50 protein-coding genes, 3 tRNA genes and 1 pseudogene (1 of these 54 cut by a window edge) are annotated in these 56,805 nt (G+C 69.7%); 23 read left to right on the plus strand and 31 right to left on the minus strand.

The genetic code is table 11. The features are described from left to right. The coding region (locus MIAR_RS11070; protein ID WP_285635450.1) for an ABC transporter substrate-binding protein at positions 1-1,811 on the minus strand (1,811 nt) is incomplete at its 3' end. 331 nt (positions 1,812-2,142) lie between these two features. Here MIAR_RS11070 and MIAR_RS11075 point away from each other — a divergent pair. Beyond that, a complete protein-coding gene (locus MIAR_RS11075) occupies positions 2,143-3,240 on the plus strand; it encodes a C39 family peptidase (RefSeq protein ID WP_285635453.1) in 1,098 nt (365 codons plus the stop codon). Positions 3,241-3,244: 4 nt separating this feature from the next. On the opposite strand, the gene MIAR_RS11080 is transcribed toward MIAR_RS11075, so the two are convergent. After that, positions 3,245-4,363 carry a M20/M25/M40 family metallo-hydrolase gene (locus tag MIAR_RS11080; RefSeq protein WP_285635456.1) on the minus strand — a complete coding sequence of 373 codons (1,119 nt, stop codon included), beginning with the start codon at positions 4,361-4,363 and terminating at the stop codon, positions 3,245-3,247. A gap of 111 nt (positions 4,364-4,474) precedes the next feature. On the opposite strand from MIAR_RS11080, the gene MIAR_RS11085 reads away from it, so the two are divergent. Genes MIAR_RS11085 through MIAR_RS11110 form a run of 5 tightly spaced genes read left to right on the plus strand, consistent with a single transcriptional unit; the run spans position 4,475 to position 10,404 of the window. After that, the gene (locus MIAR_RS11085) at positions 4,475-5,239 is read left to right on the plus strand and encodes a GNAT family N-acetyltransferase (protein ID WP_285635459.1); all 765 of its coding nucleotides are present in this window, start codon (positions 4,475-4,477) and stop codon (positions 5,237-5,239) included. Beyond that, positions 5,236-5,946: a MurR/RpiR family transcriptional regulator gene (locus MIAR_RS11090; protein ID WP_285635462.1), complete on the plus strand. Its 711-nt coding sequence runs from the start codon at positions 5,236-5,238 to the stop codon at positions 5,944-5,946. The genes MIAR_RS11085 and MIAR_RS11090 overlap by 4 nt, the downstream gene beginning before the upstream one ends. Then, a complete protein-coding gene (menC, locus tag MIAR_RS11095; RefSeq protein ID WP_285635465.1) occupies positions 5,943-7,067 on the plus strand; it encodes an o-succinylbenzoate synthase in 1,125 nt (374 codons plus the stop codon). Before MIAR_RS11090 ends, menC begins: the two co-directional genes overlap by 4 nt. Then, positions 7,064-8,869, plus strand: a complete 1,806-nt coding sequence (locus MIAR_RS17505) for a membrane dipeptidase (RefSeq protein ID WP_344289015.1) — start codon at positions 7,064-7,066, stop codon at positions 8,867-8,869. The genes menC and MIAR_RS17505 overlap by 4 nt, the downstream gene beginning before the upstream one ends. Next, entirely contained in the window at positions 8,866-10,404 is a 1,539-nt protein-coding gene (locus MIAR_RS11110; RefSeq protein WP_285635469.1) for a serine hydrolase domain-containing protein, read from the plus strand. The genes MIAR_RS17505 and MIAR_RS11110 overlap by 4 nt, the downstream gene beginning before the upstream one ends. Positions 10,405-10,468: 64 nt before the next feature. On the opposite strand, the gene MIAR_RS11115 is transcribed toward MIAR_RS11110, so the two are convergent. The 9 genes from MIAR_RS11115 to hpt form a co-directional block, all read right to left on the minus strand. Continuing rightward, entirely contained in the window at positions 10,469-12,295 is a 1,827-nt protein-coding gene (locus MIAR_RS11115) for a PH domain-containing protein (protein WP_285635472.1), read from the minus strand. Then, positions 12,292-12,813, minus strand: a complete 522-nt coding sequence (locus tag MIAR_RS11120) for a PH domain-containing protein (RefSeq protein ID WP_425561591.1) — start codon at positions 12,811-12,813, stop codon at positions 12,292-12,294. The genes MIAR_RS11115 and MIAR_RS11120 overlap by 4 nt, the downstream gene beginning before the upstream one ends. Positions 12,814-12,964: 151 nt before the next feature. Then, positions 12,965-13,429: a DUF3180 domain-containing protein gene (locus tag MIAR_RS11125; RefSeq protein ID WP_285635475.1), complete on the minus strand. Its 465-nt coding sequence runs from the start codon at positions 13,427-13,429 to the stop codon at positions 12,965-12,967. Then, positions 13,426-13,959, minus strand: coding sequence for a 2-amino-4-hydroxy-6-hydroxymethyldihydropteridine diphosphokinase (folK, locus tag MIAR_RS11130; protein ID WP_285635478.1), 534 nt, complete (start codon positions 13,957-13,959; stop codon positions 13,426-13,428). The genes MIAR_RS11125 and folK overlap by 4 nt, the downstream gene beginning before the upstream one ends. A 5-nt stretch (positions 13,960-13,964) precedes the next feature. Further along, positions 13,965-14,336, minus strand: coding sequence for a dihydroneopterin aldolase (folB, locus tag MIAR_RS11135; RefSeq protein WP_285635480.1), 372 nt, complete (start codon positions 14,334-14,336; stop codon positions 13,965-13,967). Between the two features lies 1 nt (position 14,337). Beyond that, on the minus strand, positions 14,338-15,147 hold the full coding sequence (gene folP / locus MIAR_RS11140) for a dihydropteroate synthase (protein WP_285635482.1): 810 nt from the start codon (positions 15,145-15,147) through the stop codon (positions 14,338-14,340). Then, positions 15,144-15,755 carry a GTP cyclohydrolase I gene (folE, locus tag MIAR_RS11145; RefSeq protein WP_285635483.1) on the minus strand — a complete coding sequence of 204 codons (612 nt, stop codon included), beginning with the start codon at positions 15,753-15,755 and terminating at the stop codon, positions 15,144-15,146. Before folE ends, folP begins: the two co-directional genes overlap by 4 nt. Position 15,756: 1 nt before the next feature. Beyond that, positions 15,757-17,757 carry an ATP-dependent zinc metalloprotease FtsH gene (gene ftsH, locus MIAR_RS11150; RefSeq protein WP_285635486.1) on the minus strand — a complete coding sequence of 667 codons (2,001 nt, stop codon included), beginning with the start codon at positions 17,755-17,757 and terminating at the stop codon, positions 15,757-15,759. Positions 17,758-17,872: 115 nt separating this feature from the next. Next, positions 17,873-18,424 carry a hypoxanthine phosphoribosyltransferase gene (hpt, locus tag MIAR_RS11155; RefSeq protein WP_285635488.1) on the minus strand — a complete coding sequence of 184 codons (552 nt, stop codon included), beginning with the start codon at positions 18,422-18,424 and terminating at the stop codon, positions 17,873-17,875. Positions 18,425-18,513: 89 nt separating this feature from the next. On the opposite strand from hpt, the gene MIAR_RS11160 reads away from it, so the two are divergent. Continuing rightward, positions 18,514-19,119, plus strand: a complete 606-nt coding sequence (locus MIAR_RS11160; protein WP_285635491.1) for a DUF937 domain-containing protein — start codon at positions 18,514-18,516, stop codon at positions 19,117-19,119. An 81-nt stretch (positions 19,120-19,200) separates the two neighbouring features. Here the strand turns inward: MIAR_RS11160 and tilS are convergent, their stop codons facing one another. After that, on the minus strand, positions 19,201-20,190 hold the full coding sequence (tilS, locus tag MIAR_RS11165; RefSeq protein WP_285635493.1) for a tRNA lysidine(34) synthetase TilS: 990 nt from the start codon (positions 20,188-20,190) through the stop codon (positions 19,201-19,203). A gap of 266 nt (positions 20,191-20,456) precedes the next feature. On the opposite strand from tilS, the gene ppa reads away from it, so the two are divergent. Continuing rightward, complete coding sequence (ppa, locus tag MIAR_RS11170; RefSeq protein WP_285635495.1) at positions 20,457-20,948, plus strand: inorganic diphosphatase; 492 nt, start codon at positions 20,457-20,459, stop codon at positions 20,946-20,948. A 91-nt stretch (positions 20,949-21,039) separates the two neighbouring features. Here the strand turns inward: ppa and MIAR_RS11175 are convergent, their stop codons facing one another. Next, positions 21,040-22,419, minus strand: a complete 1,380-nt coding sequence (locus MIAR_RS11175) for a peptidoglycan DD-metalloendopeptidase family protein (protein ID WP_285635498.1) — start codon at positions 22,417-22,419, stop codon at positions 21,040-21,042. Positions 22,420-22,661: 242 nt separating this feature from the next. On the opposite strand from MIAR_RS11175, the gene MIAR_RS11180 reads away from it, so the two are divergent. The 4 genes from MIAR_RS11180 to MIAR_RS11195 all read left to right on the plus strand — a co-directional run bounded on the left by MIAR_RS11180 (position 22,662) and on the right by MIAR_RS11195 (position 23,799). Continuing rightward, positions 22,662-22,734 (plus strand) — tRNA-Glu (locus MIAR_RS11180). Between the two features lie 26 nt (positions 22,735-22,760). Beyond that, a tRNA-Asp gene (locus tag MIAR_RS11185) sits at positions 22,761-22,834 on the plus strand. A gap of 68 nt (positions 22,835-22,902) precedes the next feature. Next, positions 22,903-22,975, plus strand: a tRNA-Phe gene (locus MIAR_RS11190). A gap of 116 nt (positions 22,976-23,091) precedes the next feature. After that, positions 23,092-23,799, plus strand: coding sequence for a DUF1361 domain-containing protein (locus tag MIAR_RS11195; protein ID WP_285635501.1), 708 nt, complete (start codon positions 23,092-23,094; stop codon positions 23,797-23,799). A 55-nt stretch (positions 23,800-23,854) separates the two neighbouring features. Here the strand turns inward: MIAR_RS11195 and MIAR_RS11200 are convergent, their stop codons facing one another. The 4 genes from MIAR_RS11200 to MIAR_RS11215 form a co-directional block, all read right to left on the minus strand. Continuing rightward, on the minus strand, positions 23,855-24,193 hold the full coding sequence (locus MIAR_RS11200; RefSeq protein WP_285635777.1) for a DUF7882 family protein: 339 nt from the start codon (positions 24,191-24,193) through the stop codon (positions 23,855-23,857). Between the two features lie 232 nt (positions 24,194-24,425). Next, positions 24,426-24,737, minus strand: coding sequence for an SHOCT domain-containing protein (locus MIAR_RS11205; RefSeq protein ID WP_285635503.1), 312 nt, complete (start codon positions 24,735-24,737; stop codon positions 24,426-24,428). A 126-nt stretch (positions 24,738-24,863) separates the two neighbouring features. Beyond that, positions 24,864-25,526, minus strand: a complete 663-nt coding sequence (locus tag MIAR_RS11210; RefSeq protein WP_285635506.1) for a response regulator transcription factor — start codon at positions 25,524-25,526, stop codon at positions 24,864-24,866. Next, on the minus strand, positions 25,523-26,722 hold the full coding sequence (locus MIAR_RS11215; protein WP_285635509.1) for a sensor histidine kinase: 1,200 nt from the start codon (positions 26,720-26,722) through the stop codon (positions 25,523-25,525). Before MIAR_RS11215 ends, MIAR_RS11210 begins: the two co-directional genes overlap by 4 nt. A gap of 122 nt (positions 26,723-26,844) precedes the next feature. On the opposite strand from MIAR_RS11215, the gene MIAR_RS11220 reads away from it, so the two are divergent. The 3 genes from MIAR_RS11220 to MIAR_RS11230 all read left to right on the plus strand — a co-directional run bounded on the left by MIAR_RS11220 (position 26,845) and on the right by MIAR_RS11230 (position 29,708). After that, positions 26,845-28,332, plus strand: a complete 1,488-nt coding sequence (locus MIAR_RS11220) for a deoxyguanosinetriphosphate triphosphohydrolase family protein (RefSeq protein ID WP_285635512.1) — start codon at positions 26,845-26,847, stop codon at positions 28,330-28,332. An 89-nt stretch (positions 28,333-28,421) separates the two neighbouring features. After that, positions 28,422-29,342, plus strand: coding sequence for an NADP-dependent oxidoreductase (locus MIAR_RS11225; RefSeq protein WP_285635514.1), 921 nt, complete (start codon positions 28,422-28,424; stop codon positions 29,340-29,342). A gap of 114 nt (positions 29,343-29,456) precedes the next feature. Beyond that, on the plus strand, positions 29,457-29,708 hold the full coding sequence (locus tag MIAR_RS11230; protein ID WP_285635517.1) for a hypothetical protein: 252 nt from the start codon (positions 29,457-29,459) through the stop codon (positions 29,706-29,708). Positions 29,709-29,777: 69 nt separating this feature from the next. On the opposite strand, the gene MIAR_RS11235 is transcribed toward MIAR_RS11230, so the two are convergent. The 8 genes from MIAR_RS11235 to MIAR_RS11270 all read right to left on the minus strand — a co-directional run bounded on the left by MIAR_RS11235 (position 29,778) and on the right by MIAR_RS11270 (position 39,829). Next, entirely contained in the window at positions 29,778-30,038 is a 261-nt protein-coding gene (locus tag MIAR_RS11235; protein ID WP_285635520.1) for a DUF6458 family protein, read from the minus strand. Between the two features lie 125 nt (positions 30,039-30,163). Continuing rightward, entirely contained in the window at positions 30,164-31,627 is a 1,464-nt protein-coding gene (locus MIAR_RS11240) for a purine-cytosine permease family protein (protein WP_285635523.1), read from the minus strand. A gap of 85 nt (positions 31,628-31,712) precedes the next feature. Next, on the minus strand, positions 31,713-33,356 hold the full coding sequence (locus tag MIAR_RS11245) for an amidohydrolase (protein ID WP_285635525.1): 1,644 nt from the start codon (positions 33,354-33,356) through the stop codon (positions 31,713-31,715). A 31-nt stretch (positions 33,357-33,387) separates the two neighbouring features. After that, a complete protein-coding gene (locus MIAR_RS11250) occupies positions 33,388-34,491 on the minus strand; it encodes a C45 family autoproteolytic acyltransferase/hydrolase (protein ID WP_285635527.1) in 1,104 nt (367 codons plus the stop codon). Beyond that, positions 34,488-36,218, minus strand: coding sequence for an amidase (locus MIAR_RS11255; RefSeq protein ID WP_285635529.1), 1,731 nt, complete (start codon positions 36,216-36,218; stop codon positions 34,488-34,490). Before MIAR_RS11255 ends, MIAR_RS11250 begins: the two co-directional genes overlap by 4 nt. Beyond that, positions 36,215-37,264, minus strand: a complete 1,050-nt coding sequence (locus tag MIAR_RS11260; RefSeq protein ID WP_285635531.1) for an agmatine deiminase family protein — start codon at positions 37,262-37,264, stop codon at positions 36,215-36,217. Before MIAR_RS11260 ends, MIAR_RS11255 begins: the two co-directional genes overlap by 4 nt. Positions 37,265-37,399: 135 nt before the next feature. After that, complete coding sequence (locus tag MIAR_RS11265) at positions 37,400-38,542, minus strand: low temperature requirement protein A (RefSeq protein ID WP_425561592.1); 1,143 nt, start codon at positions 38,540-38,542, stop codon at positions 37,400-37,402. Between the two features lie 87 nt (positions 38,543-38,629). Further along, positions 38,630-39,829 carry a glycosyltransferase gene (locus tag MIAR_RS11270; RefSeq protein ID WP_285635536.1) on the minus strand — a complete coding sequence of 400 codons (1,200 nt, stop codon included), beginning with the start codon at positions 39,827-39,829 and terminating at the stop codon, positions 38,630-38,632. A 189-nt stretch (positions 39,830-40,018) separates the two neighbouring features. Between MIAR_RS11270 and MIAR_RS11275 the strand changes: the two genes are divergently transcribed. The 4 genes from MIAR_RS11275 (at position 40,019) to MIAR_RS11290 (ending at position 45,311) form a co-directional block, all read left to right on the plus strand. Beyond that, a complete protein-coding gene (locus MIAR_RS11275; protein WP_285635539.1) occupies positions 40,019-42,316 on the plus strand; it encodes an ABC transporter substrate-binding protein/permease in 2,298 nt (765 codons plus the stop codon). A 9-nt stretch (positions 42,317-42,325) separates the two neighbouring features. After that, positions 42,326-43,105, plus strand: coding sequence for an amino acid ABC transporter ATP-binding protein (locus tag MIAR_RS11280; RefSeq protein ID WP_285635541.1), 780 nt, complete (start codon positions 42,326-42,328; stop codon positions 43,103-43,105). 55 nt (positions 43,106-43,160) lie between these two features. Further along, positions 43,161-43,424 (plus strand): glutaredoxin family protein, encoded by a 264-nt coding sequence (locus tag MIAR_RS11285; RefSeq protein ID WP_285635544.1) that lies wholly within the window; start codon positions 43,161-43,163, stop codon positions 43,422-43,424. Positions 43,425-43,526: 102 nt separating this feature from the next. Then, positions 43,527-45,311: an aldehyde dehydrogenase family protein gene (locus tag MIAR_RS11290; RefSeq protein WP_285635547.1), complete on the plus strand. Its 1,785-nt coding sequence runs from the start codon at positions 43,527-43,529 to the stop codon at positions 45,309-45,311. Positions 45,312-45,423: 112 nt separating this feature from the next. Here MIAR_RS11290 and pip read toward each other — a convergent pair whose 3' ends face one another. The 3 genes and pseudogenes from pip to ypfJ all read right to left on the minus strand — a co-directional run bounded on the left by pip (position 45,424) and on the right by ypfJ (position 47,621). Continuing rightward, complete coding sequence (pip, locus tag MIAR_RS11295; RefSeq protein ID WP_285635549.1) at positions 45,424-46,389, minus strand: prolyl aminopeptidase; 966 nt, start codon at positions 46,387-46,389, stop codon at positions 45,424-45,426. A gap of 83 nt (positions 46,390-46,472) precedes the next feature. Then, positions 46,473-46,631, minus strand: a pseudogene (locus tag MIAR_RS11300) (neutral zinc metallopeptidase); the annotation flags it as partial. Between the two features lie 114 nt (positions 46,632-46,745). Then, on the minus strand, positions 46,746-47,621 hold the full coding sequence (ypfJ, locus tag MIAR_RS11305) for a KPN_02809 family neutral zinc metallopeptidase (RefSeq protein WP_285635552.1): 876 nt from the start codon (positions 47,619-47,621) through the stop codon (positions 46,746-46,748). Positions 47,622-48,590: 969 nt separating this feature from the next. Between ypfJ and MIAR_RS11310 the strand changes: the two genes are divergently transcribed. Together MIAR_RS11310 and MIAR_RS11315 are read left to right on the plus strand one after the other, a co-directional pair. Next, the gene (locus tag MIAR_RS11310; RefSeq protein WP_285635555.1) at positions 48,591-49,580 is read left to right on the plus strand and encodes a malate dehydrogenase; all 990 of its coding nucleotides are present in this window, start codon (positions 48,591-48,593) and stop codon (positions 49,578-49,580) included. A 78-nt stretch (positions 49,581-49,658) separates the two neighbouring features. Continuing rightward, positions 49,659-50,132: a recombinase family protein gene (locus tag MIAR_RS11315; protein WP_285635557.1), complete on the plus strand. Its 474-nt coding sequence runs from the start codon at positions 49,659-49,661 to the stop codon at positions 50,130-50,132. Between the two features lie 122 nt (positions 50,133-50,254). Here MIAR_RS11315 and MIAR_RS11320 read toward each other — a convergent pair whose 3' ends face one another. From MIAR_RS11320 to eccCa, 3 genes are all read right to left on the minus strand, one after another. Continuing rightward, the gene (locus MIAR_RS11320) at positions 50,255-50,545 is read right to left on the minus strand and encodes a WXG100 family type VII secretion target (protein WP_285635560.1); all 291 of its coding nucleotides are present in this window, start codon (positions 50,543-50,545) and stop codon (positions 50,255-50,257) included. Positions 50,546-50,565: 20 nt separating this feature from the next. After that, a complete protein-coding gene (locus MIAR_RS11325; protein WP_285635563.1) occupies positions 50,566-50,877 on the minus strand; it encodes a WXG100 family type VII secretion target in 312 nt (103 codons plus the stop codon). A 158-nt stretch (positions 50,878-51,035) separates the two neighbouring features. Next, positions 51,036-55,031, minus strand: coding sequence for a type VII secretion protein EccCa (gene eccCa, locus MIAR_RS11330; protein ID WP_285635566.1), 3,996 nt, complete (start codon positions 55,029-55,031; stop codon positions 51,036-51,038). A gap of 86 nt (positions 55,032-55,117) precedes the next feature. On the opposite strand from eccCa, the gene MIAR_RS11335 reads away from it, so the two are divergent. Together MIAR_RS11335 and MIAR_RS11340 are read left to right on the plus strand one after the other, a co-directional pair. Next, positions 55,118-56,455: a hypothetical protein gene (locus MIAR_RS11335; protein WP_285635568.1), complete on the plus strand. Its 1,338-nt coding sequence runs from the start codon at positions 55,118-55,120 to the stop codon at positions 56,453-56,455. After that, on the plus strand, positions 56,452-56,805 hold the start of the coding sequence (locus MIAR_RS11340) for an FHA domain-containing protein (protein ID WP_285635570.1). 1,170 nt of this gene lie beyond the right edge of the window; the window shows 354 of its 1,524 coding nt (coding positions 1-354); the start codon lies at positions 56,452-56,454; the stop codon falls past the right edge of the window. Before MIAR_RS11335 ends, MIAR_RS11340 begins: the two co-directional genes overlap by 4 nt.

Genomic DNA, 56,805 nt, shown 5'->3' on the forward strand with positions numbered 1-56,805 from the left:
ACGATGCCGCCGATCACGAGGACGGCGATCACGACTCCCGTGACGATCAGCCCCACGTTCGGCCCGCCATCCGTCGCCGCGGTGTCGTCACTGGCCGGCCGCACCGTCAGATAGCCCCAGTAGCCGGACTGGTTGGCGATGATGCCGTCCTTCTTCGGCATGAGCGAGAAGTCGGTGAACCGGTCGGAGCGGTAGGCCTCGAGGCTGTTGGCGTACCAGGTCGCGATCTGCGGGGTCGCCGTGTAGTTCATCTCGAGCATCTTGCGCACGATCGCCTCGCGCTTGCTCTGGTCGAGCTCGGTGTGCTGCTCCTGGTACAGCTTGTCGAACTCCGGGTCGCACCAGCCATCCTGCGAGGTGCCGCCGGAACCGTCGGTCGCCGTCGGCATGTTCGCGCACGTGTTGATGCCGAGCTGGTAGTCGGGGTCCGCGCCCTGGCTCCAGCCGCTGAAGTACATGTCGTAGTTGCCCTTGGTGGTCTCGGCCGTGATCGTGTCGGTGTCGGTCGACTCCACCTTGATCGCGACGCCGATGTCCTTCATCCACGGCACGAAGAACTCGGCCTCGGCCTGCTCGGTGGCGCTGGTGGAGTCCACGTACAGGCGCAGCTCGAGCTTCTTGCCGTCCTTCTCGCGGATGCCGTCGGCACCGGCCTTCCAGCCTGCCTCCTCCAGCTTCTGCTTCGCCGCCTCCGGATCGAACTTCATGATGACCTTGTCGTCGGCCGGCAGCGTCCACTTCGGATAGGAGGCCGGGATGAAGCTGGTGGCCGGCTCGCCGTAGCCGCCGAGCACCTTATCGAGCAGCGTGTCGGTGTCGGTGCCGAGGCGGATCGCCTGCCGCACGGCCTCGTCCTGCAGTGCGGGACTGCCGTTGCCGTACGCCTGCCCGTCGCGGGTCTTCAGCCCGACGTTGAAGCTGATCGCCGAATAGCGCCGGCCCTGACCGGAGTGCGTGGCGATGCCCTTCACGCCGTCCAGCGCCTCGAACTGCGTGGCGGTGAGACCCGTGACCATGTCGACGTCGCCGGAGCGCAGTGCCTGCACCTGGGCGTCGGAGTTCGTGTAATAGATGTACTGGATGCGGTCGATCTTCGGGGCGCCCCTCCAGAAGTCCTTGTTCGCCTTCAGGACGATGGACTGGTTCGCCTTGTAGCTCTCCAGCAGGAACGGCCCTGATCCCACGACATCCTTGTCGTTCGCGTACTCGGCGGGCTTGTCGATCTTCTCCCACACGTGCTTGGGGACCACCGGGATCTCGACACCGGGGTTCGGCGCCTGCGGCTTCTTCATGTTCAGCACGACGGTCTTCTCGTCCGGTGTCTCGATCGAATCGACGTTGCTGAGCAGACCGCCGTTGGCCACGCCCATCGCCGGGTCGTCCAACATCGCCTGGTAGGTGTAGGCGACGTCGGCCGAGGTGATCGGCTTGCCGTCGGACCATTTCAGCCCATCCTGCAGTGTGAAGGTCCAGACCTTTCCGCCGTCGGACGGCTCCCACTTCTCCGCCAGGCCCTTGGTGGGCGAGCCGTCCTCCTGAGAGTTCTGCACGAGGAACTCGTACGTGTAGCGCAGGATGTTGGTCGGCAGCAGGTAGATCGAGGTGAACGGGTTGAACGAGTCCACGAAGCCCGAGGTCGCCACCCGAAGCGTCTTCGCGTCGGACTTGTCAGAGGGCTGCGCCGACGACCCGGCTGCGTGGATGCCAGTGGGGGCGGCGGCATTCGCGGCCGCGGCAGGAGCGACGACCATCGCGGCGGCCGCGGCCACGCACAGGGCGCGGACCAGATGTTTACGGTGACGAGTTCGCATCAGCATCCTTCTCTCGGTGCGGGAGCCGCGCGGAGACGGTCCCGTGGGATTCAGTTATAGAACCGCATGTCAGGCACTCTGGTCAACAGATTCGTACCAGATCGTTGCCATCGAAGGGTCTCACACGGTGTCTTCCCTGACATCTGGCGAACGGTGTCTCGGCGGCGACACCGACGCGCGTACAGCCTACGACACGTGTCATGCTCTGGGAACAGCCCTGGGAAGACCCGCCTTCGCATGACCGGGATGACTGGCGCCAGTCTTGACAGCACCCCTGGATGCGACTGATGATCCGTAACAGATCATCGGTCCTAACAAACGAGGAGCCACCGTGCCGAAGACCGTGACGCCGAGGTGGCGCACCCGACTGCTGCGCGCCGATCCGGAGGCAGGGTGGGAGGACCACGCCTGGACGTCCGCCGTACTGGAGCCCGGCTTCGCCGCTGATCAGGCGGTCGCGTCGTGGAACGTGGACGCCGGGGTCACGGCGCACGTCGAGATCCGCGCCCGTGGTGTCGACGGGAGCTGGTCGCCGTGGCTGCCCCTCGCCGACTGGGGCGAGCCCGGTGCGCGTCGCAGCCCCGAGCCCGCCTCGCGCGACAGGGCGGAGGCCGAGCCGTTCGTGGACACGGACGTGCTGATGGCCGCACCGCGGCATCCGTTCGACGCTGCGCAGCTGCGCATCACTTTCGACGCTGCGCAGCTGCGCATCACTTTCGATGGCCGATCCGGCGGCGATGCGCGCCTGCATCTCGCCGCCGTGAGCTTCACCGCGGCAGCGGACCCCCGTCCGTTCGACGATGACGGATCCGCGCTCGGCGCGGTCGGCGCCGCCGCGGCCCTCCGGCCGCTCTCGCAGCGCGCCTACCCGGCGCGCGACGACCTCGGCGGCGGAGGGCCGGTGTGGTGCTCGCCGACCTCGCTCACCATGGTGCTCGCAGCCTGGGGTGCAGATCTCCCCGAGTCGCCGGCGGATGCCCCGGGCGGCGCAGATCCGCACGTGCCCTGGGTGGCCCGCGGGGTGTACGACACCGTCTACTCCGGCACCGGCAACTGGGCGTTCAACGCGGCGCTCGCCGGCACTCTCGGGTTCGACGCGGTCATCACCCGGCTGCCGTCGCTGCGAGATGCTCGGAGACTGACCGACGCCGGGATTCCGGTGATCTCGTCGATCCGGTTCGCGGATCGCGCTGAACTGCCCGGCGCCGACTACGAGGCGCCCACCGGGCACCTGGTCGTGCTGCGCGGGTTCACGCCCGATGGGGATGTGCTGGTCGCTGATCCGGCCAGCGCAGGCGGCCCCGAGGGCCTGCGCACGTATCCGCGCGTCGCGTTCGACATCGCGTGGGCGCGCAGCCGTCGCACGGTCTACCTGGTCACACCGCGCGGACACGTCCTGCCGGAGCCCGCGGGCGATGGGGCCTGGTAGCGGTTCAGACGTCGGCGAGCACGGCCTCGAGCAGTTCGATGCGCGCGGTCAGGGAGGACAGCAGGGCGTGCTCGCCGACCGCATGTGCTCCGCCGCCGCGCGGCCCGAAGCCGTCGATCGTCGGAATGCCGAGGCTGCCGAGCAGGTTCGCATCACCCGCGCCGTCGGCCGGTCGCCCGGCGACGACCTGACCGATTCGCGCCCCCGCATCCGCCACCCTCGCGAGCAGCCGCTGGTCGGCGGCAGAGGGGCTCCAGGCGGGCCGATGACTGAGCACGGTCGTCTCGACGACCGCTCCGGCGCGCATAGGCCGGAGGGCGCGCAGCGCACCGAGCACCCGCTCCTCGGTCGCGCCGTCCAGGAAGCGCAGCCCGATCTCGGCTGCGGCCTCGGCGGGCACCACGTTCGCGCGCCCGCCGCCGTCGATCGTTCCGACGTTGCAGAGCACCTCCGAGTCCAGGGCGGGATCCGCGATGATGCTCCGGATCACCATGAGCTGGTCGACCAGTTCATCGATCGCCGAGACCCCGGCGTCCGGGTCGAGAGCCGCGTGGGCCGCCCGTCCGCGCACGTGCAGACGCAGCCGGGTGCTGCCCCGCCGTCCCACCTTCATCGCGCCGTCCGGATGCGGCGATTCGAATCCGATCGCGCCGGCGACGCCGGCCGCGCACTCCCGCATCAGGTCCTGCGACAGCGGCGAGCCGATCTCCTCGTCGCACACCAGGACGGCGCGCACGGCTCGCCGAGGCCGGCCGCGCAGCCGCTCGACAGCCGCGATCATCGCGACCAGGCCGCTCTTCATGTCGTAGACGCCGGGGCCGCGCACGACATCGCCGTCCACTGCCCAGGGGACCTCTCCCTCGAGGGTGCCCTGGGGCCAGACCGTGTCGGTGTGACCGACCAGCAGCAGCGGATCGCCTGCGCCGTCGACTTCGGCGACGAGGTGCGGGCCTGCGTCGCTCTCCACCAGGCGCACCCGCGCGCCGGCATCCGTCCACCACTGCGCGAGCAGAACAGCCATCTCCCTGGCGCCGCCGACATCCCGCGAGGGGGACTCGATCTCCGTCAATCGACGCAGCCTGTTCAGCAGGCTCTCCGCGCCCGTCGCCGCGGCATCCGTCATGCTCGCCCCCTTCGTGCGATGTTATGAACCATATCTGATCATTGCTTCGCCCCTCATCCTCCGATATCTTCAACCTTCGGATGGAAATCAGCGGAATATAGGATACGTATCATGCACCACGCGTCGGAGCGAAGGTACCAGTGCGCGACACTGCGCAACCATGCGGAGCTGCACGCGGCCGCCGATCTGTACGCGCGCGTGTTCGACTACGAGACCCCTGATCTGCATCTGAACACCAACCTGCTCAGCGCTCTCGTGCGCAACGGCGGATCAGCCGTAGGCGCTCGTGCCGAGGACGGCGAGCTGGTCGGCTTCGCATACGGGTTCGCCGGCCGCGACCGCGCAGGCCACGAGTTCCACTACTCGCAGGCCGCGGTGGTCGATCCCGCCCACCAGGGGTCCGGGGTCGGGCGGCTGCTCAAGGCCACCCAGCGCGATGTCGCCCTGGGCTGGGGACAGCGCCGCATGCGCTGGACCTTCGACCCCTCGCTGGCGCGCAACGCGCATTTCAATTTCAGCGCGCTCGGCGCCGAGGGCGTCGACTACGAGGTCGACTACTACGGCCGCCCCGGCACGGACCGCATCGTGGTGGAGTGGGCGCTGGACCGCCGGGACGACCCCTACGCCGCCGCACGGTCGTTGCGGCCTCCGCAGTTCCGTCCCGAGGACTGGGGCCGGCCGATCCCGGCCGACGACGACGCGATCTGGCTGCCGGTCCCCGCCCAGCCCGGCGACGATCCGGACGTCTGCCGTGCGGTGCGTTCGGGGCTCCGCGGACTCGTGGCAGAGGACCGCGTGCTCGTCGCGTGCACGAGAGTCGACGACAGAACTGCCGCGCACCTCGCGGTGCGCCGCCTCGACGAGGAGGAAGAGTGAAAGCGAACAAATCCCTTTCGGCGGCCACGAACGAGGCGGACGCCCACGACCGGACGCTGGTCTCACCCGGCGAGCGCTACGGCGAGCGCATCCGCACGAACGTGTCGGCCGAAGCGCTGCAGGCGCGCGTCATCGAGGCGGAGACCCGGTCCCTGGCGCAGACCTTCGACGAGCTCTCCCGCACTGGCGACGTGCCTCGCGCCGCCGCCCTGATCCTCGGCGCCCGTCGCCGCTACATCGGTGGACAGGGCAAGGCCGCGGCGTACGCGGAACTGCTCGGCGCCGACCTCTCGGCGACCCTCTCGAACGTGTTCCTGGTCGACGGCCGCGCACTGACCCCGCTCACCGTGCTGACCGACGTGCGCGCCAGCGACGTTCTCGTGGTGTTCTCGATGCGTCGCTACCGGGAGGACACGGTGCGCTTCGGCGAGCTGTTCCGCGAATCGGGTGGCCAACTGGTGGTGATCACCGACAGCGCGGATGCGCCGCTGGCCGCCGTCGCCTCGGCCCTCATCCGCGTGCACACCGGTTCGGCCTCGTACGCCGACTCCCCCACCTCGGTCGCCGCGGTATGTCACCTGCTCTCGACTCTCACCACTGCCAGCGCCAAGGGGGCGCGCCGCCGGCTGACCGTGCGCGACCGGTTCGGCAGGGATCTGGGCCTGTATCACACCGGCCCGGCCGCGGGAGCGGAGCCACGGGGATGAGGATCGATCGACTGCGTCTCTTCGAGGTCGCTCTCCCGCTCGTGCATGGATTCCAGACCAGCTCACATCGCAAGACGGCCCTCGACCACATCCTGATCGAGGCGACGGACGCCGAGGGCCGCACGGGCTGGGGCGAGATCGCTTCCCCCGCCGACCCGTTCTACGGCTCGGAGACCACCGAGACGGCGTGGACGATCGCGTTGCGGCATCTGGTGCCGGCCGTTCTCGGCGTCGAGTGGGACACTCCTGAGCAGCTGGAGGCGAGCTGGCGCCGCGTCCGCGGCCACGAGTTCGCGAAGGCCGGGTTCTCGTCCGCCGGCTGGGATCTGCATGCCCGCGCTCAGGGTCTCTCGCTCGCGACCGCGCTCGGCGGCAGCCGCACCGAGGTCGTCGCCGGGGTGTCGCTCGGCATCGAGCCGACCATCGACGACCTGCTCGCACAGGTGGAGCGTCAGCGGGATGCCGGGTACGGCAGGGTCAAGCTCAAGATCGCTCCCGGCTGGGACGTGGAGCCCGTGCGCGCCGTGCGCGCGGCGCATCCGCACCTCGACCTGCATGTCGACGCGAACGGCGCGTACCCCGATGACGACGCAGCCGCCGAGGTCTTCCGCGTCCTCGACGAGGCGGAGCTGACCATGATCGAGCAGCCTTTCGCGCCGCGTGACTTCGTCGCGCACGCCCGATTGCAGCAGAGCATCGAGACCCCGATCTGCCTCGACGAATCGGTTGTCGATCTCGGTGACCTGCGCACCATGCTCGCGCTGGATGCCGGCCGCATCCTGAACATCAAGGTGTCGCGGATGGGCGGGCTCTCGGTCGCGCGCGCCGCGCATGATCTGGCCGCGGAGGCGGGGGTGCCGGTCTGGTGCGGTGGCATGCACGAATACGGGGTGGGGCGGGCCGCCAACGTCGCGATCTCGTCGCTTCCCAACTTCACGCTGCCCTCGGATGTGTCAGGGTCGGACAAGTACTTCACACGCGACGTCGTGACGCCCCCCGTGGTGGCGCACGAGGGTCGTGTGACGGTGCCCGCCGCACCCGGGATCGGGCACGACATCGACCTGGAATGGGTGCGCCAGAACACCTCCCGCAGCTTCGACACGGACAGGAGTGACGGATGATCCCCGTCATCGACGGCCACAACGATCTCGCCTGGGAGCGCCGTGAGCGCTTCGGCTCGACGACGACTGGTCTGGACGGTTCGGTGCCGACGCTGCACACCGATCTGCCGCGCCTCGTCGCCGGCGGCGTCGGCGGGCAGTTCTGGTCGGTGTGGGTGGATCCCGAGCTGGTCGGAGCCGAACAGGTCACGGCGACACTGGAGCAGATCGACTTCGTGCAGCGTCTGATCGCCGCCTACCCCGACCGCCTGGCGGCGGCGCGCACGGCCGTCGATGTGCGGACCGCGATGGCGGAGGGCCGGATCGCCTCGCTGATCGGAGTCGAGGGCGGTGCGCAGATCGACGGATCGCTCGCCGTGCTCCGTCAGTACGCGCGACTCGGCGCCCGGTACATGACGCTCACCTGGTCACGAACGATCGCCTGGGCGGATTCGGCGACCGACGAGCCGCAGCACGGCGGCCTGACCGGCTTCGGCCGCGACGTCGTGCGCGAGATGAACCGGATCGGCATGCTGGTGGACCTGGCTCATGTGGCGCCGACGACGATGCGCGACGCCCTCTCCGTGAGCACGCGGCCAGTGGTGGTGACGCATTCATGCGCTCTGGCACTGTGCGACCACCCCCGCAACGTGCCCGATGACGTGCTCGAGATGATCGGCGCGCAGGGCGGCGTGGTGATGGTGGCGTTTGTGCCGTCCTTCGTCTCGCAGGCCCGGCGCGACTGGGTGCTGGCGGGCGAGCAGGGCGAGCCCCCTGCGGTCGGGATCGCGGATGTCGCCGACCACGTCGAGCATGTCCGTGACGTCGCCGGCGTGCACGCGGTCGGTCTCGGCGCGGATTACGACGGCACCGGGTCGATGCCATCCGGCTTGGAAGATGTCTCGCGCTATCAGAGCCTGCTCGAGGAGCTGCGCACCCGCGGATGGTCGCAGCAGGATCTCGAGGCCGTCGCACACGGCAATGTGCTCCGTGTGCTCGAGGCATCCGATGCCGACCACCTCGCCTTCTTGGCAGGAACCGCCGGCGAGCCGGTGGCGAGCACCCCGTCGGTCGACATCGCGCAGCGCACGGCTGCGCGGGCCCCGCGCGTGCTCGTGGTCGTCAACGCCGAGTCCTCAGGACCACGTCGACTCGGACGCTGGCTCGAGGAGGACGGCATCGTCGTGGACACCGCGCTCGGGTCGGACGGCCTGCCCGACGACCTCAGCGGCTACGACGGGCTGGTCATGCTCGGCGGCGGACTGATGCCCGACGACGACGATCGCGCCCCCTGGCTGGCGCAGGAGCGAGTCCTGGCCCGCGAGGCGATCGACGCCGATCTGCCGACGCTCGGCATCTGTCTGGGCGCTCAGCTGCTCGCGCACGTCGCCGGCGGCGAGGTGCGCGCCTCCTTCGGCCCGAAGGAGCGCGGAGCCACCCTGATCACGCCGTCCGCGCACGGGTCGTCGGATGCCCTGCTGTCGGCGCTCGGCGACGCCGTTCACATGATCGAGAACCATCAGGACATGATCACGGCGCTGCCGCCGGACGCCGTGCTGCTCGCGTCGAGCGAGGCCGTCGAGAACCAGGCCTTCCGTCTCGGCGCGCACGTACGCGGCCTGCAGTTCCATCCCGAGGTCGGCGCCGAGGATCTCACCCGGTGGGAGGAGCCGACCACCAGGGCGGAGGGTGACCGTCCAGTCGCGGAACTCCTCGCCGAGGCGCGGGACGTCGACCAGCTCAACACCCGCGCCAGCCGGTCGATGGCCGCGGCATTCGCCGCGGAGGTACGCGCTGCCGCAGCGGCCCGGATCGCAGGATGACACCACGTCCGCTCGCGACGGAGGAGCTGGCCGCGCAGGCACGCGAGGCGTTGGCCGGGCGGCTGGATGCCCCGACGCTGCGTCGTGCCCCGGCATCCGTCACGGCCGTGACTCACCATGGCGCGGTCGTGTCGGTCCACACCCATGGCGAGCCGCACCGCGACGGCACCGCGACCGCTCCCGGCACCGTGTTCCGGATCGCGTCGATGTCGAAGAGCTTCCTCGCAGCGACCGTGCTGTCGCTGCGAGATGAAGGGCTGCTCGACCTGCACGTCCCGATCGAGCGCTACGTGCCCGAGGCGGCTGCGACGCGGTACGACGGCCGCCCGGCGCATCTCACGCTCGACATGCTGCTGAGCAATCGGTCGGGCCTGGCCGAGGACAATCCGTGGGGCGACGAGTTTCTCGGCGCGTCCCGGGAGTTCATCTGCGCGCTGGTCCGCGACGGACTGACGCTGTCGGCGACTCCCGCGTCCACGTACCAGTACTCCAATCTCGGCCAGTCGCTGGCCGGTCGCGCGATCGAGGCGGTCACCGGACGCCCTGTCGAGGACGTCATCAGGGAGCGGATGCTGCACCCGCTGGGCCTTGCCGGCACACGGGCATCCGCCGACCTCTACCCCGCCGGCACCTACCTCGCACACGGCTTCCGCACGTTCGATGACGGTGACTCCTTCGTGCCGGAGCCGTATGTCGAGACCGGGGCGCTGGGCTGCATCGGCAGCCTGTTCAGCACGGTCTCGGACATCGCCGCGTGGATGGGGTTCCTCGGCTCAGCGTTCGAGGCGAACGCTGCTGACGCGGTGCTCGCCGCCTCCTCGCGGCGGGAGATGCAGGTCGCGCACACCCTGATCACCCCCGCAGTAGGGCAGTTCGGCGAGCGCGAGCTCGACGGTGCGGGGTACGGCTATGGGCTCGTCGTGGAACACGACCGCCGCTTCGGTCGGGTCGTGCAGCATGCCGGCGGGCTCCCCGGGTTCTCCTCGCACATGCGCTGGCACCCGGCGAGCGGCATCGGCGTGGTGGTGTTCGGAAACTCCGACCAGTTCGGCGCGGGTCGCATCGCCGGCGCCGTGCTGCACGACGTGCTGGGCAGAGTCGACGCCCCGGCCGCCATCGTCCGACCGTGGCCCCAGACCGTCGCCGCGGCCCGCCGCATCGACGACCTGCTCCGCGCGGGACGGGCGGATGCGTGGGAGTTGATGGGTCCGCTCGCGCGCAACGTGCTCCGCGACGTGCCCGCCGAGGTCCGTACTCGACGCCACGAAGCAGTGCTCGCTGAGGTGGGCCCGCCGACCCCGGATGCCCTGCCGTTGGAGCGGCGGGTGGTGTCGGCGAGCGATGCCTCCGCGCTGCGCTGGACCGTGCCGTGTCGCGCCGGGGCACTGGTGTGCGACGTCCGGATGATGGGGTTGCGCGAGCCGCTCGTGCAGTCGATCGACGTGCAGCCGTCCGACGAGACTGGACGCAAGCCCCGCGGGGAGACGCCGCTGGTCACGGACCACCACCGGGTGCTGCTCCCGGCCGATCGTTGAGAGAGCAGCGAAAAAGCGAGACGGAGCGCCAGGCGCGGCGCGGCGCTCTGACGCCTCCGCTCGATCAGGGCGCAGGCGGCGCGCTCGGCGGCATCGGCGCATAGCCGCCGGCCGGAGCGTCGTAGGGTCCTGCGACCGTGGGTCCCGCGACCGTGGGTCCCGCGTGCGCGGCGCCACCGGCATCCGCGGTTCCCGATCCCGTCGACGGATCCAGGTGCGACCCCCAGCGGTGCGAGTGATCGCGAGCGGCGGCGGCCGCGGCCGCCCGGCTCACGCCGTCGAGCAGCGCGATCGCGTCGTCGCGCTCGAGGCCGGACAGCGTGCCCGAGATGGGGCCGGTGACGGAGTGCACCTGCCCGCCCGAGACGCCCTGCAGCCGGTCGAGCGGCCCCTGCGACACCGACACGCCCTGCAGACGTGCCAGCGGGAAGACCGCCAGCTTGCGCCAGAACACACCGCGGCGAAGCAGCACGCCGAACTCCGTGACCGCGTAGCCGTGCCGCTTCCACGACAGCGGCCGGTGCCACCAGGCGCGCGCCGGGATCGTCTTGTACGGGTCACCCTCGACCGGGCCCAGGATGCCGTGCTCCCACACCAGCGGGATGTCGGACTGCGGGGCGTCCGGAAGGATCAGCGCCAGCACGCGCTCGACGTCGGCGCGCTTGCCGACCGGGAGCACGATGTTGAACTGCTGCGCGTTGCCGTTCTGCTGCTGGGCTGCGCTCTTGCCGCTCATCCGGTTGATCTTGATCGCCCACCAGCCGAAGGGTCGCCACAGCAGCGACTGCGTGACCTCGACCGCGAAGATGCGACCGGGGGGGAGCGTCTCGGTGACCGTCGTCAGCAGACCGTAGGTGATGCGCACGCCGTCAGGGGTGGGCGCGATCGAATAGCGCAGCGACTTGGAGATCTGCGACCAGGTGATGCCGACGAAGGCGACGATCATCGGGATGCCCATGCCGAGCAGGACCCCTATCGACACGAGTCCGATCTCGGCGGGCGGCTTGCCGTCGACGGCCGCGATGATCACGCCGGGCACGAAGGCGCCGAGCAGCACGATGCCGAAGAACACCAGCCACAGCGCCGAATGCACAAGATGCGCCCCGACCAGCCGGCCGGTGGGGATCTTGACCACGCTCTCCGGCGCGACGTCGGCGAGGTCGACGCCCTGGATGAGTCCGTTCACGCCGGCGTTCATCGAGCCGACCAGCTGCGCGGTCACGCCGGCGGGCGCGGCGGCGCCGGCCCGGCCGTGCTCGCGAGCGGCGCGGGCGCCGGATGCCAGCCGCAGGATGTCTGCGCGGATCGACTCCGCGCGGGCGGTGGCGAGGTACTCGAGCTCGACGTTCGCGTCGTTTCCGGCGCCGACGACCTCGAGCTTGGCGAGCCCGATCACGCGCGCGGGGAACGGACGGGTGAGGTTCACGCCCTGCACCCGGTCGAGCGGGGCACGACGGTGCGAGCGGAACACGATGCCCTTGCGCACCTCGACGTGGTCGCCCGTGATGCGGAACTGGTGGAACCGCCACACCATCCAGAAGACCAGGACCAGCACGACCGCCAGCGCGAGGACGCCCAGCAGCACGACGAGGATGAGGTTGTTGTCCAGCACCCAGTCGACGGGGTCGCCGCCGTAGTCCATGTACTTCGCCTCATCGGGGGCGAAGAGGCTCACGAACCAGCTGATCAGGCGCTCGCGCATGTTCGAGATCACGACGCCGGCCACGATGATCAGCACCAGCCCGCCCTTGAAGAGCGGGGTGAGCGGATGCATGCGGTGCCACTCGCCGTCGGCGAGGGACGAGGATCCGCCCTCGGGCAGCACGGTCGTCGACGGCGTTCCCGCGGGCGGGCCGGCGGGGTCCGGTCCCCAGGGTGCAGGCGTGCTCACAGGCCGGTCCTGCGGGTCTCGGCCACCTGGATCAGCGTGTCGCGCAGCGCCTCGGCGCCGTCCTGCGTGAGGCCGGGGATCTGCACGCCCGTGGTCGCGGCGGCCGTGACCATCTTCAGCTGCGAGATGCCGAACGCCCGGTCCAGCGGACCCTGCGTGATGTCGACGAGCTGCATGCGCCCATAGGGCACCGCGACCATCCGCTGCCACAGGATGCCGCGGCGGAACACCACGTCGTCCTCGCGCAGCATGTACCCCATCGCCCGCGCCTGGCGCGGCAGGATGATCAGCGTGATCACCGTGACGGCCAGCATGAGGCCGGCGGGGATCCACACCCAGACCTGTTCGAACGCCAGGTGGATGACGAGCGCCGCGACCACGATCAGCACGATGAAGATCGCGTTCTGCACGTACTCCGAGATCACGTAGCGCGGCGAGATCTGGTGCCACGTTCCGTCGAGGGCGAGCGCGGCGGGGCTGCGCGGCGTGCGCAGCTGCTGATAGGTGCCCTGGTCCAGCACCGGCGGCGCGACCGGCGCCTCGCCGACGGGCTCGGGGGCCGAGACGGGCGGCACCGGAGCGGCGGGCGGCACCGGCGCCGAGGGGATCAGCGGCGGCTCAGGCGCCCGCGTCTCCTGGGCTGCTGAGCCTGTCGAAGCATCGTGGGGATCACGGGGCGGGGTCGTCGGGCTCTCGGTCATCGGAATCCTTCGGCAGAGTGCAGAACTGTTCGGCGAGGAGCGCCGCCCCGATCAGCAGCAGCGCGCCGACGACCAGGGCGACCATCGCCACAGTCGACCCTACCGGCGCGGGCACCGGCCGTGTGGAGAGGAAGGCGAGGAGGCCGGCGCCGAAGCCGGCGAGGATCGCTCCCAGCAGACTCGACGCCTGCGCGAGCATGGACGCCCGCACCGCACGGAAGGGGTCGATGCGGATGCCGCTGCGCACGCTGCGCCGCACCGGCCAGGCCAGCAGCAGGCAGGTCGCGCCGAGCAGCACGAGCAGGACAGGCAGGAAGATCGTCGGCGTGAAGGTCGCGTTCCCGGTGATGGTCAGCAGGTGATCGAAGCCGTAGCCGGCGGCGGCCGAGAGCAGTCCGAGGACGATCAGCACGCCGGGGGAGGTGCGTCTCACGGCTCGTCCTTCAGCCGGCGCACCAGCTCGTCCACGCGTCCGGCGCCGGGCAGCACGGCATCCGGATCGAGGCTCAGCCAGGGCTCGAGCACGAACAGCCTCTCCGCCGCGCGCGGGTGCGGCACCTGCAGGTGCTCCTCGGAGCTGCGGAAGTCGCCGTAGGCGATCAGGTCGAGGTCGAGGGTGCGGTCGCCCCAGCGCTCCCGGCGCACCCGCCCCTGCTCCTCCTCGACCGCGTGCATCATGCCCAGCAGCACCTGCGGCGCCAGTCGCGTGGTCACGAGGGCCACCGCGTTGAGATAGCGCGGGGCGTCCGGGTCGGGTCCGTCGAGCTTGACGGCGACGCTCTCGATCGGATCGGACATCACGACATCGTCGACCAGCGGAAGGCGACGCAGCCGCTCGGCTGCGGCGCGCAGCGTCTCCCCCCGGTCGCCCTCGTTCGACCCGAGGGCGATGACGGCGACCTGCGGCTCGCGACCCGGGCGGGGGTCGGGCGGCTCGGGAAGGTGGGTCAGGCGGACGTCCATGCGGGTCACGCTTTCTGCATCCGGTGGATCGAGACGGCCACGTCGGCGAACGTCTGCGCGATGGGCGCGTGCGGCTTGTGCACGGTGACGGTGACGGTCTTGACGCGCTCGTCCTCGAGCACCGCATCCGCGATCCGCTGCGCGAGGGTCTCTATCAGGTTCACCGGCTCGCCGGCGACGATCGCGGCGACCTTGTCGGCCAGCTCGCCGTAGTGCACGGTGTCGGCGACGTCGTCGGATGCCGCGGCATTCTTCAGCGGCAGGCCGAGCTTCAGGTCGATCGTGAACTCCTGGCCGTCGCGACGTTCGAAGTCGAACACGCCGTGGTGGCCGAAGACCGTCAGCCCGGTCAGCAGGATCTCGTCGAGGAAGTCCATCTCACGCTCCATCCCAGGCGCCGGCGATGGCCAGCGCGTCCCTCGTGGCGGCGACGTCGTGCACCCGCACCGCCCAGGCGCCGGCCCGCGCGGCGAGTGCGCTGGTGACGGCGGTCGCCAGGTCACGCCGTCGTTCGCTGAGCGGATCGGGGCCCGACACCCGGTGCAGCGCGTCGGCCAGCAGCCGCTTGCGCGAGGTTCCGACCAGCACCCGGTGGCCGAGCGCGGTGATCTCGTCGAGGCCGCGCAGCACCTCCCAGTTCTGCTCCGCGGTCTTCGCGAACCCGATGCCCGGGTCGACGATGATGCGCGCCGGGGCGATACCCGCGGCCATCGCAGCTTCGGTGCGCTCGCGCAGCTCGCCCGCGACCTCGCGCGCGACGCGGACGTACTGGGCGTGCGCGTACATGTCGTCGCTCGGACCGCGCCAGTGGCCGATGGCGATGTCGGCGCCCAGGTCGGCCACGGCGGCCAGCATCCGCTCGTCGGCGAGACCACCGGAGACGTCGTTGACGATGCGGGTGCCCGCTCGCACGGCCGCGACGGCCGTGTCGGCGTTGAGCGTGTCGATGGAGGTCGGGATGCCGGCATCCGTCAGCGCCTCGATGACCGGCAGCACCCGCGCGCGCTCGACCTCGGGGTCGACGCGCACCGCACCGGGACGGGTCGATTCCCCACCGACGTCGATGATCACCGCCCCCTGGGCGTGCATGAGCCGTGCGCGCTCGATCGCCGCAGTCGGGTCGACGTAGCGCCCGCCGTCACTGAACGAATCGGGCGTGGTGTTGAGGATGCCCCAGATGCCGGTCATGCGCGCGCCTCGTGGGACGCCGCACCGGAGGCGCCGATGAGGGTGATCAGCTCCGTGCGGGCCACGGGATCGGTGAACTCGCCGCGGGCGGCGACCGTGACGGTCGAGGCGAACGGCTGGCGTCCCCCGCGCATCGTGACGCAGCCGTGGGTGGCGTCGAGCACCACGAGCACGCCACGGGTGTCGAGGTGCTCGGCGATGGCATCCGCGATCTGCTCCCCCAGCCGCTCCTGCACCTGCGGGCGGGAGGCGAGGGTCTCGACGACCTTGACCAGCGCGCCCAGGCCGACGACCTGCTCGCCCGGCAGATACGCGAGGTGCGCGACGCCCGCGAACGGCAGCAGATGGTGCTCGCAGACCGAGCGGAAGCGGATGTCGCGCAGCAGCACCGCACCGGAGGGCAGCGTGTCCGGAGCCGGCCCGCGCGTCACGCTGATGGTGCGCGCGAGGTGCGCGGCGGGATCCTCGTCCACGCCCGCGAACAGCTCCGCATACAGCTCGGCCATCCTGCTCGGGGTCTGCTTCAGCCCCGGGCGATCCGGGTCCTCGCCGATCGCCTCGAGCAGCTCGCGGGTGAGCCGTTCGATCCGCTCCCTGTCGACAGCCACGTCAGGCCGTCGCCGGTCGCGCCTGTCCGCCGGCGGGCTTCGGACCCGCCGTGCGCGTCGTGGTCGTCGGCGCCGGAGCGTCGGCCGCGATCTGCTCGCGCACGGGCACGGCGATCGGAGGAAGCGTCGACACCGGGCGCTCGGTGCTGGAGAGCCACTGCGGGCGCTCGGGGAGCTTGCGCACGTCGGTGAAGATCTCGGCGATCCGGTGGTGGTCGAGGGTCTCCTCCTCGAGCAGCGCCAGGGCGAGGCGGTCCAGGATGTCGCGGTTGTCGCTGAGCACCTGGTAGGCCTCGTTGTGCGCCTGCTCGATGAGCGCGCGGACCTGCTCGTCGACGGTCTCGGCGATCTTGTCGGAGTAGTCGTGGCCGCGGTTCATGTCGCGCGCCACGAACATCTCTCCGCCCTCGGAGCCGAGCTTGACCGGGCCGACCTCGGTGGTCATGCCGTACTCGGTGACCATCTTGCGGGCGATGCCGGTGGCCTTCTCGATGTCGTTGCTGGCGCCGGTGGTCGGATCGTGGAACACGATCTCCTCGGCGACGCGGCCGCCCATCGCGTAGGTGAGCTGGTCCTGCAGCTCGTTGCGGGTGACGGAGTACTTGTCGTCGAGCGGGAGCACCATCGTGTAACCGAGGGCCTTGCCGCGGGGCAGGATCGTGATCTTGGTGACCGGATCCGTGTGGTTCATGGCGGCGGCCGCCAGGGCGTGCCCGCCCTCGTGGTATGCGGTGATGAGCTTCTCGCGGTCCTTCATCACGCGGGTGCGGCGCTGCGGGCCGGCGATCACGCGGTCGATGGCCTCGTCGAGGGCGCGATTGTCGATCAGCTGCGCGTTCGAGCGCGCGGTCAGCAGCGCGGCCTCGTTGAGGACGTTCGCGAGATCGGCGCCGGTGAAACCGGGCGTCTTGCGCGCGACGACCTCGAGCTCCACCGACTTCGACAGCGGCTTGCCCTTGGCGTGCACCTCGAGGATCTTCTGGCGCCCCTTCAGGTCGGGGGCGTCCACGCCGATCTGGCGGTCGAAGCGACCCGGGCGCAGAAGCGCCGGGTCGAGGATGTCGGGGCGGTTGGTGGCCGCGATGACGATCACGTTCGCGTTCGGGTCGAAGCCGTCCATCTCGACGAGCATCTGGTTCAGCGTCTGCTCGCGCTCGTCGTTGCCGCCGCCGAGGCCGGCGCCGCGGTGACGGCCGACGGCGTCGATCTCATCGATGAAGATGATCGCCGGGGCGTTCTCCTTGGCCTGGTTGAACAGGTCGCGCACGCGGGATGCACCCACACCGACGAACATCTCGACGAAGTCGGAACCGGAGATCGAGTAGAACGGTGCGCCCGCCTCACCGGCGACGGCGCGGGCGAGCAGGGTCTTTCCGGTTCCGGGAGGGCCGTACAGCAGCACGCCCTTCGGGATGCGGGCGCCGATCGCCTGGAACTTGGCGGGGTCCTGCAGGAACTCCTTGATCTCGTGGAGCTCCTCGATGGCCTCGTCGGCGCCGGCGACGTCGGCGAAGGTGACCGTCGGGGTCTCCTTGCTGACGAGCTTGGCCTTGGACTTGCCGAACTGCATGACCTTGCTGCCGCCGCCCTGCATGGACGACAGCAGCCACCAGAACAGCAGGCCCAGCAGCACGAGGGGAAGCAGAAGCGAGAGGAAGCCGTCGAACCAGGTGGCGCGCGGGACGACGTCGACCACGTCGGCGGCCTTGATGTCGGCACCGTCGATGGCCTCGACGACCTGGTCGGCGCGGGCCTCCACGTAGTAGAACTGCACGTTCTCGGAGCCCTGGAAGGGCTTGGACAGCGTGAGGTCCACCCGCTGGTCGCCGTCGGTGTTGACCGCCTTCGTGACCGTCTTGCCGCCGAGCAGATCGAGGCCCTGCGTGACCGTGATCTGCGTGGGAGCCGACAGGTTCGAGATCAGCAGGAAACCGGCGAAGAGCAGCGCGCCGATCAGCACGATGTAGATCAGCGGGTTGCGGGAGACCTTCTTGACATCCATGATCCGTTCAGCGTACCGCCCGGCGCTTAGCGCACTGCTGTGCGTTCACCATCGGCGTACCGTGAATCGGCCATGCGACGTCTGCAGGCGCCGGGATGCGGCTTCCGCCGGCGCGTCAGCTGTAGACGTGCGGTGCCAGCACGGCCACGTCGCGCAGGTTGCGGTAGCGCTCCGCGTAGTCGAGTCCGTAGCCCACGACGAACTCGGTGGGGATGTCGAAGCCGACGTACTTGCAGTCGATCTCCACCTTGGCCGCCTCCGGCTTGCGCAGCAGTGCGAGCACCTCGATGGACTCCGCCCCACGGGACGCGAAGTTCTCCAGCAGCCAGCTCAGGGTCAGGCCGGAGTCGATGATGTCCTCGACGATCAGCACGTGCTTGCCGTGCAGGTCGGTGTCCAGGTCCTTGCGGATCTGCACGACGCCGCTGGACTTGGTGCTCGCGCCGTAGCTCGACACGGCCATCCAGTCCATCGGGGCGTGGAAGGGCAGCGCGCGGACGAAGTCGGCCATCACCATCACGGCGCCCTTGAGCACGCCCACGAGCAGGATGTCCTTGCCCTCGTAGTCGACGGCCACACGGGTGGCGAGCTCGTCGAGCTTCGCGTGGATCTGCTCCTCGGTGACGAGGATCTGGGCGAGGTCTTCAGAGATGTCCGCAGCGCGCATGGATCGATTTTAGGTCGTGTGTCCTGTGGACCAGGCATCCGCACTACTGTGAGCGGTGGAGCGGGCATGCGCCCGCGGGGAAGGAAGACATGGACCTCGACGAGATCCTCAAGCAGGTGCCGATCGATGACATCGCGGAGAAGTTCGGGGTAAGCCCGGATGTCGCCCGTCAGGCCGTTCAGGAGGGCAGCGCCGCCATCGTCGGCGGACTGGCCAAGAACGCCGCGACGCCGGCGGGCTCCTCCGCCATCGAGGACGCGCTGAACCGCCACGGCGGCTTCTCGGGCGCCTCGAAGGTCGACGACGTGGATCAGGCCGACGGCGGTAAGATCCTCGGTCACGTCTTCGGCGACAAGCAGCATGAGGTCACCGAGAGCCTGACGAAGTCGGAGAAGACCGCGGGCGGCATCGACTTCGGCAAGCTCCTGCCGATCCTCGCTCCGATCATCATGGGCCTGATCGCGAATGCCAAGGGCGGTTCCGGCGCGTCCGGGAGCAACGGCGGCGGCGGGCTCGGGAACATCCTGGGCGGGCTGCTCGGGGGCGGCCAGCAGGGTCAGGCATCCGGCGGTGGCGGACTGGGCGACATCCTCGGCGGCCTCGGCGGTCTGCTCGGCGGCGGCTCCTCCAGCGGCGCACAGGGCGGCGGCAACGTGATCGGCGACATCCTCGGCGGCCTGTTCGGCAAGAAGTAGCCCGCACTTCGACGAGCTCAGCGGCCCATCTTCACCGGGTCCCTGAGCTCGTCGGAGGGTCGTGCTCGGATGCCGAGTGCCTCAGCGCGCCGCGAAGACGATTCGTCCTCCGGCCCGCTTCGCCGTGCATCCGGGCAGGTCGATCGGCCCTTGGCCCGACCAGTCGGTCACGAGCCGGGCGACCTCGAGCGTCTGAACCCGAGTCAGCCCGACGCCGAACTCGCTGTCGACGACGAGCCGGATGATGCGGTTGCGCAGCGCCGCGGGGTTCGCGGCGAGAGCCGCGACGCTCACCGAGATACCCGCCTCGGCGTGCTCGACGATGTCCTCGATGGTCTCGTGGATCATCTCGTCGAAGGCTTCGGCGTCCTCACGCAGCTGCTCGGCCGTGCGGGCCAGCGCCTCGGCGATCCCGGGGCCGAGCTCAGCCTCCAGCACGGGCAACACACGTTCGCGCGCGCGGACGCGGGCGAAGCGCGGCTCGGTGTTCTGCGGGTCGTCCCACGGTGCGAGGGCGGATGCCGTGCAGAACGCGCGTGTCGTCGCACGGCGCACGCCGAGGAGGGGCCGCGCCCACCGCGTCCCCTCGGCGTCCTCCCGCAGCGGTGCCATGCCCTGCAGGCTGGCCGCCCCGGAACCGCGGGCGAGTCCCAGCAGCACGGTCTCGGCCTGGTCGTCGAGGGTGTGTCCGAGCAGCACGACAGATGCGCCGAGGGCCGCAGAGCACTGCCGCAGCGCGTCGTAGCGGGCGGCGCGTGCGGCAGCCTCGAGGCCGTCCGGATGCTGCTGATCCACGTGCACGGTCAGGACCCGGGCATCCGATCCGAGTTCCCGCGCCTGGTCGGCCGCACGCTGGGCGACAGCATCCGATCCGGGCTGCAGACCGTGATCGACGATCGCGGCCGTGACCGGGAGGCCGAGCGCCCGCGCCTCGAAGACGGTGGCCGCCGTGAGCGCGAGCGAGTCGGCGCCGCCGGAGAGCGCGACGACCACCGGACCCGCCTCCAGGGCGGTGAGGGTCGCGCGCACGGCGCGGCGGACTTCGGCGATGGCGGGATCGAGCGATGGCATTCCTCCACGCTACGGTGCCCGGCATCCGGAGCGCATTCCCCGCCGCGCACCAGACGCGGAAAAGCGCGCTTGCCGCGGATGCGATCGTGGGTTCCGGCCCGCGACAGGCGCACAAGTCCGCGCGAAGAGCTGGTCTGTCGAAGGTCCGACCCCGGAAAGTTCCGCACGGCTCGCGAGTATCCTTGTGCGGGGCGGCCGCTGGGCTCCCCGCGAACTTCCGCCGCCGGCATCCGCTCGATCCCGGCATCCGAACCAAGGAGAAGCACATGGGCGCACACGACGCCGTCATCGAGATCCCGCGCGGCAGCCGCGTGAAGTACGAGGTCGACCACGAGACGGGTCGCGTGCACCTCGACCGCGTGCTGTACACGACGTTCGGGTACCCGGCCGACTACGGCTACTTCGACAACACCCTCGGCGAGGACGGCGACCCGCTGGACGTGCTCGTGCTGCTCGACCACGCCATCTACCCCGGCGTCGTCGTGAACGTGCGCCCCGTCGCCGTGCTGAAGATGAGCGACGAGGCCGGTGGCGACGACAAGCTCGTGGCCGTGCTGTCGAAGGACCCGCGCTGGTCGCACATCCAGGACGTCGACGACCTGGCGGAGTACACCAAGAAGGAGATCGCGCACTTCTTCGAGCACTACAAGGACCTCGAGCCCAACAAGTGGGTCAAGGTCGACGAGTGGGGCAACGCCGCTGAGGCGCAGCGCATCCTCGACGAGGCGATCGCGCGCTTCGGTGCCGAGGGCCACTGACCTTCATCCGATGGGACGCTGAGCCTGTCGAAGCGACGAGACCCCCGGTTCGCACCGGGGGTCTCGTCGTATCAGCGGGTCGAGCGGATGCTCAGAGAGCGCCGCGTGCGGTCATGAACGGGTACGGATCGACCCGCGATCCGTTGACGTACACCTCGAAGTGCAGGTGGCATCCGAACGAGTTGCCCGTGTTGCCCGCGTAGCCGATGACCTGGCCGGCGTTGACGTACTGGCCGCGACGGACGGCGAACTGCGACTGGTGCCCGTAGCCGGTGCCGACGCCGCCGCCGTGGTTGATGCGGGTGTAGTTGCCGTAGCCGCCGTTGTAGCCGGCGAAGTCGACCGTGCCGGAGTGCGCGGCGTAGATCGGGGCACCGCAGCCGTTGGCGATGTCGATACCGCCGTGCTCGCGGGAGGAGCAGTAGCCGCTGGTGCACTGGACGTTGCGGCGGCCGTAGTAGGAGGTGATGCGGCCGCCGGACGGGCGACGCCAGGCGCCGGAGCCCGAGCCGCCGGTTCCCCCACCACCGCCTCCGCCTCCGCCTCCACCGTTGTTGTGGTTCTTCGCGGCCTCCTCGGCGGCCTTGCGCCGAGCCTCGGCCTCAGCGGCCTCGCGGGCCTTGCGAACGGCCTCGCCCTTCTGATAGCCGGCGACCGTCGCAGTGGTGGTGTCCTTGAGCGCGGCGAGCTGGGCCTGCAGGGTCTGCAGGTTGTTCTGCTTCTCGTCCAGGGCGGCCTGGGCGGCGTCGGATGCCGCCTGCGCCTTGACCATCTTGTCCTGGGCGACCTTCTGCAGTCGGTCGCGCTCGTCGCGTGCGCTCTTGGCCTGGTCACTCAGGTGCTGGGCGGAGTCGCGCGCGGCAGCGGCCGTGTCGGCGACGGTGCGGTTGTACTCCAGCAGCTTGTCCATGCTGCCCAGCCGCGAGAGCAGGTCGTCGGCGCCGTTGGAGGACTTGGAGAGGAACAGCTCGAGGGCGGCCTGGTCGCCACCGGTGCGATAGAGCTGCGTCGCCACCTGAGCGGCCTTGCGCGAGCTCTCGTCGGCGATCTTCGCCTGCTCGTCGGCCTGCGACTGCAGCGAGTCGGCACGGTCGGCCGCTTCGAAGTAAGCCTGCTGGGCCGCGTAGTACTCGTCACCGGCGACCCGAGCGGCCTGCTCTGCAGCGGCGGCCTGCTGGGTGAGAGTCTGGATCAGGCCCTCGATGCGGGTGACCTCGGCGCCCTTGGCGGCCTCGTTCGCTTTGGCGCGCTGCACGTCATCCCAGCTGGGATATCCGGGCTCCGCGTGCGCGGCGTTCGTCCCGGCGGTGACGCCGAAAGCGGTGAGAGCGATGGCGCTGAGTGCGCCGACAGTGATGGCGCCACGACGGGTCACCTGCGCGGAGGGCCAGAAGGCGCGCCGCTCGGCGGGCGTGGGAGCACACCCGCATTCCTCGGATGCGGCAGCATCCGCCTTGACCTGCTCGTTCACGCGGCCCCTTCCGCCGGTTTCACAAGTGCCACAGTAACAACATTCGTCACATCTGCAACAGAAGAGGGTGCGACGGATATGGCTTCGGGACCGGCGATCCGGACTCCTGCGGGCACAGGAGACACTCCCATCGTCCTCCCGAAACGCCCGGGATGGAAGAAGACGCGCCCTCGATTTCGTTTTTGACCGAAGCTTCGCTTATGCTTGAGCGTCGGCAAGGGAAACCCCCAGGGTTCACCTGCGGCCCCATCGTTTAGCGGCCTAGGACGCCGCCCTTTCACGGCGGTAGCACGGGTTCGAATCCCGTTGGGGTCACTCTTCCGATACAATTGAAAAGTTATGGCCCTGTAGCGCAGTTGGTTAGCGTGCCGCCCTGTCACGGCGGAGGTCGCGGGTTCAAGTCCCGTCAGGGTCGCTCCTAGCGTTGAGCCTTCTTTCGAGGAGGCTCTTCGTCTAAGAAGCGGCAGACAAGATGTGCCGCTCGGCTCTGTAGCTCAGTTGGTAGAGCGTTCGACTGAAAATCGAAAGGTCACCGGATCGATGCCGGTCGGAGCCACAAGGCTGATCATTACAATCAGCCCAGAAACCCTCGCGTAGCTTCTACATCGCGAGGGTTTTGCTTTGCCCTGGCCCATTCAGCGTCGGCACCACCCATCCGCCACAATCGACATCATGTTCGTCTTCATCGGCGCCCTGCTGCTCAACATCTACGCGATCGGGCTCATCGTGTTCCGCGCGCTGGTGTACCGTACGCGGCTGTACCGGCCGATGCTCTGGAACATCTGGCTGTCCGTGGTGCCGATCATCGTGCTGCTCGTCGGCGGCATCGGAGGCGTGCTCCTGCTCGGCATCCTGCGTCCGGCCGGCTACATCGCCCTGATCCTGACCGGGATCATCTGGCTGCTCCTGCTGCCCAACGCGAGCTACCTCATCACTGAACTGAACCAGTCGCACCGTCGCGAGGACGAGGACGTACCGCTCTGGTACGACATCATCCTGGTGATCACCCTCGCCATGTCGGGCGTTCTCAACACCGTGCTCAACGTGTTCCTCGCCCACTACATCTTCACCCTCACCGTGTACGGCGACTACGCCACGGCCTTCCTCGCGCCCGCGCCGCTCATCGCCGTCGCGGTCATCCTCGTGATGCTCGGACTGGGCATGTACCTGGGCCGCTACCCGCGGTTCAACAGCTGGGACGTGCGCCACCCCGCCCAGTTCATGCGCAAACTGCGCGCGCACTTCGGCGAGCGCGGCAATCTCGCCGCCTGCATCGGATTCAGCCTGACCTACGCGGTCTTCCTCGCCCTGATGTACCTCGTGACGGCGGGACCCATGATCGAGGGGCTCATCTCCCTTGAACGACTGCGCGGGATGTGATCGCCGTCCGCGCCGGCATCGAACCCGGTGAGCAGGTCGGCTAGGCGCAGGATGCCTAGGCGAGCGCGTCCACGGTCTCCCGCAGGGTCGACCCCGTCGACGCAGGTTCCGGCGTGAGATACAGCCCGCCCGGCGAATTCGCGGTGAACGCGAGGGCATCCACCCATGCGCGGTTCACGCTCGGCTGACGGCTGCCGTAGTACTTGAACACGAGGGCGCTGTTCGCATGCATCCAGACCGTGGTCCGGCCGCCGCCGACACTGACGTCCTCGCGCCAGGAGAAGGGGAACGGCTCGCTGCGACGAAGCTTGGCGGTGATCACGAGCTGCATGTGCAGCAGTGCGCGATCCTCGATCTCCACCTTGTGTGCGCTCTCGTAGATGAACTTGCCCATCATGCGTCCTCTGGTCTTCTCCACGGAAACCCGTTGCCAAGAGGTGCGGTTTGAAATCCGACATGTGGGGATGTCCCCACCCTCGCACACTTCGCGCCGGAATGGGTTCCGATCTCGTGCCGCGAGGACAGACCGTGCGCCCCGGAACGAGACATCCGCCCCGGCATGAGACGGCCTGCGGAAGCGCGGATCTCACACCGGGACGGAAGTGTCAGCCGCCACCCGGCGGCCCTCAGGCCTCCGGACGGTTGGCGCGCAGCACCTCCAGTCGCGCACGGTACTCGGTCTCGTCGACGTCGCCCCTGGCGAACCGGTCGGCGAGGATCTGCTCGGCGCTGCGGCTCTGCGCGCCGTGCGCCCAGGGCGCACCTCCACCGGGAGCCGCCTGCCAGGGCCCGCCCCAGGACCGCCGGCGGCGCACGATGAGGGTGATGAGCAGGGCCACGATGATGAGGAACATCACCGGGCCGATGAAGAAGAACGGCCAGAACGGGGCGACGCCCCATCCGGCGTGGGCGGCGACGGCCGCGGTTGCTGCGAGCATGATGCCCTTCCTTCCATCGGCCGTGTCTCGACCGATGACTCCAGCGTCGTCCGATCGGTCGCCCAGCGAATCCGCCCCGGGGAGTGACTCCGGATGCTCCCGCGGGAGTACCCGCAGCAGCAGGCGCTACCGCCAGCCGGGCGCGACCAGACCGGTCTCGTACGCGATAACGACCAGGTGCACCCGGTCGCGCGCCTGCAGCTTGGACAGGATGCGGGAGACATGCGTCTTCGCGGTGAGCGGACTGAGGAAGAGCTGTGCCGCGATCTCGTCGTTGCTGAGCCCGAGGCCCACCAGCCGCAGCACCTCGCGCTCGCGCTCGGTGAGCACGTCCAGCTGCCCAGCATCCGGCGCCTCCCTCAGGCCGACGGCGAGCCGGTCCAGCAGCCGCCTCGTCACCCCGGGAGAGAGCAGCGCGTCGCCCTCGGCGACCGCCCGCACGGCCCGCACCAGGTCGGCGGGCTCGGTGTCCTTCACCAGGAACCCCGCGGCGCCGGCGCGCACGGCGCGGGCGACGTACTCGTCCAGCTCGAACGTCGTCACGATCACCACGTGCACGTCCTGCAGCGCCGGGTCCTCGGCGATCTGCTCCGTCGCCCACAGGCCGTCGCCGTCGGGCATCCGGATGTCCATCAGCACCACGTCGGCAGGGGCCGAGCGGATGCGCTCGAGCAGTTCGCGGCCGCCGGCCGCCTCGGCAACGACCTCGATGTCGTCCTCGGCGTCCAGCAGCGCACGGAATCCGGCGCGCACGAGCAGCTGATCGTCGGCCAGCGCGACGCGGATCATGACGTCCTCCCCCAGGGCAGTTCGGCCACGACCTCGGCACCGCCGCCGGGTCGGTCGGAGAAGCGGATGCCTCCGCCCAGCAGCTCGGCGCGCTCACGCATCCCGAGCACACCGCCGTGGCCGGCGGTCGCCGGATCGACACCGCCGAACCCGGCGCCGTCATCGCTGACCGTGACGATCAGCGACGCCTCTCGCCGCTCCAGCACGACCCGTGCATGCGCGGCATCCGCGTGCCGGACGACGTTGGTGAGCGCCTCCTGCACGATCCGGTAGGCGGCGAACTGCGCGGCGCGACCCGGGGCCTGCCCTTCCAGGCGGTCGTCGAGCGCGACCTCCAGGCCCGGCGCGGCGACGCCGGCGATCAGCCTGGGCAGCTCGGCGAGCTCGGCCTGCGGCACGAGGGGCACTTCGCCGTCACGCAGCACGCCGAGCACGCCGCGCACCTCCTCGAGCGCGAGCTTGGACGTGTCCTTCACGTTCTGCAGCGCGGCGCGCGCCTGCTCCGGATCGCGATCGAACAGGTGCAGCCCCACGCCCGCCTGCACGTTCATCTGCGAGAGGGCGTGACCCAGCACGTCGTGCAGCTCGCGGGCGATGCGCACCCGCTCCCGCTCCTCGGCACTGCGGCGGCGGTGCTGGATCTCGAGGTGCATGGCCGCGCGCCTCGCTCCACGGGAGCGCAGCCCCGTCCCGATCGCGAAGCACGCGGCGAGCGCGACCGTCGCCGCGACGACCACGCCCGGGAACCAGGTGCGGTCGATCAGGGTGCCGATCAGGATCGCGGATGCCCAGCCGACCCCGACCGAGATCGCCGCCCACACGATCGCGCCCCGGGCCACCGCACCGATCACGGCGAACGCCAGCGCGATGTACGGCGGGCCGCCGACCGGGGTGGTGAGCACGTCGAGCAGCGCGAACCCCGACACGACTGCGATCGTGGGGCCGGGAAGCCGGCGCAGCGCCAGGAGCGCCAGGGGTCCCGCGACGGCGAGCGAGATGTGCAGCACGACCGGCCAGTGCGGCACGTGCGGCGCGGTGCGCAGGGTGATCCACACCGCCGCCGGCACCTGGATCAGCAGACTCAGCACCACCGGCGCGACCAGACGCAGGCGCCGTCCCACACGCGCGGGAGGACCCCAGCCCGCGCCGTCCAGGGGATCGGCGCCCTGGTCGGCGAAGCGCTGCGGATCCGGCATCCTCCGATGCTAGTTCTCGCACCCCGCGCGCGGCATCCGCCTCCGGGCCTCCCCGCGCGTACTCCCCCGGGAGTACGTCACCGGACGATCGGACGAACCCCGCCGCGTGCCACACTGGGCGGATGACGGATGACCCGCGCCGGACGCGACGCCTGCCCGAGACGCTCGACGAGTTCCAGCAGGCCGAGGGGCATCCCGACTTCCGGGTGGACGTGGAGCGCATCCGCTTCTCGCCGTACTACTCGCGGCTCTCCGCCGTGACGCAGGTGATCTCGCAGGCCGGCGCCGGGCTCGCCGTGCACAACCGCCTGACGCACTCCATCAAGGTCGCCGCCGTCGCCCGAGCGATCGCGACCCACCTCTCCACGCGCTCCGACGACCGCGGCCGCATCGTCGATGAGCTCGGCGGCGCCCACCCGGTCGTCGTGCAGGCGGCTTCGGCGGCGCACGACCTCGGGCATCCGCCGTTCGGGCACCTCGGCGAGCAGGCGCTCGACCGCCTGGCACGCACCCGCTTCGGGCTGCAGGAGGGCTTCGAGGGGAACGCGCAGACCTACCGGATCCTCACCCGCCTGGACGAGCACGACCGCCCCGGTGTCGGCCTCAACCTCACGGCGGCCGTGCGCGCCGCCGTGCTGAAGTATCCGTGGCGGCGCGGCGGGGGCGGAGCACGGCGGGGCGGCGCGAGCAAGTTCAACTTCTACGCGATCGACGAGCAGGATGCCCGCGGCGCCCTCTCTGCGTACCCGCTGATCGAACCGGGGCAGCAGACCGTCGAGTGCTCGATCATGGACATCTCCGACGACATCGCCTACTCGCTGCACGACCTCGACGACTTCTACCGTGCGGGTCTGCTCAACCCCGCGACGCTGGCGGCCGAGTTCCGCACCTGGCACCGCGAGCTCGCGACGCTGCGGGCATCCGACGTCGCGGCGCTGGCCGCCGACTCCCGCATGCCGGGCTCCTCGCTGGAACTCCTCTGGCGACGGCTGAAGGAGAAGGACGCCTGGATCGCCGACCCCGACGCCTTCAGCGAGGCGGTCGCGAAGGTCAAGGCAGAGGTCATCGACGGGCTGGTCGCCGAGCCGTTCGACGGCTCCCTGGCGAGCGAGCGCACCCTGGCGAGGTTCACCAGCGGCTGGATCGCGCGGCTGCAGTCCTCGGTGGAGGTGCACCGGCATCCGCACATCCGCTCCGGCCACGTCTCCCTGAACCGGCAGGCCTGGCACGAGGTCGCGGTGCTGAAGTTCCTGCACGAGCGGTTCATCCTGGAGCGCCCCGACCTCACCGTCTACCAGCGCGGTCAGGCCAGCGTGCTGGAGCGCCTCGTCGACGGCTTCACCGCCTGGCTCGACGATCCGCGCGACGCCCGCCGCGCCCCGCGACGGCTGATCGACCTGGTCGACCTGTCCACCGACGACTACCGGCGGCTGCGGAAGGATGCGCCGGAACTGGTCGAGTCGCGCACGGATGCTGATCTCGACGCGCTCGCGCGCGGCCGCGGCATCATCGACTACGTCGCCTCGCTCACGGACGCGCAGGCGATCTCGCTGGATGCGCTGCTCGCCGGCCGCACCGAGCGACTGTGGGATGCCGGGCAGGGGCTGTAGCAGGGCACCGTTCCTCATCCCGGAACTTCGGCCCGGTGAGTGGGCACGCGTGCGAGAGTGGAGGGCGGACACACCCTCAGGAGGTCAGCATGCGCGCCGTCGTCTATCCCCGTTTCAGCCAGGATCTCGACACCCTCGAAGTGCGTGAGGTCCCCGAGCCGAAGCTGTCTCCGGCATCCGTCATCATCGAGGTGCGGGCAGCGGGCGTGAACCCGGTGGACTGGAAGCTCATGGCCGGCGGGCTGGACGCCCTCATGCCCACGCAGTTCCCCGTGATCCCCGGTTGGGATGTCGCGGGCGTGGTCGTGGCTGTGGGGCTCGACACTCCCGAGTTCCAGGTCGGGGACGAGGTGATGGCCTACGCGCGCACCGACACGGTGGGAGGCGGCACGTTCGCCGAGCGCGTCGACGTGCCCGTGCGGGCCGTCGCGCACAAGCCCGCGGCCCTCAGCTGGGAGCAGGCCGGAGCACTCCCCCTCGCCGGCGGCACCGCTCTGCGTGCGGTGGACGCGCTGGGCGAGCTGCACGCGCGCACCGTGCTCATCCACGGCGGCTCCGGCGGTGTCGGCAGCTTCGCCGTGCAGATCGCGCACGCCCGCGGCGCACGGGTGATCGCCACGGCATCCGAGGCCAACCACGACTACCTGCGCAGCCTCGGCGCGCACCCCGTCACCTACGGCGAGGGGCTCGCGGAGCGGGTCCTCGCCCTGAACGGCGGTCCTGTCGACGCGGTCGCCGACTTCGCCGGCGGGATGCTGGACGTGACCCTCGCCGTGCTCGCCGACGACGGCGTGCACGTGTCGATCGCCGACCCGTCCGTCGCGCAGCAGGGCGGACGGAACATCTGGGTGCGCCCGGACGGCGAGCAGACGGCGCGGCTCGCGGCCATGGCGGCGGAGGGAGTGCTGAAGGTGGAGATCGCGAAGACCTTCCCGCTCGAGGGCGTCGCGGATGCCTTCCGCGCCAGCCAGACGCACCACGTGCGCGGAAAGCTCGTCATCGTCCCCTGACCGGCGTCGAATCCGGCTACCAGACGCCTCCGATCGCCGTCAATCCCCGCTGGTTCACAGCATCCGTGGCGCACACTGAGCAGAGTCGGGGGACCAGACGCTCAGGAGGATGCGATGTCGGAAGATTTCATGCTGCACCAGGTCTCCCCCGATGACTGGATGATCATCGACACGCGCTTCCCCGCCAGCGACCCGCACCACCTCGTGGCCTGCATCATCGAGGAGGACGGTCACGTGGAGGTGCGCTGGTTCCGGCACGTCACGCTGCCCTCGCGATTCCGCAGCCGCACCGATGCGCTGGAGGCTCTCGTCACCGCCGAGGAGCCCGAGCCCGCAGCGGTCCTCGCGGCGGCGGCTCCCGCCTGACATCCGAGGACTCCGGTCTCGCGCACGGAAAGACGGCCGGGTCGTACGCCCCGGCCGTCTTTGTTCCGGTCAGAACACCTCGTCGCCGCCGGGCTCACGCACCGACCGACGCGAGACGTTGCCGCCGTCGACTGTTCCGTCCGTGCGCGTGATGACGTCCGTGCGCCGACGGCGTGCCATCAGCACGATGCCGACGAGGAACGCGACGACACCCGCGCCCATCAGGATGTAACCGATCATGTGGAGATCCGCCCACGGGACCTGCACGTTCAAGGCGAAGGCGAGGATCGCTCCGATCACGAACAGGACGATTCCGGTACCGATGGTCATGACGGTTCCCTTCGTTCAGGTGGCGTCGGGTCGTCGCCACTGCACCCACGGTGACGGCGTCGGCGCGCGTTCTGAAGGGGGTTGACAACCCGCCGCAGCCGCGGGTCGAGGGGCATCCCGCGCGATCAGGCGATCTGCGCGCGGATCGTCCGGCGGGCGAGCAGCGCGTACAGCCCCACGGAGACGATCAGCCCCACGGGGACCGACAGATCCAGCCCGCCCAGCGCGGCGCCCAGCGGACCGACCCACACCGTGGTGGACAGGAACAGCGCGGTGGCGACGCCGCCGACCACCACGGCCACGACCCCGGCCATCCCGAAGCCGCCGCGGTACCAGAACGGGGCACCCGGCCGCTCATCGAACAGCTCGAGGCCGTCATAGCGGTTGCGGCGCAGCACGATGTCGGCCACGTAGACGCCCATGGTCGGCACCGAGATGATCAGGAGGAACTGCAGCATGAGGTTGACGGCGCTGATCAGATCGGATGCCAGCACCAGCACGATCGTGAACGCGCAGCCGAGCGCGCCGATCAGGACCGCGGAAGGGATGCGGCGGATCGGCACGCCGATCGACTGCAGCGCCATGCTCGCCGTGTAGGTCGTCATGCCGTTCAGCGAGATGCAGTTCACCAGCACACCGAGCACGAACAGCGGCGCCAGCCAGGCCGGCAGGCTCTCGAGCAGTGAGTACTCGATGCCGTTCGCGAGGCTCTCCGGCCCGACCGTGCCGCCCAGCACGACGCCGAACGCGGTGATCAGCACCGCCGGGAACAGCTGTCCCAGTGCGGTGGCGCCGATGATGCCGGATGCCTTCGTGTCACGCGGCAGGTAGCGGGCCATGTCGGCGCTGTTGCTGAACGACAGTGGCGACGACGCCATGAGGGCGAACGCGATCGTGATGCTCACCCACAGCGGCATCCCTTCGAGCGGCGCGGGCTGCGCGAAGCCCCAGTCCAGCGTCGGCGCGATGAAGCCGATCACGAGCGCGAAGATCACGAACAGGCCGATCGAGATGCCCATGTAGGCCTTCAGGATCAGTGCGTGGCCGTACACGGCGACGATCACGGTGATCGCCGAGACCACGACGGCGACCAGGATCGGGGCGAGGATCGGATCGGGGAAGCCCCAGCGCTTGAGCAGTTCGCCGCCGATGAACGAGGCGGCCACCCAGTTCAGCGCCAGGAACACCCCGGAGATGAACCAGCCGTAGAACGCGATGACGATCTTGTTGCCGTGGATGCCGTAGATCGCACGCTGAACCACGGAACCGGACGTGCCGGCGGCAGGGCCCGAGATCGCGACGATGCCGGGCAGGACGGCGAGCACGCTCGAGACCAGGACCACCAGCAGCGCCTGCCAGATCTCCAGCCCCAGCACGAGCGTCATCGACGCTCCGACGGTGATGTTCAGCACGCTGACGCCGGGCGCCGACCAGACGAAGAACAGGTCCCGCGCCCGGCCGTGGCGCTCGGAATCGTCGATGATCTCGATGCCGCGGGTCTCGGGGGTGTTCGCCGCGTCGACGAACTCGGTTCCGGCGGGGTGCGCCTCTGCGGCGAGGCGGACGGGAACAGCGGATGCTTCGGACATTGCGGTCCTTCCGGGACGGTCGCCGCCTGCGTCGCTGCAGGGGCGTTCGGGTTTCAGGGGCGTTGGGGTTTCAGGGGCGTTCGGGTCACGGTCGCCGGTAGGCGGCCTCGCCGTGCACCAGGGTGAGGAGCACAGCGCCGGTGAGCAGGTCTTCGGTGGGGGCGGACAGCGGATCGATGTCGAGCACGGCGACGTTCGCGTGGAATCCGGGCGCGATCCGCCCGTAGGCGTCGTCGATCGCGCCGACGTACGCCGCACCGGAGGTGGCGGCGGCGAGAGCCTGCGCGGCGGTGAACGCCCGCTCCGGGTGGTACGGGGGCAGTGCGCTGTCGATGGACGATCGCCCTGACATCGCGATGAACAGGTTGTGCAGAGCCTCGTGGGGTGCGGTGGGGGCGTCGGTGCCCAGCGCGACGGGGACGTCGACATCGCGGAACCAGTTCCACGGGAAGCCGTCCTCGGCGCGCTGATCGCCCAGCACCGCCATCCAGTTGTCCAGGATGGCGGGGTCGCAGTGCACCGGCTGCATCGACGCGGCGACGCCGTGCTCCCGCATCCGGGCGACCGTCTCGGGAGCGACCGATTCCAGGTGCTCGATGCGGGGCCGTCGTCCGGTGCCGACGCCGTTCGCGTTCTCGCAGGCCTCGACGAGATCCACGGCGAGCGCACTCGCGGCATCGCCGATCGCGTGCATCGCGAGCTGCAGGCCGGCGCGGTCGGCGGCGATCGCGACCGGCGTCGCGGCCTCTCGGCTCCAGATCGGGTCGGCGTTCGATCCGTCCGCGTAGGGGCGCACCATGGCGGCGGTGCAGGCGTCGATCACCCCGTCGAGGATGAACTTCACGCCGACGACCTTCAGCCAGGGCGTTCCGGTCGCCGCCAGCTCATCGCGCAGCTGCACGGCGCGCTCCACCTGGGCGAGGTCGGCCGCCGGGTCGCCGGTGGAGCTCAGCCACCAGTGCGCGGTCACGGGGAACGGCAGCCGCCCGTCGCGGTCGAGCCGGCGCCGCAGGGCCGCCATGGACTGCTCGGTCATGCCCATGTCGGCGGCGCCGGTGACGCCGGCCGCCAGGTACGCGTCGAACGCGAGGTCGAGGTGCCCGTCGACCTCCTCCTCGGTGCGGATGCCGTCGAGATGGTCGGCGAGCAGATCCATGGCCGCGGTCTCGAGCAGGAAGCCGGTGGCGTCGCCGTTCTCGTCGCGCACGACCTCGCCGCCGATCGGGTCGGCGGTGTCGCGATCGATGCCCGCCGCCCGCAGCGCGGCCGTGTTCACCCAGGTGCTGTGCAGATCGTTCGCGTCGAGGAACACCGGGATGTCGTCGATCACCGCGTCGATCATCGCGGCCGTCGGCTGCGTGACGCCGTCGGGCAGCGCGTCGAACAGCCAGCTCACGCCGTCGATGATCTCCGCATCCGGATTCGCCTCGCGCGCCTCCCGCAGCCGCTGCTGGATCTGTTCGACCGAGGTGCAGTCGCGCAGCTGCACCTTGCCCTGCGCGTGGCCGAACATCGCCAGGTGCGCGTGCGCCTCGATCACCCCGGGCATCGCGAACGCCCCGTCCAGGTCGACGACCGCGGCGTCCGGGCCGGCCGCGGCCCGCACCTCGTCCTCCGCGCCGACGGCCAGGATGCGGTCGCCGCGCACTGCGAAGGCCGACTGCAGCGGGGCATCCGCCAGACCGTCGAAGACGACGGCGTTCACGTACACGGTGGTGTTCTCGGTCATGGCGGATCCTCTTCGATCAGACTCTGGGTTCTCAGACGGTGAGTTCGATGTGCGGTCGGGTGGTGTTCTCGGCGGGGGTGCCGTCGAGGATGTCGGCGCGGCGCGCGGCCGGGTCGAGCACGACGGTCGCCAGGCTCGCCCAGCGCTGCCCCATCGGCAGGCCGAGGTCGGGCACGCAGGTCACGGGCGGTTCGCCTTCGCCGGTGATGAGAGCGGCGCGCAGCTGCTCGGCGTCCGCGCGTGCCGGACCCCGGGCCAGACGCTCCCGGAGGAAGTCCCAGCGCTCACCGGAGTCGGGCTGGTACAGCCAGGTCTTCTCCTCGGCTGCGGGCTCGGCGGTGAGGAAGTGGTTCGTGCGCAGCCAGGTGCCCGCCGTGACCGCGGGGGCCTCGAACACGCCCTCGGGGCTGATGTCGAGCAGCGCGGCGTCACCGTCCGCGTCGAACAGCGCGAAGGATCCGGAGCTCGTCACGGGCGCCGTGCGGACCAGATCGACGGCGTGCGCGACGCTGGTCGCCTCCTCGAGCACGAGCGCCGCGAGCACGTGCATCGGGACGCCCTCGGGCCGGTCGGACCGGTGCCCGAGGATGTTGAAGTGCAGGGCGACGCCGGCGCTGTTCACGCCGATCTTGCCGAGGATGCCGCATTCGGTCAGTCCCGCATAGTCGTGGGCACCGCCGCGGGCGACGACGGTGTGCCAGTACGGCGCGATCTCCATGTGCCAGTCCCAGGTCTGCACACCGAGGGCGTGCGCACGCCCTTCCGCATCGCGGACGGAGCGCACGATGGTCGAGCACTCCCCCGGCGGGACGGCGACGCTGCGGGACAGGATCTCGGTGCGCCCGTTCAGCGCGGCCACGCGCCACAGCTCGGCATCCGCCCCGGACGCGATGCCCTCGATCTGCGTGCGCAGCGCCGGACGGTGAGCACCGATCGCATCGAGCAGCCGCTCGGCATCGTCGCGCACCGTGCGCTCGTCGATGCCGCCGAGACGGAACAGCCGGTCGTAGGCGTCGATCGTGCCGGGCAGCGTGTCGCGCAGCTGCCGCCCCCGGTCGGCGCCGCGCTCGAACGGGTCCGCGGCGTCGACGACGATCTGCAGCCGCTGGTCGGGGCGCGGGAACGGCGAGGTCATGAGAGCTCCTCCCCGGGAAGAGCGGGCGTGCGCGGCGGCGGCGTGCGCCGCGCACCGGTCGCCTCGAAGGCGGCGGCGAGGCGGAGCAGGAGGGTGTCGTCCCATCCTCGGCCCGCGAAGGTCAGCCCGACCGGCATCCCGATGTCGGCCATCGTGCCCATCGGCACGGTGACCGTCGGCACGCCCAGGTGCCGGATCGCGAGATTGCCGTTCGCGACCCAGACCCCGTTGCGCCAGCCGGCGTCGGCCGATGCCGGGTTCACGTCCATGTCGGCGGGCCCGACGTCGGCGACCGCGGGGAAAACCACGGCGTCGAGACCGAGACCGTCCATCCACTCCTCGAGGTCGATCCGCCGGGTCTCCTCGAGCCCGCGCACGCCCTCCTCCAGATGCGGGATGTCGGTGAACGCCGTGTGCGGCCTGTCGCGCCCGAACCGCGGGTACTCGGCGATGTCGTCGTCGAAGCCGGTGTACCGATCGGGCAGGGCGCCCTCGGGCTGCGGGAAGATCCGGGCCCCGTCGACGAGCTCGAGGCGGTCGAGTGCGGGGTCTCCGTTCGCCCGCAGGAAGTCGTCCCATGCCCAGGCGGAGAGGTCCTCGATCTCCGAGCGCAGGAACCGCTCGCTGATCAGGCCTCGTGTCTTCAGCGTGGGGGCTCCCGCGCGGTCGCCCTCGTAGTTCGTCACCAGCGGGAAGTCGACCTCGACCACCTCGGCGCCGGCGGCCTGGAGGTCGCGGCGGGCCTGCTCCCACAGGGCGATGACGGATGCCCTGGTCTCGATGCGGCTGCCCGTGGGTCCGCCGATCGTGGTGCCGGTCCCGGCATCCGGGTCGGCGTTGATGTACATCCGCGGCACGCCGAACCGGCACCCCGCGAGCGTGCGGTGCGCCTCCTCCGCCCCGGACGGCGCCAGCGCGACGTACGACGGCGGCCGCACCTCGGACGCGGAAGGGACGGTCACCCACGGCTGCCCGCGCCAGAAGTCGCCGCGCACGTCGGCGTCGTCGGCCACCACGATGTCGAGCACCTCGAGCAGGTCCGCCATGGTGCGGGTGTGCGGAACCACGACGTCCATCGTGGGGACGAGCGGCCAATTGCCGCGCACAGAGATCACACCGCGTGAGGGGGTGTAGGCGCACAACGCGTTGTTCGACGCGGGGGCGCGACCGCTGGACCAGGTCTCCTCGCCCAGGCCGAAGGCGCAGAAGCTGGCCGCGGTCGCCGTGCCCGAGCCGTTGGACGAGCCCGAGCCGAACGCGCTGGTCAGCCAGTCGGTGCTGTACGGGCTCTCCGCGCGGCCGTACACGCCGCGCTGCATTCCGCCGTTGGCCATCGGCGGCATGTTCGTGAGGCCGAGGCAGATCGCACCGGCCGCGCGCAGTCGCTCGATCGTGAACGCGTCGCGCTGGGCGACGAGGTCGGCGAACGCCGGGGATCCGGATGCCGCGGTGAGACCGGCCACCAGGTAGCTGTCCTTGGCCGTGTACGGGATGCCGTCCAGAGGTCCCCGCGTCTCTCCGGCGGCGCGGCGGGCGTCCGACGCCGCCGCCTCGGCTCGCGCGGCGGGGTTTCGCACGACGACCGCGTTCAGGGCGGTCTCGGTGCCCGGCGCGTCGAACGCGTCGATGCGAGCGAGGTACGCGTCGACGAGCGCGACAGCGGTGGTGGCACCGGCCTCGAGCGCGGTGCGGAGCTCAGCGATGGATGCCTCGACGACGTCGATCATGCGGCACCCCCGGCGGAGGGCAGCAGGGGCTGCTGCTGGGTGATGCAGTGGATGCCGCCGCCCCGCGCGAAGATCGGGCGGGCGTCGACGGTGACGACGCGTCGGCCGGGATAGGCATCCTCGAGGATGCTCCGCGCCCTGGCATCCGCCTCGGGTTCGCCGAAGCCGCACGCGATGACGCCGCCGTTGACGACGAGGTGGTTCACGTAGCTGTAGTCGACGAACTCGTCGTCCGCGCGCAGCGCTGCCGGCGCGGGCAGGTCGACGATGTCGAACGAGCGGCCGGCGGCATCGGTCTGCCCCGCGAGGTGCGCGCGCAGCTCCCGGGTCACGGCATGGTCGGGATGCCCGGCATCCTGCTGGGAGTGCACCAGCAGCAGCCCGGGCGAGGGAATGGTCGCGACGATGTCGACGTGCCCGTTGGTGCCGAACTCCTCGTAGTCGGCGGTGAGCCCGCGCGGCAGCCAGACGACCTTCTGCGCGCCGATCGTGCGGGCGAGCTCGGCCTCGACGCGCGCCCTGTCGGCGAGCGGGTTGCGACGGGGGTCGAGCTGCACGGTCTCGGTGGCGAGCACGGTCCCCTCGCCGTCGACGTGGATGCCGCCGCCCTCGTTCACCAGGAGGCTGGAGACGATCTCGGCGCCGACGTGATCGGCGACGATCCGCGCATGCTCAGCCGCCTTCTGCCATTCCGCCCAGGCCGGTGCGCCCCAGCCGTTGAAGATCCAGTCGACGGCGCCGAGCACGTCGGGTCGCTCGTCATCGACGACGAAAGTGGGGCCGGAGTCGCGCAGCCAGAACTCATCGACGGGCGCCTCGACGATGTCGACTGCCGCTCCGAGCATGCGGCGAGCGCGGTCGGTCTCCGTCGGATCGACGAGCAGGGTGACGGGCTCGAACTCGGCGACGGCGAGCGCGGTGTCGGCCCACGCCCGGTAGCCGCTCTCCCGGTGCTCATCCCCCGCGCCCAGCGTGGTGCCGGCGCGAGGGAAGGCCATCCAGGTGCGCTCGTGCGGGTCGCCCTCGTGCGGCATCCGCCATCCCATGCTGTCCTCCTCGACGTATTGATCAGACGATCAATAACTGCAGACGACAGTAATGGGCCGTCGGCGTCATGTCAACAGCCGAACGCACCCACGATGCCCGTGGGGTGCCGCGGGAACACCGCAGCACTCGCAGCGTCAGTGGGCGCTCTGCTCCTTGCGGACCGGCGGACGCAGCACGAGCACCACCACGATGGCGACCAGGATCACCGCGGTGAGGGTGACCGGCACGGGAAGCACCGCGTCGAGCAGCACCAGCACCGCGCCGACCGGCACCACCGTGTTCACCACGCGGTCGGCGTTGTCGCGGATCGCGACGATCCAGATGCCGAGCAGGAACACCGCGATCGGCACGCTGGTCGTGAAGGAGGCGGGGACGAAGCCCAGCTCGGTGTGCCCGGTGAGCTCATCGATCTGCACCTCCACCCCGGCGGAGAAGGCCGCGGCGGCGGCGAACACGAAGTAGTGCGCGTAGCCGTAGATGAGAGAGCTGCGGAACGTGGAGATCGCACGGTGGTGGGGCGGCCAGAAGTAGATCCACCACATCGCCGCTGCCGAGATCAGAGTCACCGCCGCGATCCAGATCAGCGGGCCGATGGACTCGACCTCCTCCCGCGCGCCGATGATCGCGGTGGCCGACGCCAACAGGCTCTCACCCAGCACGATCAGCGTGAACAGGCTGTACCGCTCGGTGATGTGGTGCGGATGCCAGGGCGTCGACCCCTGCCGCTCGGCGATGATCGGCACGGAGATCTCGACGAGCATCAGCACGATGAACACCGGCAGCTGGATGCTGTTCGAGATGAAGAGGAACCCCACCCACAGCACCTGCACGGCGCCGATCCCGATGGCGTAGCCCAGAGCGGTACGACGCAGCGCGGGGTTCGTGCGGGACGCCCGCAGCCACTGCACGATCATGGCGACCCGCATCACGACGTACGCCACCACGACGATCGTGAAATCGGGCTCGTGCGCGTCGAAGACCGGAGCGATGCCTGCGGCCATCACGAGCACCCCGGCCATCTGCACGATCGTGACGACGCGATACAGCCAGTCGTCGACATCGAACGACGTCGCGAACCAGGTGAAGTTCATCCACGCCCACCAGATCGCGAAGAAGATCATCAGGTAGGAGGTGATCCCGGTCGCCGCGTGCCCTTCGGACAGTGCGTGATGGAGCTCACTGGAGGCGGTGCTCACCGAGATCACGAAGACCAGGTCGAAGAAGAGCTCGAGCGAGCTCGCGACGCGGTGCGGCTCGTGCGGGTCTCGCGGCAGCATCCGCCCCAGTCGGAATCTGGCCCCAGTCGCGTAGTCGGTCACCGGCCCAGGATAATGCGACGGGGCGCGCACGCAGCACGCCGGGGGTCACAGCTCGCCCGGGCGCATGGCCTCCGCGTCGATGGCCTTCAGCACGCGGATGGCCGCGGTGTCGACGGGCGGCTCCTCCGCGGCATCCGCCCGGCGCCTCCGCGGTGCGTAGACGACCAGCGCATGGAACAGGAATCGCGCGAAGAACGCCACGACGAGCGAGATCGCAGTGGCGACCACCGCCGAGATGTGCCAGGACTCCACCATCAGCGCCATCACGGGGATGCGCAGCGCCGCTTCGACGCCGTTGAACGACGCGGATGCCGCGAAGCGCACCCACAGCCGGGAGGCATCCGCGCGCTCGTCGCGGAAGACGAACAGCTCCTGCAGCACGAAGTTGCCGGCGATGGTCACGACCGCGCCGATCACCGCCGCGAGCACGTAGTCCATGCCGAGGTGCGTGAGCGCCCACATGATGCCGACGTTGGCGACCGCACCGATGCCGCCGATCATGGCGAACAGGCCCATCTTGCCGAACCGCAGCCGGGCCAGGTGCGCCAGGAACATGGCCCCCTGCCGCAGGCTCGCCTTCGAGGTGCCGTGCCGTCGCGCGCCGAACTCCATCGGCACCTCGGCGATCCGCAGCGCCCCGGCCGAGCCCCCGCGCACGAGGATCTCCAGCAGGATCTTGAAGCCCTCGGGGCGCAGCGTGCCCACGTCGAGCCGCGAGCGGTCGACCAGGAAGAAGCCCGTCATCGGGTCGGTGCTGCGCCACAGCCGACGCAGGAACATCGCCTTGGTCACCGCGGTCGCGGCCTTCGAGACCCCCAGTCGCACCGATGTGCCGAGTCCCGCGGTGTCGCCACCGCCGATGTAGCGCGAGGCGGCGACGACATCGGCATCCCCGGTTCCGAACCGGGCCAGCAGGGCGGGCAGGAGCTCGGGCGGATGCTGCAGATCGCCGTCCATGACGATGCAGACGTCGTGCGCGGCCTCGGACAGCCCGAGCACCACGGCGCCGCCGAGTCCCCCGGTGTTGTGCTCGCGGTGGATGCCGCGGACCGGAATCGGAGCGGATGCCGCGACCCGCCCGATCTCATCCACGGTGCCGTCGGAGCTGTCGTCGACGAAGAGGATCTCGGCGTCGAAGCCCTCCAGCGCGGCGGCGGTGCGGGCGACGAGCTCGGCGACGTTGTCGCGTTCGTTGTACGTCGGGACGATGACGGTGACGGCTGGGACCGTGACGGAGGCGCTCATCGGCAGACCTCCCCGGAGTGATGCGACGCGGTTCAATCGTGCCATCTTTCGCTGTGCGGCGAATCCGCGCCGGCGACCCCACCGTGCCGGCGGCACGTCAGAGAACCGGGCCGGGATTCCGCGGGCGGGTAAGGTGGCACGGGCCGGAAACACGCACGATGCCGAAGACGGCACGACGAAGAGGACTCCATGACTCTGCTCAGACACCCTGCGAACTGGTGGCGTGAGAATCGCCTGCCGCTACTGGCGAGCCTCACCACGCTGCTCATCCTGCTGTTCACGGTGGGCGGTGCGGTCGGCATCGCCAACGCCGCGACCAAGCCCGCCTCCGCCGACGACGGCGTCAAGGGCAAGACCTTCACGATCGCGACGGACACCACCTGGGCGCCGTTCGAGTTCCAGCGCGACGGCGAGCTGCGCGGCATCGACATCGACCTGATCAAGGCCGTCGCCGAGGACCAGGGCTTCGACGTCAAGGTCGACGTGCTCGGCTTCGACGGCGCACTCGCCGCGGTGACGGCGGGCCAGGCGGATGCCGTGATGGCGGGCATGTCCATCACCAAGGAGCGCCAGAAGACCTTCGACTTCTCGAACCCGTACTTCGACTCCGGCATCCAGATGGCGGTGGCCAAGAGCGACGAGACCATCAAGGGCTACGAGGACCTCAAGGGCAAGACCGTCTCCGCGAAGACCGGCACCGAGGGCTACACCTTCGCCGAGAACCTGGGCAAGCAGTACGGCTTCACCGTGACCGGGTTCCAGGACGCCGCCGACGCCTACAACGACGTCACCACCGGCAATTCCGCCGCCGTGTTCGACGACTACCCGATCCTGGCCTACGGCATCGCCACCGGCAACGTCGACCTGAAGACGGTGACGCCGCAGGAGAAGGCGTCCAGCTACGGCATGGGCGTCAAGAAGGGCGCCAACGAGGCGCTCCGCAAGGCGTTCAACGAGGGCCTGAAGAACCTGATCGCCGACGGCACCTACCAGAAGATCCTCGATGACTACCTCGGCGAGAACGCCCCGAAGGCGGCAGCGATCGGCGAGGGCAAGGCCGCACTCGGCAACGACAAGCTCGACCCGGGCAAGCCGGGCGAGCTGCCGAAGAACCCGGCCTTCGCGACCGACACCGCGCAGACCCACGGCGAGTTCACCATCGCCACCGACACCACGTTCGCCCCGTTCATCTACCGGCTGGACGGCAAGAACGTCGGCATCGACATGGACCTGATGCGCGCGATCGCCGCGAACCAGGGATTCAAGGTCGACATCAAGCCGCTGGGCTTCGACGCCGCCCTCGCCGCCGTCACCGCCGGCCAGGCCGACGGCGTGATCGCCGGCATGAGCATCACCGACGAGCGCAAGCAGGTCTTCGACTTCTCGAACCCGTACTTCCAGTCGGGCGTGCAGATGGCCGTCGCCAAGGACAGCGACATCACCTCCTACAAGGACCTCAAGGACCAGACCGTCGCGGTCAAGACGGGCACCGTCGGCTACGACTTCGCCAAGGAGCTCGGCAAGAAGATCGGCTTCAAGGTCAACGCCTTCCAGGACTCCGCCGACATGTACAACGACGTCGCCACGGGGAACTCGGCGGCGACGTTCGAGGACGCACCGGTGCTGCAGTTCGGCATCGCCTCCGGCAACGTGCCGCTGAAGATCGTGACCGATCCCGAGCCGGGAGCCGACTACGGCTTCGCCGTGCTCAAGGGCGAGAACGCCGAACTGCTGAAGATGTTCAACGACGGCCTGCAGAACGCCAAGGACACCGGCGTCTATCAGCAGATCGTGGACCGCTACCTCGCGATCGACGACGAGGGCGCGACGTCGGACAACTCGTTCCTGGCGCTGCTGAAGACCTCGATCGGCCCGCTGTCGCAGGGTCTGCTGCTCACGCTGCTGGCCACGGCGCTGTCGATCCTGTTCGCCATGGTGCTGGGCATCCTGTTCGGCATCCTGAAGCTGTCGACGAACCCGTTCCTGCGCTTCCTCGCCAGCGCCTACGTGAACATCTTCCGCGGCACCCCGGTGCTGGTGCAGGCGTTCTTCTTCTACTTCGGCGTGCCGGCCGTGACCGGCCAGCCGCTGGACGCCCTCACCGCGGGCGTGATCACGCTGTCGCTGAACGCGGGTGCGTACATCACCGAGATCGTCCGAGGTGGCGTGCAGTCGGTCGACCCCGGTCAGATGGAGGCCTCGCGCTCGCTGGGTCTCGGCTGGGGCGCGTCGATGCGCCGCGTGGTGATGCCGCAGGCGTTCAAGATCATGACGCCCAACCTCATCAACCAGTTCATCATCACGCTGAAGGACACCTCGCTGCTCTCGGTGCTGGGCTTCGCCGAGCTGACGTACCAGGGCCGCATCGTGATCGCGTCCACGTTCCGCTCGTTCGAGATCTGGATCATCGTCGGTGCGATGTACTTCATCGTGATCTGGCTGCTGACCGTTCTCTCGAACTGGGTCGACCGGAAGTTCAACAAGTAGGGGATGACCATGACGAACAACGAGCAGACGTTCACACGTCCCGTCACCACCGCTTCGGGCAACCCGATCGAGGTGCGCGACCTGCACAAGTCCTTCGGCAAGAACGAGGTGCTCACCGGTATCGACCTGACCGTCGCCAACGGCGAGGTCGTCGCGGTGATCGGTCCCTCCGGGTCCGGCAAGTCCACGCTGCTGCGCTGCCTGAACCGGCTGGAGGAGGTCACCAGCGGCGAGGTGCTGATCCTCGGCGAGAACATCGCCACCGCGAAGGGGAAGAGTCTGGATGCCGTGCGTCAGCGCGTCGGCATGGTGTTCCAGCACTTCAACCTGTTCCCGCACATGACCGCCCTCGAGAACGTGGCGCTGGCGCCCGTCGAGCTGAAGATGCTCAGCAAGGCGGAGGCGCGCAAGCGCGGCATCGAACTGCTCACGCGCGTGGGACTGGCCGAGAAGGCGGATGCCAGGCCGGCGTCCCTCTCCGGCGGCCAGAAGCAGCGCGTGGCCATCGCCCGCGCGTTGGCGATGAGCCCCGGCATCATGCTGTTCGACGAGGCCACCAGCGCCCTGGACCCCGAGATGGTCGGCGAAGTGCTGCAGGTGATCCGCGACCTCGCCGCATCCGGCATGACGATGGTGCTGGTCACCCACGAGATGGGCTTCGCCCGCGAGGTCGCCGACCGCGTCGTGTTCATGGCCGACGGCAAGGTCGTCGAGTCCGGTCCGCCGGCGGACATCTTCGACAGCCCCAAGGAGCCCCGCACGCAGGACTTCCTGTCCAAGGTGCTCTGAGCGCCGGGCGGGCGCTCCCGGCGCCCGCCCGGTTCCCCGGCCTTACCCTGGATGTATGACCGCTCCCGCATCCGAGACCATCACCATGTTCGGCGCCGCCTGGTGCGGCGACTGCCGTCGCACCAAGAAGCAGCTCGACGAGCTCGGCATCGAGTACACCTACATCGACCTCGTCGCCGACCCGGCCGCCGCCGATGTGGCCAAGGAGATCTCCGGCCGCACGAACATCCCCGTGGTGGTCTACCCCGATGCCAGCCACCACGTGGAGCCGTCGAACGCCGACGTCGAGGCCAAGCTGCGCGAGCTCTCCCTGATCTGACGTTCCCGCATCCGCATCCGCATCCGCATCCGCATCCGCATCCGAGGGTGGAACCCGGTCCCACGAACTCATAGGCTGGGTTCCATCCCGAAGGAGACGACGATGACTCAGGATGCGGCCGTGACCACGGCGACGAAGGATGCCGCCCGCCGGGGCGCAGCATCCGCTTCCCCGGAACTCGACGACGCCACCCGCGCGGCCCTCGACGCCGACATCGCCCTGCTGCAGCAGGGCTCGCGCACCTGGTCGAGCGTCACCGTCGCGCAGCGCGTGACGCTGCTGCGTGCGCTGCGCACGAGCGTGGCCGCCACGATCGAGGACTGGGCGGACACCGCCGCCGACTCCAAGGGGCTGCGCCCCGGGCATCCGCTGCGCGGCGAGGAGTGGCTGAGCGGACCGTACTCGGTACTGGGCGCGATCGACGCCTACGCCGACACCCTCACCAAGCTCTCCGAGGGGCGCAGCGCGCTGGACGGCGTGCGCATCGGTCGCGCACCCGGCGGACGCACGAAGGTCGACGCGTTCCCGCTCACGGGCATCGACCGCTTCCTGCTGTCGGGCTTCACCGGCGAGGTGTGGCTGCAGCCGGGCATCACGCCGAACACCGCACGTGAGTCCGCGGGTCTCGCGCAGCTGACGCCCTCGACGTCGGGCGGCGTGGGGCTGGTGCTCGGCGCAGGCAACATCACCTCGATCCCCGTGCTCGACGTGATGTACGAGCTGCTCGCGCACAACCGGGTCGCACTGCTCAAGGTCAACCCCACGCAGGACGCCCTGATCCCCGTGTACGAGCGGGCTCTCGCACCTCTGATCGAGCCCGGCTTCCTGCGCATCGTGCGCGGCGGCCCCGCCGTGGGCGCCTACCTCACCGGTCACCGCGACCTGGTGCACGTGCACATCACCGGCTCGGCCGCGACCTTCGACGCGATCGTCTGGGGCTCGGGAGCCACGGGCAAGCGCCGCCGGCGTGAGAACCGGCCGCAGCTGAAGAAGCCGATCACCGCCGAACTCGGCGGTGTCTCGCCGATCATCGTCGTCCCCGGCGAGTGGACCGACGCCGACCTCGCCTATCAGGCCGAGCACATCGCCACCATGCGGCTGCAGAACTGCGGGCACAACTGCATCGCCGGGCAGGTCGTGATCATGTCGTCCGACTGGCCGCAGGCCGAGCAGTTCCGCGCCGCGCTGCGCCGCGCCTACGCCGGCGCCCCCGAGCGCCCGATCTGGTACCCCGGATCCCCCGTGCGCATGCAGCAGGCGAGCGACGACTACCCCGACGCCCTCGTGCTGGCCGATCGCCTGCTGGTCGAGATCGGCGACGGGCAGGACGCCACGGCCCTGGAGAGCACCGAGTACTTCGCGCCCGTGCTGGGCGTGGTGGAGCTGCCGGGCACCGGGCAGCAGTTCCTGGATGCCGCGGTCGAGCACGCCAACGAGAAGCTGCAGGGCACGCTCGGCGGCAACCTGATCATCGACCCCGTCACGGAGAAGGCGCTCGGCACCGGCTTCGAGCGGGCCATCGCCGAGCTGCACTACGGCTCCATCGCGATCAACGGCTGGACGGCGTTCGGGTTCATCACCCCGACCCTGACCTGGGGCGCGTTCCCCGGCAACACCCTCGACGACGTGGGCAGCGGCATCGGCGTGGTGCACAACGCGTTGCTGCTCGACGGCGTGGAGCGCTCGATCGTGCGCGGTCCGTTCCGCCCGTTCCCGCGGTCACTCCCCGTCCTGAACGGCGGCGGCCGCTTCACGATCCTGCCGACCCCGCCGTGGTTCGTGTCCGCTCGCACCGCCGCGCAGGTGAGCGAGGGCCTCACGCGCTTCCGTGCCCGCGGCGGCGTGCTCGGCCTCGTGAAGACGCTGCTCCAGGCGCTGCGCGCCTGAGCTCTCCGCCGACACCCCCACTTCTTGTCGAGACCCCCAGTTACAGACGTCAGTACCTGGGGGTCTCGACGCGTACTGGGGGTCTCGGCGGGCGGGGGACGGAGCAGGGGATCTAGAGCGAAGCGAACCGGTCGGTCGCGGCGCGCAACGCGGCGGCGATGCCCGGCTCGGATGCCGAGTGCCCGGCGTCGTCGACGATCACCAGCTCGGCCTCGGGCCAGGCGGTGTGGAGATCCCAGGCGGTCATCATGGGCGTGCACACGTCGTAGCGTCCCTGCACGATCACCGCGGGGATGTCGCGGATGACGCCGACGTTGTCGATCAGCTGACCCTCCTCGAGCCAGCCGCCGTTGACGAAGTAGTGGTTCTCGATCCGTGCGAACGCCGTGGCGTGCGCGGCATCCGTCGCCTCGTCGACGTGCTGGGGATCCGGGCGCAGGGTGACGGTCGACGCCTCCCACTTGGTCCACGCGACCGCAGCGGGCACATGCACCTCCGGGTCGGCGTCGAACAGACGGCGGTGGTACGCCTCCATCATCCGAGTGCGCTCGACCGGCGGGATGACCGCCTCGTAGTCGGCCCACAGGTCGGGGAAGAGCGCTGCCGCGCCGCCCTCGTAGAACCACTCCAGCTCGTGCCGGCGCAGCGTGAAGATGCCGCGCAGCACCAGCTCGGTCACGGCCTCGGGGTGCGACTGCGCGTATGCGAGCGCGAGGGTGCTCCCCCACGATCCGCCGAACACCTGCCACTTCTGGATGCCGAGGTTCTTGCGCAGCAGCTCGATGTCGGCCACCAGGTGCCAGGTCGTGTTGTAGCGCAGATCGGCGTCCGGCTCACTGGCGTGCGGCGTGCTGAGCCCGCATCCGCGCTGGTCGAACAGCACGATCCGGTACACCTCCGGATCGAAGAATCGCCGCTGCCAGGGCGAGGTGCCGCCACCGGGACCGCCGTGCAGGAAGACGACGGGCTTGCCGTCGGGATTCCCGCTCTGCTCCCAGTGGATGCGGTTGCCGTCGCCGACCAGCAGGTCGCCGGTCTCGTACGGTTCGATAGGCGGATACAGTCCGTCAAGTTCCATGATTCACTCCCCCGAGTGCCCGTGGCTCGGGCCTCTTCACCGTATCCCGAATCCGGTATACCGCGTGGGAGAACCGCCTGTGATTACAGCTTGTCGCCGGCGACCTGGAACGTGTCGCAGACGTTGAGGCCGTTCTTGTAGCCGTTGGCGAACCAGTACTCGCGCTGCTCGCTGGTGCCGTGGGTGAAGCTCTCCGGGTTCACGAAGCCGGACTGCTCCTGGATGTGGTCGTCGCCCACGGACGCGACCGTCACCGCGCTCTTTCATTGTGCGCGGTCTTCGGGTTCAGGATCTCGACGCCCCTTCGCGCGTCCGGCTACTTCGAGCCCCGAGGGAAGATCGTTGCCCCACGATGATTAAAGCCTAACGCCCGGCGCGAAAGTATCACAGACACCAAGTCCATTCACGTAACCGTTTGCAAACCAGCCTTGGCGCTGCTTACTGGTGCCATGGGTGAAGCTTTCAGGGTTCACGAACCCGGAATTGCCCTGGATGTGGTCGTCACCCACCGAGTAGGCTGCATTAACCGCATCTGACAACTGTTCATCTGTCGGTGTTTCCAGGTACGGTCGCCCTTGCGGGTCTTTGGATTCCGTGACGTCCTTCAGCCAGGCTCCGGCATAGCAGTCGGCCTGCAATTCCGTGCGAACACTGTTGCTTTCTGGGCCCGGGCCATTGTCGGGATGCTTCTGCATTGTGCCCGTGATGTTCTGAATATGGTGACCCCACTCATGACCAACCACGTATAGTTGCGCCAATCCGCCGGCTGACGCGCCGAACTGCTGTTTCATCAATTGAAAGAAGGTTGGGTCAATGTACACACCTTGCTCAGGCGGACAATAGAATGGCCCTACGGCATTCGATGCGGTGCCGCATTGCGTCTGCGTCTGGCCGTCGACGACCCAAAGCTGCGGCTTCACATAGCCGTCAACGCGCTTGCTCCAGTAGTCGTTGAGCAACAGCTCTGCGCCCCCCAATCGGCAATCGTCGCGACTATTGGCATCCGTACCGGTCAAACAGTCGGTCAAGGCACTTGCGTCCCCCGCCCTCGGTGAGCCATCGTCCTCAGTCGCACCTCCAACCAAACCAGAGAGGTCCACACCCAGTAGCGGTCCGACAATGAGGGCGAGGATTCCGAGCACACCCACGCCACCACCTGCCGCGATAGCCGTGGTCCTACCGCGACGGCGGACAGTGTTTCCCGAGATATCGGCGTCCGGATTGAAGGTCATGCAGAAACGGTACCCCTAGAGCCTGTTGATGCGCTCGTCTGACGCGGATTCTGCGCCAGCGTATCCGCTCCTCGAAACACTGACATGCGTGCTCTCTGCTGCCGCCACGCACCGCCGATCCTGCAACGCCGCAGCGCCAGTGCATCCGCGGGCAAGCTGCCAAGCGCGCTCCTTTTCAGCGAGAACGGATCTCGGAGCGCTCCAGCTTCACGTACAGCTGCGCGGGTCATCCGCAACGGGACGGACGATGGGCCCACGAGCGAAAGCCGTGGGCCCATCGTCTAGTTCATCTTCGCGACGAGGCGCGGTTACATATGCCCCGGGAGCCTCCTCCAACTACCACTAGGGCAGCTGTTAGGTCCAGTGTAAGAACCATACATGTAGTATGCAATCCCGTCGGGACCTTGCTTACGGAGGTTCATATTCCATCCGAGCTGGACGATGCACGCATCCGGATTGAATATCCCACCCGCATTAGCGACAGGAGCCGTTATGACCGCAGAACCCATTACCAGCGATGCAACCAAAAGAACGTTGGCAAACTTCTTTGAAATCTTCAATTCTCGCACTCCCGGTCGATTAATCAATGAGATATCCAATAAAGTACCAAGACCCTCCGGCATACCCGCATGGTTCCGTCGAATATCTGCCCTGATGTTCGATTACTTTACGCTGAGTCTCGCACGCACTTTTTGAAGTGAACCCTTTCCATAATTCAATTGTGCTTGCGTTCGCGGCAGTCGGCGTGGCAGCCACAACCATAATTGTTGCGGCGATCATCAAACTAATTAGCGTCTTCTTCATACCCCCCCTTTAGTGATCCGACGCAGATCTATGACATTTCGCCCACTTCGACGTATGCCTCCTTGTCGGCTGAGATCGCAGCGTAGCAGAGCCGGGTTCCCGTGCACCCCAGCGGGCCCCTTTCACCCGCTCGAGGCCGGATGCGGGAAGCGTAGGCTCGGAGTCATGGCGACGACGATCACGATCACGGGAGCCGGCGGACAGATCGGCTACGCGCTGCTGTTCCGCATCGCGGCGGGAGACATGCTCGGAGCGGGCGAATCGGTGCGGCTGCGGCTGCTGGAGATCCCGCAGGGCCTCAAGGGCGCCGAGGGTGCGGCTCTCGAGCTGCAGGACGGCGCGTTCCCACTGCTGGAGCACGTGGAGGTCACCGACGATCCCGCCGTCGCGTTCGAGGGCGCGAACCACGCCCTGCTCGTCGGAGCACGGCCGCGCGGTCCCGGCATGGAGCGCGGCGACCTGCTCGCGGCGAACGCCGGCATCTTCGGCCCGCAGGGCGCCGCGATCGCCGCGCATGCGGCATCCGACGTCCGTGTGACCGTCGTCGGCAACCCGGCCAACACCAACGCGCTCATCGCCGCGTCGTCCGCCGACGGGCTGCCCGCCGAGCGCTTCACCGCCCTCACCCGGCTGGACGAGAATCGCGCCAGGGCGCAGCTCGCGCAGACCCTCGACGTCCCCGTCGCCGGCATCCGCCGGGTCCCGATCTGGGGCAACCACTCCGCCACGCAGTTCCCCGACGTCTCGCACGCGACCGTCGACGGCCGGCCGGCCGCGGATGCCCTGGCCGCGCGCGTCGGCGACACGACGGCCTGGCAGGAGCAGACCTTCATCCCCCGCGTCGCCAAGCGCGGTGCCGAGATCATCGAGGTGCGCGGATCGTCGTCGGTGGCGTCCGCGGCGAGTGCCGCGATCGACCACGTGCGCGACTGGGTGCACGGCACGGATGACTGGACGAGTGCGGGCGTCGTCTCGCACGGCGAGTACGGCGTGCCCGAGGGCCTGATCTGCTCGTTCCCCGTGCAGTCGATCGACGGAGGCTGGCGGATCGTCGAGGGCCTGGAGCTGGATGCCTGGGCGCGCGCCCGTGTGGACGCGTCCGTCGCGGAGCTGATCGAGGAGCGCGACGCGGTACGCGCACTGGGACTGCTCTGACCTCGCGCCCCTTCACCGGCACGCATGTCGGCGGACTCGGGCAGAATGGGAGCGCAGAATGGGAGCGGAGGTGCGTTCATGAGTGACGTGGCGAATGCGAAGGGCACGGGCTCGGTCGAGCAGGGCCTGGAAGCCGCTCTCACGAGCCCGCTGCACCTGCCGCACGCCGCGGCGACGTGCCCGCAGTGCCTGGCGAACGAGAAGCACGACTGGTGGTCGGCACGCCCCGAGGGCACCCGCCTGGTCGGGCTGGTGGTGGCGCGCGACGGGATGCCATCGGTGACCCAGCAGCGTGAGGATCTGACGCGCTTCGGCGTGCCGATCGAAGGCTTCCGGCATCCGGCGCCCGAGATCCTGGAGAGCTGGGGCGACCGGCTGGCCCGGCTGATCGAGACGCTGCGCGCGGGCGATGTGCTCGTCGTCGCCAACGTGCACGCGCTCGGCCGCGACCGCGACGAGGAGTCGCGCACGGTGGCGGAGCTGCGTCAGCGCGGCATCATGGTCAAGGTGCTGGGCCACCACGCCCGTCATCTCGCCGATGCAGAGAGCTGACGCTTCGACAAGCTCAGCGACCCACCCCTGGTACGGCCAGCGCCCGCACGACGAGAAACCGGCTGCCATCCCCGAAGGGATGACAGCCGGTTCAGAACGCGTGAAGCGTCAGTGACGGAATGTCACCAGCGGTTCGTGTTGCGGTTCTCGTTGGCCTGGCCGTCTGCCGAGTCCTGCGAGACCTGACGACCGATGTCGTTCAGGAGCGCCTTCATCTCGGTCAGTGCAGCATTCCACTGCGCCTTGGCCTGGACGTAGGCCTCGGAGGCCGAACCGGTCCAGTCGGCCTGGAGAGGCTTGAGCGCGTTCTCCATGTCGTTGAGCTTGTTCTCGATCTGGTTCGCGCTGCCGACCAGGTCTGCACCTGCTGCGTCGACGGCGCCGAACTGCATCTTGTAGCCGTTACCACCCATGTTGTTCTTCCCTCCGGGTCTCAGCCGAGACGGCCCATGAACTTGTTCTGCGACTGCGCAGAAGCATCGTCGGTCTGCGTGTACGCCGACTGGGAGTCGCGCAGGTTCTGCTCGAATCCGTCGAGAGCGTTCGTGATGCGGCGGGACTTCTCCTGCCACGCCTGGAACGTCTGCTGGAATGCCGCGGAACCGGAGCCGGCCCACGACGAACCGATGCCCGAGAGCTTGTTCTGAATCGAGTTCAGCTCCCCCACGATCTCGGCCTTCGACTGGTTGACGATCTGGGCGCCCCGCTGAAGAGCACCATCCGCTGCAGAGACTTCTCCGCCCACGGTCACCTCCTGGTCCTGAGGGCTTCTGTCAGCCCCGATTGCTTCAGCCCCGGAGGGGCCGTGTCCCCGATGCCCGGCGACTAATAACACCTTATGGTCCCCGCTGGGGGATGCCTATGGGTAGCTCTGCCCACGCAGATCTGCCCATCGGCATCCGCTCACAACTGGGACGGCGGCGCGTACGCCAGCTGCATGATCTGCAGCCCGCGCTCGCGGGTGATCACCTTGGCGCGGCCGGCGACGGCGGGCGACGCCTTGATGTTCCCGATCAGCGGCCCCTCGTCCGGGCTTCCGGAGAGCATGATGCCGGGCGATGCGAGGTCGCGCAGCGTCTGCATGACCGGCTCGAAGGTGGCACGCGAAGCGCCGCCCGATCGCCGCACCAGCGTCAGATGCAGACCGACGTCGGTCGCCTGCGCGAGCAGGGGCTGCAGCACCGCGATCGGGTTGCCCGACTGGGTGTTGACCAGGTCGTAGTCGTCCACCAGCACGTACACCTCGGCGCCGGTCCACCACGAGCGGTCGCGCAGCTGCTGCGGCGTGACGTCGGGGCCGGGGAGGCGGCTGCGCAGGTACTCGGTGAGCCCCGCGAGCTCCTCGGTAGCCTGCTGCGCGGTCGTGTAGTACCCGGCGAGATAGTCGTCGGGGATCTCCGACAGCAACGCACGACGGTAGTCGACGACGAAGAACTGCGCGTCCTTCGGGCTCGCGGTGCGCATGACCTCGCGGGCGAAGGTGCGCAGGAAGCTCGACTTGCCCGACTGGCTGTCGCCGAACAGGTAGAGGTGCGGGTTGCGGCGGGTGTCGAACGCCGTGGGCGCCAGCTCCGCCTCGTCGACGCCGAGCAGCACCTGGTTCTGCAGCGGCGTGCCTGCCGCGAGCTGCTGCAGCTGCGGAAGCTCGAGCATCTCGGGCAGCAGACGCAGCTTGGGCCCCTTCGGGCCCTTCCAGGCCGCGTTCACGTGGTTGATCAGGTCCTCCACGCCCTCGCTGAGGGTGTCGGGGTCGCCGGAGCCGTCGATACGCGGCAGCGCCGTGAGCATGTGGTGCTTGGACGGCGCGAGACCGCGACCGGGACGACCCAGCGGCACGTTCGCGGCGACCTTGCGGTCGATCTCGGAGTCGCTGGTGTCGCCGAGGCGCAGCTCGAGCTTGGAGCCGAACGTGTCCCGGATCGCCGTACGGAAGTCCATCCAGCGCGTGGTGGTGACGATCAGGTGCACGCCGAAGGTGAGCGCCCTCCCGGCGAGCGACTGGATCTCGAACTCCATCTCGTCGAACTCGGCGCGGATGGTCGGCCAGCCGTCGATGATCAGGAACACGTCGCCGTAGCCGTCATCCGCCCTGCCCTGCGCGCGCAGGCGCCGGTACGTCTCGATCGAGTCGATCGCGTTGGCGGTGAAGTAGCGCTCACGGGCGTTGACGATGCCCACGACCTCCTGGAACATGCGTCGCAGCACGTCGGGCTGGTTGCGACCCGCGACGCCGGCGACGTGCGCCATCTTCGAGAACGGCACGAACGTGCCGCCGCCGAAGTCCATCACGTAGAACTGCACCTCCTGCGGAGTGTGCGTCAGGGCGATGCCGGTCAGCACGCTGCGGGCGAGCGTGCTCTTGCCGCTGCGCGCACCGCCGACGATGGCGAGATGGCCACCGGCGCCGACCAGGCTCATGGTCAGGCTGTCGCGGCGCTGCTCGAGCGGGCGGTCGACGATGCCGAGCGGGATCGTCAGCGGGCCGGCCTGACGCCAGCGCGGCGAGATCAGGCCGAGCTGCGGGTCCTCGACCAGGTCGCCGAACATCTCGTCGAAGGTGGCGGGCACGTCCAGCGGCGGCAGCCACACCTGGTGCGCAGGCACGCTGCGGCCCTTCATCAGCGAGACGGCGATGTCGAAGGTCACGCGCTTCTCGGGCGCCTCGGCCCCGCCCGCTTCGGGAACGGCCTCGGGCTCCTCCACCGTCTCCTGCACGATCACCGGCGCCGCGGTGAAGGCGCGCGCCTCGATCGCGCGGACCGGCTGCTCGAGCTCCGCGGCCTCGGGCGCCGAACCCGGGCGCCGGCGGCGCGTCTTCGGCGGCGCGGAGACGTAGGCGGCACGGAACTGCGTGAGGGTCTCGGCATCCGACTTCAGGATGCCGTGACCGCCACCACCGGGCAGGGTGAACGCGTCCGGGACGCCGATGACTGCACGCGAGTCAGCACCGGAGAACGTCTTGAGGCCGATCCGGTACGACAGGTGCGAGTCCAGTCCGCGCAGCTTGCCCTCCTCCAGCCGCTGGGTGGACAGCAGCAGGTGCACCTGCAGCGAACGCCCCAGACGTCCGATCGCGACGAAGAGCTCGGTGAAGTCGGGCTTGGCCGACAGCAGCTCGGAGAACTCGTCGGCGACGATCAGCAGCGCGGGCAGCGGCTTCAGGTCGGTGCGACCGCCCTTGCGCGCGGTCTCGTAGTCGGTGACGTTGGCGAAGTTGCCTGCGTCGCGCAGCAGCTCCTGACGGCGGGTCATCTCACCCTGGATCGCGTCCTGCATGCGATCGACGAGCGTGAGGTCGTCGCCGAGGTTGGTGATGACCGCCGAGACGTGCGGCATGTCGGCCATGCCGGCGAACGTCGCACCGCCCTTGAAGTCGATGAGTACGAAGTTCAGCGCCTCGGAGGAGTGCGTCAGCGCCAGCGAGAGCACCAGCGTGCGCAGCACCTCGGACTTTCCGGATCCGGTGGCACCGATGAGCATGCCGTGCGGGCCCATACCCTGCTGGGCGGATTCCTTGATGTCCAGGATCATGGGCTGACCGGTCGCCGTCAGACCGATCGGAACGCGCAGGCGGTCGCGCGCCGAACGCGGCTTCCAGGCCACCTCGGGGTCGAAGTCGCGCACGTCGGGCAGACCGAGCAGGTCGGTCAGCTCTGCCGAGATGGTGCGCGCGCCGCCGCCCGCGGCATCCTCGTCCTGCGCGGACTCGCCGAGGCCGGTCAGGCGGCGGGCGACGGCCTCGGCCGACGCGATGCCGAGGAAGTCGGGCGTGGCCTGCACCGCCCCGTAACCACGGCGGGCGACGGTGAGCTGCGAGCCGTTCTCACCCTCGATGATCAGGCGGATGGTGAGCTGATCGGTGAGCTCGGCCCAGTCGCGTGCGATGTCGATGACGGTCACGCCGTCGACGCCGCCCTCCTCGGCGAGCGGATGCCCGGCCGGCAGCTCCACGCCATCGGTCACGATCACGAGGTGCGGAAGCGCGGTGCCCCCGCGTCCGCTTGCGACACCGCGGGACCGGATGTCCACGACCAGGGGCTCGATCTCGTGCCAGGACGAGCCGATCCGGCGAGCGCCGCCCACGGCATCCGTCATGCTGTCGGACTGGGCGTGCGGGAGCCACTTCGCCCACTCCCAGTACGGCAGGTCGGTGCCGGCCGCGATGACCGCGATCTGCAGGTCCTCCGGGGCGGCGAAGGTCGCCAGGTGCGCGACGATGGCGCGGGCCAGACCGCGTCCGCGCACCGTGTCGCCGACGATCTCGAGCCGGCCGCAGGTGCCGAGGTCGAGCCCGAAGGGCAGGTCGGGGACCTGGTCGTGCGTGAGCACGAAGCGATGCGCGGCGGAGGCGCTCACCGGGTCGAGCTGCGCGAGCGCGGGGATCGGGGCCTCGTCGAGGGTCATGGCCAGCGGCTGCGTGGCCGTGCCGATGCGGGCGACGAGGAACTCCGGGCTGCCCGTGGTGTGCTCCCAGACCCGGGAGCCCTCCTCCACGATGAACGGCAGCGTGTCAGGGGCCGGCAGCATCCACTCCTCATAGCGCCGCTGACGGGTGGCGACCTCGCGCACCGCATCCCGGGTCTCGGCGAGGTAGGCGAGGTACTCGCGACGGGTGTTCTCGACGTTGGTGGAGTGCTGCGACTTCTGCCGCCACATCTGGCCGCCGACCATGGACAGCGCCATGAACAGGAACATCCCGCCCATGATGTACGTGCGCGTGGCGTCGCCGCCCTGAGTGAGCGAGAGGACCGCGACGGACCCGAGACTGCCCACCATCGGCAGGGCCATCATCAGGGTGTTCGAGGCGCCTTCCGGTTTGGGCAGCTCGGGAGCCTGCTGCAGAGTGAGTTGGCCGCCGGCCGGCGGTTTCGGCGCACGGCGGATGCTGGTGGTGCTCACGACTGGCCCTCCTCAAGTCGCCTACTATCATGTCAGGGATGCCGACATGAACCGGTGTCGCACGGAGGAACGTCGAGGGGCGGGGGATGTCAGCGAAGACGATTCGCCTCACCGTCGCCGACGCGCACAGCCGTCACGACCTGGTGGTCCCGGCCGATTCCACGGTCGCCGAGCTGCTGACGGTCGGCGGCGTCGATCTGCAGCGCTACGTCGGAACCACCACCTCGGGTGCCGCCATCGAACTCGACAGCGAGGTGTCCGCCACCCCCGGCGACGGCGGCGTGATCTGGCTGTTCGACCGCACTGCTGCAGCCGAGACCGGCAGGGCGGCGCGATCCGCGAAGGAGGCCTCACCGGCCGTTCGCTCGCGCCAGCACTGGACGCTGCTGGCGCTGCTGCTCGCCATCGCCCTGGCGATGGTGGCCTGCACCGTCATCTCCCCCGGCCCCGTGACCATCTCGGTGTCCGCAGCCGTGCTTCTGGCGGGCGCACTGGTCATGCTCGGGCAGCCCGTGCACGGCCGGAACACGTATGTCGCCTACTTCGCCCCCACGCTGGCCGCGGCCGCCGGCGCACTCGCGCTCGCGTCGTTCACCGATGCCGGCGCGATGATGGCGGCGGGTGCCGTCGCGGGCGCGACCGTCGCATGCGCCCGGCACGCTCTCACCCGCGCCCACGGCCGGATGTCGGCAGGCAGCACCGCCGTCATCGCGGTGATCTGGTCGGTGCTCGCCGTGGTCAACGCGGCCGCCTTCATCGCAGGCATCCCCGCGGCCGTGATCGCCGCAGTGCAGGTCGCCGCGGCGGCGCCGCTCTTCCACTACATGCGCGGGTCCGCACTCGAGGTGGCCGCGGACGACCTGATCGACACGCCCTTCGTGATCCGCGATGCCCAGGGGATCCGCGCGCGTCCGCCGGCCGAGCCCTCGCCTGTGCACGCCGCAGGAGCCGCCGGGCAGTACCGGCTGGCACGGTGGCGCTCCGAGGCGGGCATCGTGATGGCCTGCGCGCTCGCGCTGCTGTCGAGCCTGTACGCGGTGCCTGCATTCGCGAACGGATCGATCGAGGGCTGGTGCGTGCTGGGCGGCACGCTGGGCATCGGCTGCTACTTCCTCCTCACCTCGCGCAAGCTGCGCGACGGCCTGTCGCGCGGCGCCGCCCTCGCCACGGGCACCGTGCTGGCCGTGCTCGCGACGGCGACCCTGATCACAACGCTGCAGTTCAGCGCACTGCTCGTCGCGGGCATACTCGTCCTGGCGGGGACGATCGTCGGATGCCTGACCGTCCCGCTCTCGTCGGATTGGCGCTCCCTGGGCTGGTCGCGCACCGGCGACATCCTGGAGGGCCTGACGCTCGCCCTCGGCCCCGCCGCGCTGCTGTACGGCTCCGGCATCGCCGGACAGATCCTGGAGGTCTTCTCATGACCCTCGCCCCTCCGATGGCACCCCCGTCGCGCGGGGGCGCGGTTCCGCCCGGTCGCGGCACGGCTCTGCGAGTGCAGGCGACGGCCGGTCAGCGCGCCGGCGCGTACCTGATCGACTTCGCGATCGTGGCGATCGTCGCGGTGCTCGTCTGGCTCGTGAGCGGGTCGCTGGTGCTTCCCGCCGTCGTCGTGATCGAGCTCTGGGCGATCGGATGGATCTGGGAGGGCCACACCGGGGGCACCCCCGGGAACCTGATCTGCGGCATCCGCACGGTCCGTCGCGACTCCGAGGTGACCCTCGGCGCGAGCAGACTGTTCCCCCGCAGTCTCGTGATGGGCGTCGCGCACATC

This window comes from Microbacterium arabinogalactanolyticum, from assembly GCF_030268005.1.
GTDB classification, from domain to species: Bacteria; Actinomycetota; Actinomycetes; order Actinomycetales; family Microbacteriaceae; genus Microbacterium; species Microbacterium arabinogalactanolyticum.

Bases quoted from the DNA above. Each gene is read 5' to 3' on its own strand.
- MIAR_RS11080 (WP_285635456.1), bottom strand. From the start codon at position 4,363: ATGACGGATGCCGCGGCGACGGGCGCGGAGAGCCTGCTGAACAGGCTG.
- MIAR_RS11085 (WP_285635459.1), top strand. From the start codon at position 4,475: ATGCACCACGCGTCGGAGCGAAGGTACCAGTGCGCGACACTGCGCAAC.
- menC (WP_285635465.1), top strand. From the start codon at position 5,943: ATGAGGATCGATCGACTGCGTCTCTTCGAGGTCGCTCTCCCGCTCGTG.
- MIAR_RS17505 (WP_344289015.1), top strand. From the start codon at position 7,064: ATGATCCCCGTCATCGACGGCCACAACGATCTCGCCTGGGAGCGCCGT.
- MIAR_RS11110 (WP_285635469.1), top strand. From the start codon at position 8,866: ATGACACCACGTCCGCTCGCGACGGAGGAGCTGGCCGCGCAGGCACGC.
- folK (WP_285635478.1), bottom strand. From the start codon at position 13,959: ATGGACGTCCGCCTGACCCACCTTCCCGAGCCGCCCGACCCCCGCCCG.
- folB (WP_285635480.1), bottom strand. From the start codon at position 14,336: ATGGACTTCCTCGACGAGATCCTGCTGACCGGGCTGACGGTCTTCGGC.
- folP (WP_285635482.1), bottom strand. From the start codon at position 15,147: ATGACCGGCATCTGGGGCATCCTCAACACCACGCCCGATTCGTTCAGT.
- ftsH (WP_285635486.1), bottom strand. From the start codon at position 17,757: ATGGATGTCAAGAAGGTCTCCCGCAACCCGCTGATCTACATCGTGCTG.
- hpt (WP_285635488.1), bottom strand. From the start codon at position 18,424: ATGCGCGCTGCGGACATCTCTGAAGACCTCGCCCAGATCCTCGTCACC.
- MIAR_RS11160 (WP_285635491.1), top strand. From the start codon at position 18,514: ATGGACCTCGACGAGATCCTCAAGCAGGTGCCGATCGATGACATCGCG.
- tilS (WP_285635493.1), bottom strand. From the start codon at position 20,190: ATGCCATCGCTCGATCCCGCCATCGCCGAAGTCCGCCGCGCCGTGCGC.
- ppa (WP_285635495.1), top strand. From the start codon at position 20,457: ATGGGCGCACACGACGCCGTCATCGAGATCCCGCGCGGCAGCCGCGTG.
- MIAR_RS11195 (WP_285635501.1), top strand. From the start codon at position 23,092: ATGTTCGTCTTCATCGGCGCCCTGCTGCTCAACATCTACGCGATCGGG.
- MIAR_RS11200 (WP_285635777.1), bottom strand. From the start codon at position 24,193: ATGGGCAAGTTCATCTACGAGAGCGCACACAAGGTGGAGATCGAGGAT.
- MIAR_RS11205 (WP_285635503.1), bottom strand. From the start codon at position 24,737: ATGCTCGCAGCAACCGCGGCCGTCGCCGCCCACGCCGGATGGGGCGTC.
- MIAR_RS11210 (WP_285635506.1), bottom strand. From the start codon at position 25,526: ATGATCCGCGTCGCGCTGGCCGACGATCAGCTGCTCGTGCGCGCCGGA.
- MIAR_RS11215 (WP_285635509.1), bottom strand. From the start codon at position 26,722: ATGCCGGATCCGCAGCGCTTCGCCGACCAGGGCGCCGATCCCCTGGAC.
- MIAR_RS11220 (WP_285635512.1), top strand. From the start codon at position 26,845: ATGACGGATGACCCGCGCCGGACGCGACGCCTGCCCGAGACGCTCGAC.
- MIAR_RS11225 (WP_285635514.1), top strand. From the start codon at position 28,422: ATGCGCGCCGTCGTCTATCCCCGTTTCAGCCAGGATCTCGACACCCTC.
- MIAR_RS11230 (WP_285635517.1), top strand. From the start codon at position 29,457: ATGTCGGAAGATTTCATGCTGCACCAGGTCTCCCCCGATGACTGGATG.
- MIAR_RS11235 (WP_285635520.1), bottom strand. From the start codon at position 30,038: ATGACCATCGGTACCGGAATCGTCCTGTTCGTGATCGGAGCGATCCTC.
- MIAR_RS11240 (WP_285635523.1), bottom strand. From the start codon at position 31,627: ATGTCCGAAGCATCCGCTGTTCCCGTCCGCCTCGCCGCAGAGGCGCAC.
- MIAR_RS11245 (WP_285635525.1), bottom strand. From the start codon at position 33,356: ATGACCGAGAACACCACCGTGTACGTGAACGCCGTCGTCTTCGACGGT.
- MIAR_RS11250 (WP_285635527.1), bottom strand. From the start codon at position 34,491: ATGACCTCGCCGTTCCCGCGCCCCGACCAGCGGCTGCAGATCGTCGTC.
- MIAR_RS11255 (WP_285635529.1), bottom strand. From the start codon at position 36,218: ATGATCGACGTCGTCGAGGCATCCATCGCTGAGCTCCGCACCGCGCTC.
- MIAR_RS11260 (WP_285635531.1), bottom strand. From the start codon at position 37,264: ATGGGATGGCGGATGCCGCACGAGGGCGACCCGCACGAGCGCACCTGG.
- MIAR_RS11265 (WP_425561592.1), bottom strand. From the start codon at position 38,542: ATGCTGCCGCGAGACCCGCACGAGCCGCACCGCGTCGCGAGCTCGCTC.
- MIAR_RS11270 (WP_285635536.1), bottom strand. From the start codon at position 39,829: ATGAGCGCCTCCGTCACGGTCCCAGCCGTCACCGTCATCGTCCCGACG.
- MIAR_RS11275 (WP_285635539.1), top strand. From the start codon at position 40,019: ATGACTCTGCTCAGACACCCTGCGAACTGGTGGCGTGAGAATCGCCTG.
- MIAR_RS11280 (WP_285635541.1), top strand. From the start codon at position 42,326: ATGACGAACAACGAGCAGACGTTCACACGTCCCGTCACCACCGCTTCG.
- MIAR_RS11285 (WP_285635544.1), top strand. From the start codon at position 43,161: ATGACCGCTCCCGCATCCGAGACCATCACCATGTTCGGCGCCGCCTGG.
- MIAR_RS11290 (WP_285635547.1), top strand. From the start codon at position 43,527: ATGACTCAGGATGCGGCCGTGACCACGGCGACGAAGGATGCCGCCCGC.
- pip (WP_285635549.1), bottom strand. From the start codon at position 46,389: ATGGAACTTGACGGACTGTATCCGCCTATCGAACCGTACGAGACCGGC.
- ypfJ (WP_285635552.1), bottom strand. From the start codon at position 47,621: ATGACCTTCAATCCGGACGCCGATATCTCGGGAAACACTGTCCGCCGT.
- MIAR_RS11310 (WP_285635555.1), top strand. From the start codon at position 48,591: ATGGCGACGACGATCACGATCACGGGAGCCGGCGGACAGATCGGCTAC.
- MIAR_RS11315 (WP_285635557.1), top strand. From the start codon at position 49,659: ATGAGTGACGTGGCGAATGCGAAGGGCACGGGCTCGGTCGAGCAGGGC.
- MIAR_RS11320 (WP_285635560.1), bottom strand. From the start codon at position 50,545: ATGGGTGGTAACGGCTACAAGATGCAGTTCGGCGCCGTCGACGCAGCA.
- MIAR_RS11335 (WP_285635568.1), top strand. From the start codon at position 55,118: ATGTCAGCGAAGACGATTCGCCTCACCGTCGCCGACGCGCACAGCCGT.